The sequence below is a fragment of the Streptomyces pyxinicus genome, from assembly GCF_024753135.1.
Classification (GTDB): Bacteria; Actinomycetota; Actinomycetes; order Streptomycetales; family Streptomycetaceae; genus Streptomyces; species Streptomyces pyxinicus.
In genome coordinates, this window is the sequence record NZ_JANUGP010000019.1 from 114,695 (window position 1) to 159,394 (window position 44,700).

At 71.9% G+C, this 44,700-nt stretch carries 33 protein-coding genes and 2 pseudogenes (1 of these 35 running past the window's edge); 16 read left to right on the top strand and 19 right to left on the bottom strand.

What is annotated here, in order from left to right; all coding sequences use genetic code 11:
- Together NX794_RS23500 and NX794_RS23505 are read right to left on the bottom strand one after the other, a co-directional pair.
- On the bottom strand, nucleotides 1–637 hold the 5' portion of the coding sequence (locus NX794_RS23500) for a L,D-transpeptidase (protein ID WP_258780766.1). Its footprint begins 596 nt before the window's first position; only the first 637 of its 1,233 coding nucleotides appear in the window; it begins with the start codon at nucleotides 635–637; its stop codon lies beyond the left edge, outside the window.
- Between the two features lie 180 nt (nucleotides 638–817).
- On the bottom strand, nucleotides 818–2,041 hold the full coding sequence (locus NX794_RS23505; RefSeq protein ID WP_258780768.1) for a L,D-transpeptidase: 1,224 nt from the start codon (nucleotides 2,039–2,041) through the stop codon (nucleotides 818–820).
- A gap of 232 nt (nucleotides 2,042–2,273) precedes the next feature.
- Here NX794_RS23505 and glgX point away from each other — a divergent pair, with 232 nt between their 5' ends.
- From glgX to NX794_RS23530, 5 genes and pseudogenes are all read left to right on the top strand, one after another.
- Entirely contained in the window at nucleotides 2,274–4,517 is a 2,244-nt protein-coding gene (gene glgX, locus NX794_RS23510) for a glycogen debranching protein GlgX (RefSeq protein ID WP_258780770.1), read from the top strand.
- 144 nt (nucleotides 4,518–4,661) lie between these two features.
- On the top strand, nucleotides 4,662–5,168 hold the full coding sequence (locus NX794_RS23515; protein ID WP_258780772.1) for a SigE family RNA polymerase sigma factor: 507 nt from the start codon (nucleotides 4,662–4,664) through the stop codon (nucleotides 5,166–5,168).
- 37 nt (nucleotides 5,169–5,205) lie between these two features.
- Nucleotides 5,206–5,787, top strand: coding sequence for a hypothetical protein (locus NX794_RS23520; protein WP_258780774.1), 582 nt, complete (start codon nucleotides 5,206–5,208; stop codon nucleotides 5,785–5,787).
- 139 nt (nucleotides 5,788–5,926) lie between these two features.
- Nucleotides 5,927–6,646: pseudogene (locus NX794_RS23525) on the top strand (dolichyl-phosphate beta-glucosyltransferase); the annotation flags it as partial.
- 32 nt (nucleotides 6,647–6,678) lie between these two features.
- Nucleotides 6,679–7,920 carry a glycosyltransferase family 39 protein gene (locus NX794_RS23530; RefSeq protein ID WP_258780776.1) on the top strand — a complete coding sequence of 414 codons (1,242 nt, stop codon included), beginning with the start codon at nucleotides 6,679–6,681 and terminating at the stop codon, nucleotides 7,918–7,920.
- Nucleotides 7,921–7,927: 7 nt separating this feature from the next.
- Here the strand turns inward: NX794_RS23530 and NX794_RS23535 are convergent, their stop codons facing one another.
- The 5 genes from NX794_RS23535 to NX794_RS23555 all read right to left on the bottom strand — a co-directional run bounded on the left by NX794_RS23535 (nucleotide 7,928) and on the right by NX794_RS23555 (nucleotide 16,406).
- Nucleotides 7,928–8,884, bottom strand: coding sequence for a phosphotransferase family protein (locus tag NX794_RS23535; protein ID WP_258780777.1), 957 nt, complete (start codon nucleotides 8,882–8,884; stop codon nucleotides 7,928–7,930).
- 26 nt (nucleotides 8,885–8,910) lie between these two features.
- Nucleotides 8,911–10,776, bottom strand: coding sequence for an ABC transporter ATP-binding protein (locus tag NX794_RS23540; RefSeq protein WP_258780778.1), 1,866 nt, complete (start codon nucleotides 10,774–10,776; stop codon nucleotides 8,911–8,913).
- Nucleotides 10,773–12,641, bottom strand: coding sequence for an ABC transporter ATP-binding protein (locus NX794_RS23545; protein WP_258780779.1), 1,869 nt, complete (start codon nucleotides 12,639–12,641; stop codon nucleotides 10,773–10,775). Before NX794_RS23545 ends, NX794_RS23540 begins: the two co-directional genes overlap by 4 nt.
- 248 nt (nucleotides 12,642–12,889) lie before the next feature.
- The gene (locus NX794_RS23550; RefSeq protein ID WP_258780781.1) at nucleotides 12,890–14,653 is read right to left on the bottom strand and encodes an ABC transporter ATP-binding protein; all 1,764 of its coding nucleotides are present in this window, start codon (nucleotides 14,651–14,653) and stop codon (nucleotides 12,890–12,892) included.
- Between the two features lie 31 nt (nucleotides 14,654–14,684).
- Nucleotides 14,685–16,406: an ABC transporter transmembrane domain-containing protein gene (locus NX794_RS23555; RefSeq protein ID WP_258780782.1), complete on the bottom strand. Its 1,722-nt coding sequence runs from the start codon at nucleotides 16,404–16,406 to the stop codon at nucleotides 14,685–14,687.
- A gap of 680 nt (nucleotides 16,407–17,086) precedes the next feature.
- On the opposite strand from NX794_RS23555, the pseudogene NX794_RS23560 reads away from it, so the two are divergent.
- Both NX794_RS23560 and NX794_RS23565 read left to right on the top strand, forming a co-directional pair.
- A pseudogene (locus tag NX794_RS23560) lies at nucleotides 17,087–17,403 on the top strand (NUDIX hydrolase); the annotation flags it as partial.
- Nucleotides 17,404–17,843: 440 nt separating this feature from the next.
- Nucleotides 17,844–19,010, top strand: a complete 1,167-nt coding sequence (locus NX794_RS23565) for a PQQ-like beta-propeller repeat protein (RefSeq protein WP_258780783.1) — start codon at nucleotides 17,844–17,846, stop codon at nucleotides 19,008–19,010.
- 25 nt (nucleotides 19,011–19,035) lie between these two features.
- Here NX794_RS23565 and NX794_RS23570 read toward each other — a convergent pair whose 3' ends face one another.
- From NX794_RS23570 to NX794_RS23615, 10 genes are all read right to left on the bottom strand, one after another.
- The gene (locus NX794_RS23570; protein WP_258780784.1) at nucleotides 19,036–20,076 is read right to left on the bottom strand and encodes a hypothetical protein; all 1,041 of its coding nucleotides are present in this window, start codon (nucleotides 20,074–20,076) and stop codon (nucleotides 19,036–19,038) included.
- Nucleotides 20,073–20,573, bottom strand: a complete 501-nt coding sequence (locus NX794_RS23575) for a hypothetical protein (RefSeq protein WP_258780786.1) — start codon at nucleotides 20,571–20,573, stop codon at nucleotides 20,073–20,075. Before NX794_RS23575 ends, NX794_RS23570 begins: the two co-directional genes overlap by 4 nt.
- 64 nt (nucleotides 20,574–20,637) lie before the next feature.
- Nucleotides 20,638–21,183, bottom strand: a complete 546-nt coding sequence (locus NX794_RS23580; protein ID WP_258780788.1) for a hypothetical protein — start codon at nucleotides 21,181–21,183, stop codon at nucleotides 20,638–20,640.
- Nucleotides 21,184–21,203: 20 nt separating this feature from the next.
- Nucleotides 21,204–23,009 carry a type IV secretory system conjugative DNA transfer family protein gene (locus NX794_RS23585; RefSeq protein ID WP_258780790.1) on the bottom strand — a complete coding sequence of 602 codons (1,806 nt, stop codon included), beginning with the start codon at nucleotides 23,007–23,009 and terminating at the stop codon, nucleotides 21,204–21,206.
- On the bottom strand, nucleotides 23,009–24,568 hold the full coding sequence (locus tag NX794_RS23590) for an ATP/GTP-binding protein (RefSeq protein WP_258780792.1): 1,560 nt from the start codon (nucleotides 24,566–24,568) through the stop codon (nucleotides 23,009–23,011). The genes NX794_RS23585 and NX794_RS23590 overlap by 1 nt, the downstream gene beginning before the upstream one ends.
- Nucleotides 24,569–24,586: 18 nt before the next feature.
- A complete protein-coding gene (locus NX794_RS23595; protein ID WP_258780793.1) occupies nucleotides 24,587–26,101 on the bottom strand; it encodes an SCO6880 family protein in 1,515 nt (504 codons plus the stop codon).
- Nucleotides 26,091–27,485 carry a hypothetical protein gene (locus NX794_RS23600; RefSeq protein ID WP_258780794.1) on the bottom strand — a complete coding sequence of 465 codons (1,395 nt, stop codon included), beginning with the start codon at nucleotides 27,483–27,485 and terminating at the stop codon, nucleotides 26,091–26,093. Before NX794_RS23600 ends, NX794_RS23595 begins: the two co-directional genes overlap by 11 nt.
- The gene (locus tag NX794_RS23605; protein ID WP_258780795.1) at nucleotides 27,485–28,252 is read right to left on the bottom strand and encodes a DUF8175 domain-containg protein; all 768 of its coding nucleotides are present in this window, start codon (nucleotides 28,250–28,252) and stop codon (nucleotides 27,485–27,487) included. The genes NX794_RS23600 and NX794_RS23605 overlap by 1 nt, the downstream gene beginning before the upstream one ends.
- Nucleotides 28,253–28,274: 22 nt before the next feature.
- The gene (locus NX794_RS23610) at nucleotides 28,275–28,532 is read right to left on the bottom strand and encodes a hypothetical protein (protein ID WP_258780797.1); all 258 of its coding nucleotides are present in this window, start codon (nucleotides 28,530–28,532) and stop codon (nucleotides 28,275–28,277) included.
- Nucleotides 28,533–28,680: 148 nt separating this feature from the next.
- Nucleotides 28,681–29,574: a DUF6668 family protein gene (locus tag NX794_RS23615; protein WP_258780799.1), complete on the bottom strand. Its 894-nt coding sequence runs from the start codon at nucleotides 29,572–29,574 to the stop codon at nucleotides 28,681–28,683.
- 207 nt (nucleotides 29,575–29,781) lie between these two features.
- On the opposite strand from NX794_RS23615, the gene NX794_RS23620 reads away from it, so the two are divergent.
- From NX794_RS23620 to NX794_RS23635, 4 genes are all read left to right on the top strand, one after another.
- Nucleotides 29,782–29,976, top strand: coding sequence for a helix-turn-helix domain-containing protein (locus NX794_RS23620; RefSeq protein WP_258780801.1), 195 nt, complete (start codon nucleotides 29,782–29,784; stop codon nucleotides 29,974–29,976).
- A 76-nt stretch (nucleotides 29,977–30,052) separates the two neighbouring features.
- On the top strand, nucleotides 30,053–30,979 hold the full coding sequence (locus NX794_RS23625; RefSeq protein WP_258780803.1) for a C40 family peptidase: 927 nt from the start codon (nucleotides 30,053–30,055) through the stop codon (nucleotides 30,977–30,979).
- Nucleotides 30,976–31,599, top strand: a complete 624-nt coding sequence (locus tag NX794_RS23630; protein ID WP_258780804.1) for a hypothetical protein — start codon at nucleotides 30,976–30,978, stop codon at nucleotides 31,597–31,599. Before NX794_RS23625 ends, NX794_RS23630 begins: the two co-directional genes overlap by 4 nt.
- Complete coding sequence (locus NX794_RS23635) at nucleotides 31,596–33,176, top strand: PQQ-binding-like beta-propeller repeat protein (RefSeq protein WP_258780805.1); 1,581 nt, start codon at nucleotides 31,596–31,598, stop codon at nucleotides 33,174–33,176. The genes NX794_RS23630 and NX794_RS23635 overlap by 4 nt, the downstream gene beginning before the upstream one ends.
- 405 nt (nucleotides 33,177–33,581) lie before the next feature.
- Here NX794_RS23635 and NX794_RS23640 read toward each other — a convergent pair whose 3' ends face one another.
- On the bottom strand, nucleotides 33,582–34,181 hold the full coding sequence (locus tag NX794_RS23640) for a TetR/AcrR family transcriptional regulator C-terminal domain-containing protein (RefSeq protein WP_258780806.1): 600 nt from the start codon (nucleotides 34,179–34,181) through the stop codon (nucleotides 33,582–33,584).
- A 117-nt stretch (nucleotides 34,182–34,298) separates the two neighbouring features.
- Here NX794_RS23640 and NX794_RS23645 point away from each other — a divergent pair, with 117 nt between their 5' ends.
- The 4 genes from NX794_RS23645 (at nucleotide 34,299) to NX794_RS23660 (ending at nucleotide 40,889) form a co-directional block, all read left to right on the top strand.
- Complete coding sequence (locus NX794_RS23645) at nucleotides 34,299–35,825, top strand: FAD-dependent monooxygenase (protein ID WP_258780808.1); 1,527 nt, start codon at nucleotides 34,299–34,301, stop codon at nucleotides 35,823–35,825.
- A gap of 514 nt (nucleotides 35,826–36,339) precedes the next feature.
- Nucleotides 36,340–38,391: a M4 family metallopeptidase gene (locus NX794_RS23650; RefSeq protein ID WP_258780809.1), complete on the top strand. Its 2,052-nt coding sequence runs from the start codon at nucleotides 36,340–36,342 to the stop codon at nucleotides 38,389–38,391.
- A 252-nt stretch (nucleotides 38,392–38,643) separates the two neighbouring features.
- The gene (locus tag NX794_RS23655; protein WP_258780811.1) at nucleotides 38,644–40,290 is read left to right on the top strand and encodes a M4 family metallopeptidase; all 1,647 of its coding nucleotides are present in this window, start codon (nucleotides 38,644–38,646) and stop codon (nucleotides 40,288–40,290) included.
- Between the two features lie 77 nt (nucleotides 40,291–40,367).
- Nucleotides 40,368–40,889, top strand: a complete 522-nt coding sequence (locus tag NX794_RS23660; protein ID WP_258780813.1) for a DUF1990 domain-containing protein — start codon at nucleotides 40,368–40,370, stop codon at nucleotides 40,887–40,889.
- 222 nt (nucleotides 40,890–41,111) lie between these two features.
- Here NX794_RS23660 and NX794_RS23665 read toward each other — a convergent pair whose 3' ends face one another.
- Nucleotides 41,112–43,730 (bottom strand): glycosyltransferase family 1 protein, encoded by a 2,619-nt coding sequence (locus tag NX794_RS23665; protein WP_258780814.1) that lies wholly within the window; start codon nucleotides 43,728–43,730, stop codon nucleotides 41,112–41,114.
- Between the two features lie 329 nt (nucleotides 43,731–44,059).
- Between NX794_RS23665 and NX794_RS23670 the strand changes: the two genes are divergently transcribed.
- On the top strand, nucleotides 44,060–44,700 hold a 641-nt coding region (locus tag NX794_RS23670), incomplete at its 3' end, for a maltotransferase domain-containing protein (RefSeq protein WP_258780816.1).

Here is a 44,700-nt window from a genome sequence, read left to right on the forward strand (position 1 = left end):
GGAAGTCGAGGCGGTCGTTGCCGAACCAGTGGCCCTCGACGTCGACGGCCGGCTCGGTCTTGACGTGGATGGACTTCTCGACGTCCTCGGGGTGGGTGATGCCCCGGGTGAAGCGGAGGGAGAACGGCATTCCGACGCCGACGGTGGAGCCGTCCTCGGGGGTGAAGGTGCCGGTGAAGGTGTTCTTCGGGGTCAGCGTGGTGAAGGTGGAGTCCTCGGCGGCCTCGCGCCCGGCGGAGTCCTTCGCGACCGCGTGCACCCTGTAGGTGGTGGCGGCGGCCAGGTGGCGGGCCGGCGTCCAGGAGGTGCCGGCGCCGGATATCGCGCCGTCGACCTTCGCGCCCTTGGCGTCCTTGACGGTGACCTCGGTCAGCCTGCCCTTGGTGACGGCCACCTTCAGGGCGCCGCTCGTGTCGACGCCCTTGGCGCCCCGCTCCGGCGTGATGCTGACGGCGGCGGCCGACTGCTCGCCCTGCTGTGTCGCCCCGTTCTTGCCGTCACCCGCACCGGACGTGGAGCCGCCGCCCCCGCCGCACGCGGTGACGGCCATCAGCAGGGCGCCGGATATCAGCACCAGTCCCTCGCGGCCCCGTCCCCGGCCCCCCGTCGACGCCCCCGCTACCGGCCGCACGTTCACCTTGTCTCCCCTCGACGGACCAGGTCCGGCCCGTTCCCCACCACCTTGGTGCGCGCATATTAACCGCCGGGTTCTGAGCGGGGTGTCAGGCGAATGTCACCGTTCCGTCGCAACTTCCGTCGCTCCTTCCGTCACGAGTGACGCCGCCCGCGCCCGCCCCCAACCCGGCCCCTCACCTGGTCACTTCACCGCGCTGCCCGCTTTCCACTCCTTCCAGCCCATGTTCCACCCGCCGAGGCCGTTGTCCGGTGAGACCATCTTGTCCTTGCTGTTGACCACCTCGACGACGTCCCCGACGAGGCTGCGGTCGAAGAACCAGCCCGCCGGGGTGTCCGAGCCGCCGCCCTTGACGTCCCTGAGTCCCACGCAGCCGTGGCTGATGTTGGCCGTGCCGGGGGCCTCCGGCGCCCAGTAGTTGCCGTGCAGGAAGGTCCCGGAGTCGGTGAGCTTCATGGCGTGCGGGACGTCGGGGATGTCGTACTCGCCGCCGAAGCCGACCGTCTGGCTGTTCATGCGGGTGACCTCCAGCATGTCCATCACCACCATCTTCCCGTTGTACGTCGGGTGTTTGGGGGCGCCCGCCGTGATCGGGACGGTGGCGAGCAGCTCGCCGTCGCGCCGCACGTCCATGGTGTGCCGGGCCGCGTCGACCAGGGAGACCTGGCTGCGGCCGACGGTGAAGGAGAACGTCTTGTCCTGGAGGCCGTAGACACCGTGCGCGCCCTCGACGTCCCGCAGGTCGAGGTCGACGGTGACCTCGGTGCCGGGTTTCCAGTAGCGCTCGGGACGGAAGTCCAGGCGGTCCTTGCCGAACCAGTGCGGCCGGATCTCGACCGGCGGCCGGGCGGTGACGTGGACGGCGCGCTGCACGGCGGCGCGGTCGGTGATCTCCCGGCTGAAGGCGAGGGAGACGATCATGCCGGTGCCGACGGTGGCGCGGTTCTCGGGGGTGACGTAGCCGATGAACCGCTCGTCCGGGACGTAGGTGGTGAAGGTGGTGTGCCGGGCGGAGCGGCGGCCCCGGGCGTCCAGCGCGACGACGTCGACGGTGTACTTGGCGGCGAGCGCCAGTTGTCCCTCCTCCGGTGTCCAGGTCAGCCCGTCGGCGCTGATCCGCCCCGGTACCGGGGAGTCCTGGGCGTCCTGCGACCGCACGACGCTCACCTTCTCCAGGCGTCCGCCGGGCAGCCGCACCCGCAGCCGGTCGCCGGGGCGCACGCCCTTGGCGCCGTCGTCGGGGTTCACCCGGATGACGTCCTCGGGGGCGGGGGACCTGCCCACCGCCCCGCCCATGCCCAGGGGTCCTGAGCCGTCCGCGGAACAGCCGGCCAGCAGGGCCGTTCCCATCACTGCCGCGGCCAGCGCGGCCCACGCGCGCCGCGCGCCTCCATGTACGTGCCTCACACCGGGCTCAACGACCGGGCCCGGTCAAGGGAAACGTGAGTGCGACCCACGCGCTGGGCAGAACTCTGGGAAGGACGACACGTCGGGGGGCTTTTGGAGGGGAAGTCCCCAGCCCGCGCCGGAGCCGCCGGGCCGCGGCCGTGCCGGAGGACCGGGGTGCCGAGCGGCATGCCCGGCCGTCCGGCGCGGCCGCGCCGCCCCGGGGGCGAGCCACGAGAAGAGGGGCCGACAGGTGACGAGCGCAGCCGATCAGCGGGCACCGGCCGAGGACCCGGCCGCCGGGAGCGGTCAACCGGCGGCGGCGCCCGGCGCCCGGCGGGCCGTACCGCCCGTCCCGGGCGCCTGGCCGGGTGCGCCGACCCCGCTGGGCGCCCGGTTCCGGGTCGGCCCGGACGGGGTGGCGGGCACCAACTTCGCGTTGTGGGCGGCCGGTGCGGAGGCCGTGCGGGTGTGCCTGTTCGACGAGCGGGGCCGCGAGACACAGGTGCCGCTCGCCGAACTCACGCACGAGATCTGGCACGGCTTCGTGCCCGGCGTGCTGCCCGGTCAGCGCTACGGCTACCGGGTGGACGGCCGCTGGGACCCGTGGACCGGCGCCCGCTGGAACCCGGCGAAGCTGCTGCTCGACCCCTACGCCCGCGCGGTGGACGGCGAGTTCCGGCTGCCGCCCGAGGTGTACGGGCATGTCCGGGACTGGCCCGAGCAGCAGGTCGCGGACACCGTACGGGACGAGCGGGACTCGGCGCCGCACGTGCCGAAGGGCGTCGTCGTGCACGATGACGACGACTGGTCCGACGACCGGCGGCCCAAGATTCCCTGGGCGGACACGGTCCTCTACGAGCTGCACGTACGCGGTTTCACCCGGCTGCACCCCGGCATCCCCAAGGAACTGCGCGGCACCTACGCGGGTCTCGCGCACCCGGCCGCGATCGAGCACCTGGTGCGGCTGGGCGTGACGGCCGTGGAGCTGCTGCCGGTGCACCAGTTCGCGCACGAGGACCACCTGCTGCGCCGGGGCCTGAAGAACTACTGGGGCTACAACTCGATCGGCTACTTCGCCCCGCACGCGGCCTACGCGGCCTCCGGCACGAGGGGCGAGCAGGTCGGCGAGTTCAAGCGGATGGTGCGCGCGCTGCACGCGGCCGGCGTCGAGGTCATCCTCGACGTGGTCTACAACCACACCGCCGAGGCCGGCGAGCTGGGCCCGACCCTCTCCCTGAAGGGCATCGACAACCGCGGCTACTACCGGCTCCAGGGCGACGCCCGCCGCTACGCCGACTACACCGGCTGCGGCAACACCCTGCACGTGGTGCAGCCCCAGGTGCTGCGGCTGATCACCGACTCGCTGCGCTACTGGGTGACGGAGATGGGCGTCGACGGCTTCCGCTTCGACCTGGCGGCGGCGCTGGCCCGCTCGATGCACGACGTCGACATGCTCTCCCCCTTTCTCGCCGTCATCGCCCAGGACCCGGTGCTGCGCCGGGTGAAGCTGATCGCCGAGCCCTGGGACATCGGCTCGGGCGGCTACCAGGTGGGCGCCTTCCCGCCGCTGTGGACGGAGTGGAACGACCGCTACCGCGACACCGTGCGGGACTTCTGGCGGCACGCGCTGCCGGACGTGCGCGAGATGGGCTACCGGCTGTCCGGCTCCAGCGACCTGTACGCCTGGGGCGGCCGGCGCCCGTACGCCTCCGTCAACTTCGTCACCGCGCACGACGGTTTCACCCTGCGGGACCTGGTCTCCTACGAGCAGAAGCACAACGAGGCCAACGGGGAGGGCAACCGGGACGGCACCGACGACAACCGGGCCTGGAACTGCGGCGCGGAGGGCGAGAGCGCGGACCCGGCGGTACGGGTGCTGCGCCGCCGGCAGCTGCGCAACCTGCTCACCACGCTGCTGCTGTCCACGGGCGTGCCGATGCTGGTGGCCGGGGACGAGCTGGGCCGCACCCAGCGCGGCAACAACAACGCCTACTGCCAGGACAACGAGATCGGCTGGCTGGACTGGTCGCTGCTGGACGATCCCGGCTGGCGGGCGCTGTGCGAGCTGGTCTCGCGGCTGATCGCGCTGCGCCACCGGCACCCGGTGCTGCGCCGGCGCGCCTTCTTCTCCGGCCGCGCCCACTCGGCGGACGGGCTGCGGGACCTGGCCTGGTTCACCGCCCGGGGCACCGAGATGACCGAGGGCGACTGGTACGCGCCGGCGGCCACGCTCGGCATGTACCTCTCCGGGCGGGACATCCCGGGCCGGGACGAACGGGGCGCGCCGATCCTGGACGACAGCTTCCTCGCGGTCCTGCACGCGGGCGAGCGGCCGACCCGCTTCGTCCTGCCGGGGACGCCGTGGGCCGAGCGGTACGAGGTGGTCGTGGACACCTCCCGCGAGGACCAGTCAGCGCCGCCGGGCACCCCGCACTTGGCGGGCGCGGAGATCACGGTGCCGGGTCGGGCGGTGCTGCTGCTGCGGGTGGCCTGAACCCGGCGCACGTCCGTGCGAGAGACTCCCCTGGCCTGTGCCTTCGCTGTGCGTGACGCGGATCACGTCTGCCGAGTGCAGCGCGGAGGGGGGTCCAGGGCCTTTCCCCTGGTGTGGAGAGCCGGCGAGGACGGGACCGTGGGGATGGAGCAGACGAGGGCCGGTGAGTACGACGCGTTCGTGGCGGCCCGCTGGTCGGTGCTGTTCCATCTCGCCCGTCTGCTCACCGGCGGGGACCGGCACCGCGCCGAGGACCTGTTGCAGGAGTCGCTGGTCAAGCTCTGGTTCGTCTGGCCGAAGGTCGCCGACGAGGCGCCGGAGGCGTATGTGCGCAAGGTGCTGGCCCGGGCCGCGGCCCGCTCGGCGCGGCGGCGCTGGTGGGGCGAGCGGCCGGTGGAGGAGCTGCCGGAGGTGGCGGCGGCCGGCGACATGTCGGCGGCCGTGGCGGAACGCTCCCGGCTGGAGGCGGCGCTCGCGCGGCTGCCCCCGCGGCAGCGGGCCGCCGTGGTGCTGCGCTACTACCAGGACCTGCCCGACCGGCAGGTCGCGGAGACCCTGGGCTGCCCGGTGGGCACGGCCCGGTCCCACGCCGCGCGCGGGGTGGCCCGGCTGCGCGAGCTGCTGGCCGACGTCATCGAGCCGGTGGGGTGAGGAGAGGCCCATGGAGCGCGGAGTGCAGGGGGAGGGTATGGAACACGGAGTGCGAGGGGACGGCGGGGACCGGGTGTTCGCCGACGGGCCCCCGACGCGATCCGGCGCCTCGGACCGTCCCGACGTGTTCGAGAGCCGGCTGGCCGAGCTGATGCACGCCTCCCGGGAACCGGCCCGGTTCGGCCCCCGGCACCGGGAGGCGCTGCGGGCCGGGGTGCGGGCGCGGCGGCGGGCGCGGGCCGCGCGGCGGGCCGCCGGGTCGGTGCTGGCGGTGGCCGGGCTGGGCCTCGGCCTGTTCCTGTGGCCGCACGGACAGACCGACGACCGGCCCAGCGCACCGGGACCCCGCCCGGCGGTCAGCCCGGCGCCGGATCCGAGCGGCCCGCCGTCCTCGACACCGACCGGGCCGCCCACGGCGCCGGAGACCACGAGCACCGTCCTGCCGGACGCGCCGACCGTGACGACCTCCGACCCGCCCACCGGTACGGCGAGTTCGACGGCCGGTGACGACGGACCGTCACCGACGGCCACCGCCTCGGAAACCTGGACCGCCCCGCCGCCGACCGACACGGCCGACCCCTCCGACACCCCTTCCTCCGTGATCAGCGCGACCGGCTGACCCGGCCCGCGCCGATTCGCCCCCCTCCCCCGCGTGCCCCCGGCATGCCCGAGACGATCGACGACCGACAGGGACCCACGTGACAGACATCCGACCGGGCCGGCCTCCGGCCGCGGCCCCCGTGCCCCGGCGCGCCCCGCTGCCGGCCCGGCACGACGAGCCCGTCCTGGACGTGGTCGTACCGGTGTTCAACGAGGAGAAGGATCTGGAGCCCAACGTCCGGCGGCTGCACGCGCATCTGCGGGACACCTTCCCCTACCCGTACCGGATCACGGTCGCCGACAACGCGAGCACCGACCGCACCCCGGCCATCGCGACGCGGCTCGCCGCCGAGCTGCCCGAGGTGGCCTCGCTGCGGCTGCCGGAGAAGGGGCGGGGCCGGGCGCTGCGGGCGGCCTGGTCGGGCTCGCGGGCGCCGGTGCTGGCGTATCTCGACGTGGATCTGTCCACCGGGCTGGCCGCGCTGCTGCCCCTGGTGGCGCCGCTGATATCCGGCCACTCCGACCTGGCCATCGGCACCCGGCTGGCGCCGGGCGCGCGGGTGGTGCGCGGGACCAAGCGCGAGGTCATCTCCCGCTGCTACAACATCCTGCTGCGGTGCGCCCTGTCCGTCGGCTTCTCGGACGCGCAGTGCGGGTTCAAGGCGGTGCGCCGGGAGGCCGCCGAGCGGCTGCTGCCACTGGTGCGGGACGGGGAGTGGTTCTTCGACACCGAGCTGCTGGTGCGCGCCGAGCGGGCGGGCCTGAGGATCCACGAGGTGCCGGTGGACTGGGTGGACGACCCGGACAGCAGTGTGGACATCGTCGCCACCGCGCTGGCCGACCTGCGCGGGATCGCCCGGATGCGGCGCGAGCTGGCCGGGCGCCGTACGGGCGGGAAGGCGGTGGCCTCGTGACCGCGACCGCCCTGCCCGGCATACCCACCTCCGCGCCCCGGCCCGGCCCGGAGCCCGCGCTGCGGGCGGCCGCCCGCCGGCACGGGCCGGTACTGGCGCTGTTCGGCGCGCTCAAGCTGGCCGGTTTCTGCTCCTTCATGTACCTGCTGTCCTCGGCCGGCGACTTCCGCACCAAGCAGCCCCGGTTCGGCGGCGGAGCGCACGCCTGGGACGTGCTGGCCACCTGGGACGGCTGGTGGTACCAGCAGATCGCGCTGCACGGCTACGACCCGAAGCTGATCCCGGTCCCGGGCGCCACCGGTCTGATCACGCTGGAGGGCAACTCGGCGGCGTTCTTCCCGCTGTACCCGGCGCTGATCCGGCTGACCTCGTCCCTCACAGGGCTCGGTTCCTACGGCGCCGGGATGCTGGTGTCGGTCCTCGCCTCCTTCGCCGCCGCGCTCGGCGTCTACGCCGTCGCCGAGCACCTGGGCGGCCGGCGCACCGGGCTCGCGGCGGCCGGACTGTGGGCGGTGTGGCCGGGCTCGGGCGTGGAGTGGGCGGTCTACTCCGACTCCCTCTACGTCGCCCTCGCCGCCTGGGCCTGCCACGCCGTGCTGACCCGCCGCTGGCTCACGGCCGGTGTCCTCGTCTTCGCGGCGGGCCTCAACCGGCCGACGGCCGCCGCCCTGATCGCCGCGCTCGGCCTCGCCGCGCTGCTCGCCCTGCGCCGCGGCCAGGACGGCGTACTCCGTCCCCTGCTGGCCGCCGCCATCGCCCCGCTCGGCCTGTTCGGCTACCTCCTGTGGGTCGGCAACCGCATGGGCGACCTGGGCGGCTACTTCAAGCTCCAGTCCGGCGCCTGGGCGCACAGCTTCGACTACGGCGAACAGACCCTGGACGTCCTCACGTCCGTACCGGTCGGCAAGTTCGACTACCTCTTCGCCTACCCCTTCGCGGACGTCATCTCGGTCTGCGTCATCCTGCTGGCCTGCGCCCTGCTCCCACTGCTGATCCGGCTGCGCCCGCCGGCGGTCCTGGTCGTCTACACCGTCCTGACCCTGCTGCTGGTCCTCGGCAGCCAGCAGATCGTCGCCAACATCTCCCGCTACCTCCTCCCCTGCTTCCCCCTGTTCCTCCCCCTCGCCTCCGCCCTGCGCCGCCTCAGCCTCCCCATGCTGTGCACCCTCCTGGGCATCGCGGCCCTGGCCTCCGGCTCGTACGCGGGGTACGCGCTGTTCGAGCTGGGGGTGCCGTGACCGGGGTTCAGGCCATGCCGTCGAGGAGGGCCTGGAGGTAGTCCTCCAGTCGTCCGGTCAGCAGGGCCGGGGTCAGTTCCGCCCGGCCGCTCTCGCGCCACGGGACGGCGACCTTCTCGGCGTCCGGCGCGAAGGCGAGGGCGTCCAGCAGCCGCCAGTACAGACGGTCGGCCGCGTCCTCGGCGAGGGTGCCGCCCGCCGCCGTGTACCGGTCGGCGAAGCGCAGGCCCGCCGGGGCGCCGTGCAGCAGGGCCAGCGCCGTCGAGCAGTGGGCGACGTCCAGGTCGGCCGGTCCCCAGGAGGTCTCCACCCAGTCGACGACCCCGCTGATCCGCAGGTCGTCGCCGTCGCCGGTGAACAGGACGTTGCCGGGGTGGAAGTCCCGGTGCAGGAAGCGGCCCCGGTACGCGGGCGGCTCGCGCCGGATCACGTCAACGGCCCGCCGCCACAGCTCGGGCCGCTCGGTGTGCTCGGGCGGGCGCACCCGCTCGGGGGCGGTCCAGGCCTGGTAGACGCGGGGCCGGTCCCCGGCGGCCACAGGCAGCCGGTGGATGCCGAGCAGTTCGCGGGCCAGCAGCCCGGCCCGCCGCTCCGCCTCCGCCTCCTCCAGGCGCACGGTCCCGGGCAGCAGGGTCATCAGCAAGGACGGATGGTCGCAGTACCGGGCCGTGGCGTCGACGGCGACCAGCCCGGCCGCGGGCACCTCCGTGCCGTCGAGCAGGCGCAGCACGGCCGCCTCGCGGTTCAGCAGGCCTTCCGCGTGCCGGACGTAGAAGGGCTTGGTGAACGAGCGCAGGACGAGCGAGCGCCGGCCGTCCGGCCCGGCGATGTCGAGGCGCCGCATCCGCGACGTCCAGCCGCCGCGCAGCAGTACGGCGCCCTCGACGCGCTCCCCCGCGGACAGGCCCTTCTCCACCCAGGCGCGCGTCGCGCTCCAGACCTCGTCATCTTGACTCGTCGTCATGAGGCCCAGGCTACGCAGCCGGTGCGCTAGACCAGGCTGTCCCGCCAGGCCCGGTGCAGGTCGGCGTAGCGGCCGCTGGTGGTGACGAGGGTGCGGGGGTGGCCGTCCTCGATCACCCGGCCGTGCTCCATCACCAGCACGCGGTCGGCGATCTCGACGGTGGAGAGGCGGTGCGCGATGACCACCGCGGTACGGCCGCGCAGGACCGTCGCCATGGCCTGCTGGACGGCCTGCTCGCCGGGGATGTCCAGGGAGCTGGTGGCCTCGTCCAAGATGAGGACCGCCGGGTCGGCGAGCAGGGCGCGGGCGAAGGCGACCAGTTGGCGCTGGCCGGCGGAGATCCGGCCGCCGCGCCGGCGGACGTCGGTGTCGTAGCCGTCGGGCAGGGCGCTGATGAACTCGTGGGCGCCGATGGCCTTCGCGGCCCGCTCGATCTCCTGCCGGCCGGCGTCGGGCCGGCCGATGGCGATGTTGTCCGCGACCGTGCCGGAGAACAGGAACGCCTCCTGGGTCACCATCACGACCCCGCGCCGCAGTTCGGGCACGGACAGCTCGCGCAGGTCGACCCCGTCGAGCAGGACGCGGCCCTCGGTGGGGTCGTAGAACCGGGCGAGGAGCTTGGCCAGGGTGGACTTGCCGGCGCCGGTGGTGCCGACGACGGCGACGGTCTGCCCGGCCGGCAGGGTCAGGTCGAAGCGGGGCAGCACCTCGCCGCCGGTGCGGTAGGCGAAGCGGACGCCGTCGAACACCACCTCTCGGCCCGGCAGTTCGTCCTCCAGCGGCGGGAGTTCGCGCGCGGTGACCGGTTCGGGCACGGACGGCTCCTGGGCCAGCAGGCCGGCGATCTTCTCCAGGGAGGCCGCGGCCGACTGGTAGGAGTTCAGGAACATGCCGAGCCGGTCGATGGGGTCGTACAGGCGGCGCAGATAGAGCACGGCCGCCGCCAGCACGCCCAGTTCCAGCGAGCCGGACGCCACCCGGTAGGCGCCCCACAGCACGATGCCCGCGACCGCCGTGTTGGCCACCAGCCGGGAGCCGACCACATAGCGGGCCATCTCCAGCAGGGTGTCCCCGTTGGTCCGCTCGTGGGTCCGGTTCAGCAGCGCGAACTCGCCCTCGTTGGCGGTCTCCCGGCGGAAGGCGCGCACCGGGCGGATGCCGTTCACCGTCTCCACGAACTTCACGATCACCGAGGCGATCGCCGTCGACCGCGAGCGGAACGCCCGCCCGGCGCGCCGCTGGTAGAGCCGGACCAGCAGGTACAGCGGTACGAAGGAGGCCACCGCGACGGCGCCGAGTCCGAGGTCGAGCCAGAGCAGCATCGCCGAGATGTACACGAAGGACAGCAGGACGGTGACGAGTTCCTGGAGGCCCTCGTCGAGGAGTTCGCGCAGCGACTCCACGTCGGTGGTGGAGCGGGAGATCAGCCGGCCGGAGGTGTAGCGCTCGTGGAAGTCGACGCTGAGCGCCTGCGCGTGCCGGAAGATCCGGCCCCGCAGGTCCAGCAGGACGTCCTGGCTGACCCGCGCGGAAACCTGGATGAACGCGAACTGGAGGACGCCGGAGGCGAGGGCGCACAGAAGATAGCCGACGCCCACCGCGACCAGCGGGCCGTGCCGGTCCTCCCGGAACGCCGGTACGGCGCGGTCGATGGCGTACGCCACCAGCAGCGGGCCGGTCTGCACGGCCGCCTGTTGCAGCAGGAGCAGCAGGACGGTCAGGGCGACGCGGGGCTTCATCGGCGCGAGCAGCGAGCGCAGCAGGGCGGCGGTGGCGCCGGGCGGGGTGGGCAGGACGTCCCGGTCGAAGGGGTCGTCGTCGCCGGTGGTGCCGTGGGGGCGGACGGGTTCCTCTGGTTCGGTGCCGGTAGGGGTGGAGGCGGTGGTGGTCAACGGGGGTCGTCCTCCTGTGCGCCGGGCGGGGGCCCGGAAGGTGCGCCGGGCTCTGTCCCGGAAGGTGCGCCGGACTCTGCGCTCTGCTGGGCTCCGGACATCAGACGGGCGTACTCGGGGTGGTCGCGCAGCAGTTCCTGGTGGGTGCCGACGGCGGCGACGCGGCCGCCGGAGAGCAGGGCGACGCGGTCGGCCAGCAGCACGGTCGAGGGGCGGTGGGCGACGATCAGGGCGGTGGTGTCGGCGAGCACCTCGCGCAGCGCGGCCTCGACGGCGGCCTCGGTATGCACGTCCAGGGCGGACAGCGGGTCGTCCAGGACGAGGAAGTCGGGCCGGCCCACGACCGCGCGGGCCAGGGCGAGGCGCTGGCGCTGGCCGCCGGACAGGCTCAGACCCTGCTCGCCGACCCGGGTGTCGGTTCCGTCGGGCAGCGCGTGCGCGAAGCCGGCCTGGGCGACGGCGAGGGCCCGGTCGAGGTCGGCCCGGTCCGCGCCCTCGGGTGCGCCCATGAGGACGTTGTCCCCGACGCTCGCGGAGAACAGCGTGGGTTCCTCGAAGGCGACGGCGACCCGGGCGCGCAGTTCCGCGCGGGGCATGGCCGTGATGTCGACGCCGTCCAGGGTGATACGGCCGGACGTGACCTCGTGCAGACGCGGTACGAGCGCGGTCAGCGTGGTCTTGCCGCTGCCGGTCGCGCCGACCAGGGCCAGCGACTCACCGGGGCGGATGTGCAGGTCGACGCCGGTGAGCAGGGGCGGGGAGCCGGGAGGCGCGTCCGGGTAGCGGAAGCGGACGTCCTCGAAGCGCAGTCCGGTGGCGGTGGTGGCGTCGGAGGGGCGGGCCGCCTGCGCGGTCGTGGCCGACTCCCGCTCCGGTTCCTCGTCCAGCACCTCGAAGTACCGTTCCGTCGCCGTCGCCGCCTCCTGGCTCATCGCGAGCAGGAAGCCGATCGAGTCCACCGGCCAGCGCAGCGCGAGGGCCGTGCTGAGGAAGGCGACCAGGGTGCCCGCGGACAGCGTCCCGTCCGCGACCCGGACCGCGCCCAGCACCAGGGCGGCGCCGATCGCCAGCTCGGGGAGGGTCACGATGACGGCCCAGATGGCGGCCAGCAGCCGCGCCTTGCGCAGTTCCGTGCCGCGCAGGCCGGCCGTGAGCGTGTGGAACGCCCGGGCCTGGCTGCGGTGCCGGCCGAAGCCCTTGATGACGCGGATGCCGAGCACGCTCTCCTCGACGAGCGTGGTCAGGTCGCCGACCTGGTCCTGGGCGCGCCGGGCCACCTCCGCGTACCGCCGCTCGAAGACCGCGCAGGTCCACATCACGGGGATCACGGGCCCGAGGACGACCAGGCCGAGGGTCCAGTCCTGGAGCAGCATGATGATGACGCCGACCAGGATGGTCACGCCGTTGACGAGCAGGAACGTCAGCGGGAAGGCGAGGAACATCCGCACGAGCATCAGGTCGGTGGTGCCCCGGGAGAGCAGCTGGCCCGAGGCCCAGCGGTCGTGGAAGGCGATCGGCAGCCGCTGGAGGTGCCGGTAGAGGTCGGCCCGCATCGACGCCTCGACGTGCGACAGCGGCCGGGCGACCAGCCAGCGCCGGAAGCCGAACAGGACCGCCTCCGCGATGCCGAGCAGCAGCAGGTACAGCGCGCCGAGCCAGATGCCGCCGAAGTCCTGGCCGGCGACCGGGCCGTCGACCATCCACTTCAGGACGAGCGGGATGACCAGGCCGGTACAGGACGCCACGATCGCGATGAACGCGGCGCTGAACAGCCGGGCGCGGACGGGGCGGACGTACGGCCACAGCCGCAGCAGGGCGCGGACCGCTGAGCGGCCGGTCTCGGGGGTTGCACGTGTCGTGGGCATCACCGGCGAGGTTACGGACCGAGGCCGCCGCCGCCCACCGAGTTTCGGCCCGGTCCGGTTCCCACGTTGGTCGTACGACCTGGGTTTTCCGGACATCGCGGGTGGGGCCGGGGGCCGGGGCCGGTGGATCGGACGACGCCCGTGGGTGGGGCCGTGGGGCGGGGCTGGCCGATCGGAGGACGCCGGCGCGAACGGTCGCGCGACACACCGTCCCGCGCCGCGGGTCGCTCCCCCTCTCCCCCGAGTCCCTACTCCTCCGGATCGTCCCCGTGCCACGTCCGCCACAGTGCCGCGTACGCCCCGCCGGCCCGTACCAGGTCCTCGTGCCGGCCCAGTTCGGTGAGGCGGCCGCCCTCCATCACCGCCACCCGGTCGGCGTCGTGGGCGGTGTGCAGGCGGTGGGCGATGGCGATGACCGTACGGCCGCGCAGTACGGCGGCGAGGGCGCGCTCGGTGTGCCGGGCCGTGGCGGGGTCGAGGAGGGCGGTCGCCTCGTCCAGGATCAGCGTGTGCGGGTCGGCCAGCACCACCCGGGCCAGCGCCAGTTGCTGTGCCCCGGAGCCGTCGGTCGGGCAGCCTCCCGGGCCCAGTGCCGAGTCGAGGCCGTCCGGCAGCGCGCGGACCCAGTCCTCGGCGCCCACCGCGGCGAGCGCCGCCCACAGGTCGCCGTCCGTGGCGGACGGCTCGGCGATCAGCAGGTTGTCGCGGACCGTGCCCAGGAACACGTGGTGCTCCTGGGTGACCAGCACCACCTGGCGGCGCAGCAGCTCAGGGGCCAGGTCGGCGACCGGTACCCCGCCCACCGTCACCGTGCCGCCGCCCGGCCGGTCGATGCCGGCGAGCAGCCGGCTGAGCGTCGTCTTGCCGGCGCCCGAGGGACCCACCACCGCGAGCCGTTCCCCGGGCCGTACCGTCAGGTCGACCCCGGCCAGTACCTCGCCGCCGCGCGGATAGGCGTACCGGACCCCGCGCACCTCGATCAGGTCGTCGGCCGGGACCGGCGACCCGGCCCCGGCGGTCCCGCGCGGCGCCTTCGCCAGGCCCTCCACGCGGGCGAACGAGGCGCCGCTGCTCTGGAGTTGCTCCACCCGCATCAGGATCTGGTCCAGCGGTTCGGTGAACTGCCGCAGGTACAGCGCCGCCGCGACCACCGCGCCGATCCCGACCGCGCCCCGCGCGTGCAGCCACCCGCCGAGCAGCAGCACCCCGGCGACGGGCACGGTGTACGTCACCTCGACGGCCGGGAAGAACACCGTGCGCAGGTACAGGGTGTGGAAGCGGGCGCGACGGGACGCCTCCAGCGCGTCCCGGCTCGCCGCGATCCGCCGCTTCCGCAGCCCGAAGGCCTCCACGGTCCGGGCCCCGGCCGCCGTGGCCGCCACGATCTCGGCCACCTCGGAGGTCGCCGCGCCCTCCGCGAGATAGCCGTCCCTGGCCCGCCGCAGATACCAGCGCAGCGCCAGCCAGATGGGGGTCAGCCCGAGCAGTCCGAACAGTCCGAGCAGCGGGTCGAGCGCGCACACCGCGCCCAGGACGAACAGCGCCTGCACGGTGTTGACCAGCAGTTCGGGGCCGACGTCGCGCAGGGTGGTGCCGACCGTCGCCACGTCCGCCGTGCCGCGCGCCGTCAGGTCGCCGGTGCCGGCCCGCTCCACCACGGACGCCGGCAGCGCCAGCACCCGGTCGACGTACTCCTCGCGCACCCGGGCCAGCGTCCGCTCGCCGAAGCGGTGGCCGACGTACCGCGCCCAGCGGGCCAGCAGCAGCTGGGCCGGCGCGCACAGCAGGATCCACAGGGCCAGCCGGTCCACCGCGCCGGCCCCGCCGCCCGCGCGCACCTCGTCCACGATCCGGCCGACCAGCCACGGCCCGACCAGCCCCACGCCGGCCGCCAGCGCGTTCAGCAGCAGCACGGCGGCGAACGCCCGCCCGTCGGCCCGCGCGAGCCGCACCATGGTCCGCCGTACCGCCGCCCGGTCGGCGACCGGCAGCAGCCCCTCGCCCGCCGTCATCGGGCCACCTCCTCGGCGTCCTCGCCCGCCGTCATCGGGCCATCTCCTCGGTGTCCTCGGCCGCCACGTCCCGCGCGACCAGCCGCCGGTAGCCCGGCTCCGCGCGCAGCAGCCGCCGGTGCGGGCCGCTCGCGGCCACCTTGCCGTCCACCAGGAACAGCACGGTGTCCGCCCGGTCCAGCACCAGCGGCGAGGTCGACGCCACCACCGTCGTACGGCCCTCGCGTGCCTGCCGCAGCCGCTCGGCGACCGTCGTCTCGGTGTGCGCGTCCAGTGCCGAGGTCGGCTCCACCGCCAGCAGCACTTCCGCGTCGGCCAGCAACGCCCTTGCCAGCCGCAGCCGTTGCCGCTGACCGCCGGACAGGCTGCGGCCCTGCCCGGTCACCCACGAGTCGGGGCCGTCCGGCAAGGCACGCACCACGTCCTCGGCGGCGGCCGCCCGCACCGCCCGTCCGAGTGCCGCGTCGTCGGCCGGCCGACCGGCCGCCACGACCTCCCGCAGCGGCCCCGCGAACAGGTCCGCCTCGTTGTCCGCGACCAGGATCCGCTCCCGTACGGCGTCCAGCGGGACCGCGTCCAGCCGGGTCCCGCCCCAGGTGACGTCGGTCGGCCCGTACCGCCCCAGCCGGTCCACCACGGCAACGGCGTCGGCCGGGCGGGCGGTGACCAGCGCGGTCAGCCGGCCCGGTACGACCCGGGCGCCGGACACGGGATCCACCAGCTCGGCGGGCCCGGGAGGCGGCGTCTGCGTGCCGGTGTCCGGTTCCGGCGCCAGCCGCAGCAGCCCGACCACCCGGCGTGCCGCCACCACGCCCCGGTTCAGCTCGTAGGCCAGCTCCACGAAGAACGCCACCGGACCGATCAGCACCGCCACATAGCCGTACACCGACACCAGTTCGCCGACGCTGATCCGCCCCTCGGCGGCGAGGCGCGCGGCGAGCCAGGTCACCACCGCCAGGAACAGGGTCGGCAGGCCCACGCCGAGCGCCTGCACCCAGCTCGCCACCGCGCCCACCCGGTAGCCCTGCGCCCGCAGCCGCCCCGAGTCGCGCCGGTACGCGTCCGCGAACAGCCCTTTGCCACCGAGACCGTTGAGGACGCGCAGCCCGCCCGCGAGGTCGCCGATCCGCGCGGTCAGCACACCCTGCCGCTCCCGGTACTCGCTCTCGGCGCCCTGGAGCCGCAGCGTCAACGGCCCGGTGAGCAGCGCCAGCACCGGCAGCCCGAGCAGCACCACCGCGGCCAGCGGCGCCGAGATGCCCAGCAGCAGCGCCGCGACCACCGCGTAGACCACGACCGAGCCGACACCGGGGCCGACCACGGTCAGCGCCTGCGCCAGGATCTGCACGTCACCGACGCCGATCGTCACGACCTCGCCGGCCCCGGCCCGGCGCGACAGCGCGGCACCGAGCCGCACGGTGTGCCCCACCACCAGTTTCACCGTGCGGAAGTTGGCGTCCATCCGCACCCGGGTCATCGTCCGGTGCCGCAGGATGCTCACCCACGCGTTCAGCGCGCCGAGCGCGAACATCACCCCCGTCCAGCCGGCCAGCACCGCGGACCGCCCCGGCACCAGCCCGTCGTCCACGGCCCGCGCCATCAGGTACGGCTGCGCCGCCATCAGCACCATCCACGCACTGCCCAGCAGCGCCCCGGCCGCCGAGCGCCCCCGCTGGCACATCACCAGCCACCACAGATAGCGCCAGCCACCACGGGTGTCCGGCGCCCCGGGGTCCTCGTACGCGTCGATCATCCGTCCCCCGGTCGGCTCGCCCTGCGGGAACGCCGAACCTATCCGGGGCCGACCGGAGCGCTCCAACGAATATCGGGCAGGCGCCGTGTCAGTCGGCCGCGAGGGCGGCGGAGATCAGGCCGGCGCCCATCCACTTCAGGACGAGCGGCATGACCGGGCTGGTGCGGGACGCCGTGATCGCGATGGACGCGGCGGGGAAACAGCGGGGCTCGGCCCTTTCGCGTGGGCGTTGCCCTGCTTCTCCACGGTCGGGTGAACCCGGTTCGATGCCTTCGGGGTTGCCGGCCCCGCAGAAAGGCGACGAGTCGCGGCTCGGCCGCAGGAGCGACCTCTGCCGCGCTTCTGGTCCTGCGGCTCATCGCGGCCGGACGCACCCCACAGGACGCCGAAGAGTGGGCCGCGGAGTGCCCAGCGTGGCAGCGGGCGCAAACGGGCAGGCGATGGCGATGGCCCTACGGCCACGCAGTACGGCGGTGGGGGCGCGCTCGGTGTGCCAGGCCCTGGAGTCGGCCCGGCCACGCAGGCGGCCTCGGATTCCCGCGCTCACGGCGCGGACGGGCACCATGCGGGCGCGGGCGTCGGCGGTCGCGTCTCAGCGCACTGCGGCCACCCGAGCGCTGGAGGTCGCACACCGTCACCTGGAGGCTCCGCCCGCTACCGCGCACCCGTGGTTCCACGGCATGAGCCCCACAGTGGCCGATCCATCCGACACCGACGCATGGAACGCGTACCTCGCCGAGAGCAACGCCAAGCAGGCACGCAAACGGGTGGCGGCCGATGTGCTGCTGCGGGATCCGTCCGGCCGCGTACTCCTGGTGAACCTCACCTACAAACCGGGATGGCGGAGGCGAACGGGCCACCGGGGGGTGCGGTGTGCCGTGAACTGATGGAGGAACTCGGTGTACGCGTCGCACTGCTCGGGCTGCTGGTGGTGGACCGGGCGGCTCCGCAGAGACCTTGGGACGATCAGCTCGCGTTCGTCGTCGACGGCGGTACCCGCCATGTGATCGACTGCGTCCCGCTGCCGAACCCCCAGCGGGCAGAGGCATGGCTACGCACGTTGCTGTGGTCCCGTCCGAATTGGTGCGGGACGGGGCCGGACGACGGTCGCCGATCCATCGGAAAGGCCTCCCGACCTTTCCTCCACGCGGCGGCGAGCTCATCTCCTCACCACCAAGTGACCCTCATATGTGCCAAGTTCGCATCCGCGTCGTTCCCCTGCGATGATCGGCCGCTGACGTTCTGGCACATTCACGGAGCTGAGTTGGGGGAAGGGTGTTCCACGAGCGAGTTTCCAGAGTGCCCATGCGATGGGTCTGCGCGGCCGCCGTCGTCGCGTGCACGCTGTCGGGTTGCGCGGACAATGGCGGCAGCGGGGCACCCGGGGAGGCGACATCGTCGGCGACGACCGGCAGCCCCTCTCCGGCGCCCCGACCCGTGCACGATCCGCCGACGACCTTCGCGGTCGGCCACGGCAGCATGATGCCGGAGACGGCCGTCGCGGGACGACTGTCCGTGGCCGGCACGTTGAAGAGCGACCTGCCGGTGGCCCTGTACCGCGGGACCGCGTTCGTCGCGTCCACCGACCGTTTGCAGGCCGTGGACACCGCGACCGGTCAGATCACGGCCACGGTCCGGCCCCAGGGCAAGCCGGTGGGCTCGGGCAGCGAATGGGACACCGTTCTCGCTTCGGCACCGGTACTGGCCACCGCGCAGGGCACCGAGATGGTGATCACGCCGTTCGTGGTGCGACAGACCGGTACGGGGACCCGGGCGGACCACACGGTCGTGGAGATCACGGCGGTCAACGCGACCACGGGAAGGCTCATATGGAGGCTGACGCTCCGCCCGCCACACTGGGACGATGTCTATTCCGATCTGCGGACGTCCGTCGTGGGCGCAGAGGGGGGCGTCGCCGTGGTCCGCGTCTCCACGCAGAGCGGTGATCACGCCATGGCGTACGGCATCGATCTCGGCACCTCCCGCCGGACATGGGCCGTCGGTCAGTTCCAGGCGGGCGCCGTAGCCGGAGGTTCCGTGGTGGGAACGGCCCTCGATGACAATGTCGGCATCGATCAGCGTCCCGCGGGGTTTGACCTCACCTCGGGCAGACTCCGCTGGCGAGGCGAACACAGCACCGACGTGGGCACCGCCCCGGCCGGCCCCCGCCTGGTACGCGTGGCCGGCCGGGACTACGACAGCGGCGACGCCTACGACCGCCTCGTGGATCCCGGCTCCGGCCGTACGGTGCGAACGATGCCGGCGGACCTGGCAGGCGCCGGGTGCACCTATGACGAGCGCAGCACTCTGGTCTGCTCCGGCAAGGGAACGCGGTCACAGACCGCCTGCGGCCTGGACACCTCCACCGGCAAGGTGCTGTGGCAGCTCCCCGACAGGCGGGCCGACCGGATCGCTCCCGTGATCACGACGGCCTGGCACGGGCGGGTCTACGGCACGACCGACCACGGTCCGGTCGCCCTGGACGCACGCACCGGCAAGGACCTGCCGAACCCGGGCGCCGCGCCGTTCCTCGTCAACGAGTCGGCCGGCCTCGCCCTGGACAAGGGCGGTTCGAACCTGATCGTCTACCCCACCAGCGGCTGACACCGGGCACGGCCCCGGGCGACCGTCAGCGCTCGGGGCCCTGCTGACGACCGGCACGGCGGGGGTCTCGCTGTGTGTCGCGGTGCTGGTTCTGCGCCGGGGCCTTGTTCTGCCGGGTCTGCGCGGTGGAGCGCCCTTGCGCCTGAGAGGGCCGTTCGGATTTGGCACGCAGGGCGTCCAGCCTGCTCTGGACACCGGCACTGCGCCCGTCCTGGCCACGGCCGCTCTCCCTCTCCGCCCTCTGGGGAAGTGCGGTCCGCTCCGCAGCCTTCCCTGCGTTTCGTTCCTTCAATTTGGCTTCTGCCGCGCGGACTTCTTGAACGCGTTCGACGGGGACCTCGGGTTTCAGAACAGTGCGGATCTTCTGTTCGCCGATCGCCTCGTTACCGGTCGGGACGACGACATTCCGATAGCGCTCGTTCTGCAGCAGGTCGGCAGCCTGGTGGTACTGCCTGGCCCGCTCCGGCTGTCCGGCGGACATCTGCTCGAAGTGACCCGACCGCGCGATCTCATACAGCTCGTGGTTGTCGGTCTTCGCCTGGAAGCTGTCCGGCGTGTGGAACTGGAGCTCGAACCTCTGGCCGCTCTCCTGCTGCTGCCAGGTGGTGTTGATCCCCTTGTAGGCCGGGTCCTGCCAAGTGTTCTTCTCCGACCCCGGCACGGGCTCGTATCCCAACGCCTTGAGACGCCCGTAGGTCTCCTGGGTGGCTTGAGCGTAGTTCTCCGGCTCGAAGGTGAGCGTGTAGCGGTTGAGGTCGTTGACCCTTCCGAGGACCCTGCCGACGTCCGCCCCACGGCTCACGTCCACGGCTACTTTGCGGCGCAGGGAGTCGAGTCCCTTGAGGGAGTGACCGACCTCCTCGATGCCGTTCGCCTTCTCGTCACCGACCAGGGCGCTGCCTCGCTCTGCGCTCTGGTCCCGCAAGAGACGCATGGTGCCGTCCAGGGCGGGGCGCGCCTGTGCGGCGCGGTCCCAAAGGTCCCGTACGAGTCGGTCCTGCTCGGCAGTGAGGGAGAGATGCGCCTCCGGGCCCTGTCCTCTCCACCCGAGTTCGTCGTCGTTCACAGCTCTGTCGCTCCTGAGACCCCGCGCAGCTCGCGGATCAGGTGCTCCGCCTGATCCGCGGTGATCTCCTCCAGATGATGATCGGTGCGGAAGTGGGTGAACTCGTAGACGACCGGGTCCGGCGCCCACGCGTTCCCGGCCACGAACGCCTCGTCCATCACACGTTCGGGGCTGCTCCGGCGGCGCACGACCGTGACCGGCGCGACGCCGTCGCGGAATTCCGCCTCGTCGAGGTACATCGCCCAGTATTCGACCCAGCTCTGCCGGTCCGCCTCCAGTTCCGCCGCGCGGTCGGCCGTGATCGGTTCAAGGCTGGTCGCCATGGGCGGCCCCTTCACCGTCTCGTTCTCGTCGGCCGGGTGCCATCCCCAGTCGAGGAGCGAGAGGTACTCCCAGGCTCCGCTGCCACGGCGGCGCCACAGCCCGTCGAGACGAGGCGGCTGGTAACCGCTGTGCATCTCGGTGAAGTACTCGTACTCGTTCGCCTGCTCGGTCATCGGTGGTTCCTCCTGGTGCTGAGCGGCAGTGCGCTGCCCGGCGCCTCAAGTGTGCTGTTGGTGATCAAGTCGCCGACACTGCTCCCGATTGCCCATTCGTCCGTGGCAATCCGGACCGGTCGGTCGGCGGCAGTTTCCTCAGGCTGGCATGGCCTGTGTTGCGACAGGTGTTCGGGATCACCCGGTTGGCGCGGACGAGCGTGTCCCACAGGCAGCGGTCGTGCCAGTAGAGAGCCTGGTCGCCGCTGTCGTCCGACTGTTCCGCGGCGAGCATCGCAGCTTTCCAGGACGCCCGGAGACCGGCCAACTCCTCCGCGGCTCCGGGGTGGTACGGCCAGCACGACGGGATCCGGTACTCGCCCTGGGGCTCGTAGTGCGTATGCAGCCAGTCGACCCAGTCCGCCAGTTCGGACCACTGCAACGAGGTGGCGCGTGCCGTCCAGGGCCGGGGACACGGTTCCTCTCCAAGGCTCGGTGCTCCCCGAGGGGTCAACCCGCCGATGCCGTCCCGCAGCGCCGCGAGAGCCTGCTCCAAGCCCTCCATGCGCTGTTCCTGTTTGCCCGTCAGCGTCATGACCATCTCGGCCAGTTCTTCGAGCTGTGCCTCCATGCCTCTGACCGTCACCTCACTCATGACGTCCTTCCCGGTGACTCACGCGGCGCTTTGTCAAGGGGTACGGGCGCGTAGGCCGTGGTCCCCTGCGGTGCCACCGGCGTCCCGTACAGACGCCTCGACTCCTCGGTGATCGGGGCGAGGTCGGTCTCCCAGTAAGGCTCGGCTTCCACGATCATGGGACGGGCGCCCTGCATCATGACGACCATGCGCCGTGACGGCAGTGCTGCCAGGTCGGCCACCGACATGATCTGCTTGTCACGGATGCTCTCGGACATCGACTGGTTGCCCGTCAGTCCCCGGCCGTCCAGGTTGCGGGTGGCCGTCGGGGCCTCCCACTCTCCGATGAGGTTGGACACACGCCGCAGCAAACCCTCGGTGTCCGATACACCGCCGCCGTACGTCTTGCACGCGGCGGCATCCCACAGTGTCTCCATCCCATGCTCGCCGAAGGCCTCGACGCCCTGCCCCCACGTCTGGAGCCAGGCCATGACCACGATGCCCTTGCTTCGGTAGTACGTGTACAGGTCCGGGAGCTGCTTCCAGCGGCAGGTGTTCGCGACCTCGTCGAGCGGCGCGACCAGCGGGACCGGCAGGCGGCCGCCCGGCATCCGGTCCGCGGCCCGGTCCGCGGCGGTCAGTACGGCGGCGGACAGCGCGGTGGTGAGCGGGGCCGCAGAGCTGACGCCCTTGCGGGACAGCAGGTAGAGCGTGTCGGAGGAGAGTACGAACTCCTCGGGGTTGAACTCCGTGCGTTCGACACGCTGTTCCGGGGAGCAGCTCACCCAACGGGTGATGTCGTCGTTCGTCAGCCAACTGACGTAGATCTCGGCAGTCGCGAAGACCGAGTCCCGGGTCTTGTCCGGCAACCGACGCATCCCGGAGAGTCCGGTGGCGGCGACGGCGGCCCCGTGCGCGCGCAGGATGTCCTCGGGCTCCGTGTTCTGGCTGTCGGTCAGCCACATGTAGACGCGCTTGAGCTGTTGTCCGTCCAGTGCGGCTGCCAGCAGGCACCAGCTGAGGACCTGTCTGCCCTTGGGATCGAAGAACCCGTCGGAGCGGGCCCTGTCCTCGGCAGCGGTGCCGGCGTCCACGAGGACACTCATGAGCTCCTCGGCGTCGGACAGCTTCTTCACCTGCCGCAGCGGGTTCCACCACCAGGCAGGCGGCTCCTGCGCGATCTCCTGTGGGTCGAACACCCAGGTCTGGCCCTTGTACGAGCGGCCAAGACGCGTGAGTGCCACGATGTCGTCCTTGTTGGACGACGTCATGCAGGCGCCTGGCGCCGTGAGCACGGCCGGGATCACCTGGGCCACGGACTTGTGCCGGCCGGGGCCCGCGATGGTCAGATGCAGGAATTCCCACGGCGCGTACACACGCTTGCCGGTGGTCACCGATCGGCCTATGCGGATGCCCGGCGCGCGGGAGTCGATCCGCAGCCGCTGGGCGGTGTTCTCGGCCAGGGCCTGCAGGGCCATCTGATCACGTCGGCTGGTCATTCGGCGGGCCGCGTCGTCGTTGGCCTTTGTGGAGACTCCAGAGCGCCAGGTGTGCCTGACCAGGCGCCACACGGCGAACGCGACGGCCGCGACTACGGCCAGTTCCACCAGAAGGAACACGGTGGCCGCCGTGGTCCAGCGCCAACTGCCGTTGGCGAGGCCGATCAGCGGGGTGAACAGGCTCAGCGCTTCCCATGAGCCGGTCGCCCACCACTGGGCGGCGAGCAGGGCCACATAGGTGAGCACCGCCACGAGCACGACCGTCCCCGCGGCGACGGCAGCGGCGGCCTGGGCGGGGGTCGCCCGATCCGGATGGCGCGCCATCACACGCCCGTCCTCGCGGGCCGGACGGTGCCGTCGGAGCGGTCCGCATCTGCGACGGAGACCCGGTTGGCCCACTTCTGGTTGGTGTCGTTGAGCTGGATCTCCGCCTGGGTGAGGGCCGTCTGGATCGGGATTCCCGGATTGGCGCCCGCTTTGACGAGGAACTTGCCCCGGCCCGGCGGAGGCATCTCCTTGCCGGTCTTGTTGTCGATGGAAGGAGGAATGGACCATTCCACAATCAGCTCACGCTCCCTGCTGGAAAGCGGAACGATCGAGTTGAGCGCGTCCATCTCGGCCCGCGGCAGACCACCGAGGAACACCATTCCGGACCGCTCCACGAAGCCCTTTGCCTTCTCGCGGTCCTCTTGGTTGGGAAGCGAGAGCAGGTCGGCTGTGGAGTGTGTGGTCATGGACTGGCCGATGCCGATCTGCCGGTTCAGACGGGTCAGCTCGTCCACCCTGTCGACCAGACCGACGCCGGCCCGCAGGATGCGCCAGAGTTCGTCCAGGACCAGGAAGAAGTTGCGGCGAGGCGCGAGTCCGGCGTTGGTCAGCCGGTCGTGCGCCTCGATCGCCGCGAAAGCCTCGGCCCAGCAGGTGAGCAGCACCGCGCCTTCGAGGGTTTTCTCGGAGGCCGGAATGGAGGACAGGTCGATGGAGACCGGCCGGTCCAGCGAGAGGCGCTCGCTGGTCTGCCTGTTGAAGGTGGCCGCCAGTGTGCCCTCCACCAGCGACATCAGGCTCTTCAGTAGCGGCTTGACAGTCGTACGGTACTGGTCCTCGTCCTCGGCCAACGTCATGTTGCGCAGCGGGTCGGGACCGTCTTTGATCAGCTGGACGAGATCGCCGAGGAGCGCCGGCCGCCCCAGGTCCACGTCGTCGAGCAACTCGATGGCCTTGCCCAGCAGCGACTCCTCGTCACCGGTGATCGCCGCCTTGCGGACAATGGAGATGAGTGCCGCCACCATGGTCGAACGGCGTCCGGTGGCCTCCTCAAGCAGACTGCGCCGGGCACTGCCGACGAGCCGCTGAGCCGCCGCGCCCATCTCACCGAGGTCGAGTGGGTTGAGGCTGCCCATGCCCCGGCCGAGCTGGATGACCTGGCCGTCCAAGGCCCGGGTCAGGTCCGTGTACTCGCCCTTGGTGTCGCCGGGCACGAGCGAGACGATGCCGCGGAAGTCCAGGCCGACCATCATCCGGCGGTTGACCGTGCTCTTTCCGAGGCCCGGCTTGGCCAGCGTGAACATCGACGGGTTCGCGATCAGGGATGCCCGCTCGAACCAGGCGATGGGGTCACAGCACAGCGTCGCGCCGGTGATGATGTTGCGTCCCAGCGGAACGCCCATCATCGGCGTGCCGGCGCCGACGACGAACGGCCACAGTCCGCACACCTGCTTGCTGGTGCCGCGGTATTCGGTGGGCATGTCCAGGTACGCCGTCCGGCCACCGTTCGGGCCGTACATTCCACGGCCGCCGATCCGGGGCAGCCGACCCCAATTCCGGCCCCATCGGACCGGCCCCTCCACCTCGACGTCGTCCGTCTTCCTGCGCCGCGCCATCGGTGCGACCCTCCTTCCCTACTTCAGCGTCTTGGGCAGCTTCAAAACGACGTGTTCGGGCAGGATCACGCCGATCGGCAGGGCGGCCAGGAATGCCGCGTCCTGGCTGCCCCAGGCATAGCGCAGCGCGATTCGCGCCGGCGCGCTCAGGTTGTCCACCGCGGTCTCGGCCGCGAGCACCCGGGCGTTGCCCTCCTCCTCGTCCGCGTCCATGACCGTGGCGGTGACGACGAGTCCGAAGAGCGTCAGTCCGGCACCGCGTGCCTCCTCCTGCCGGGTCTTGGCCGCCGCGAGGTACTCCGCCTCGGCGTGCGCCTGGCCGGTCCGGGTGGTCTCGGTGCGACTGCGTGCCGCACGGAAGTCCCGGTCGGCGATGGCCGCGGCCTCGGCCGGCGAGTGCGGTCGGTAGATGAGCGCGACGCGCTTGCGGTCGATGTCGTTGTGGGACGACAGCAGGTGCTTGAGCACATCCGAGAAGATCTCGCCGCGCGGCGCCTCTCCCATCATCCAGGTGACGCTGGTCGCGCCGTCGTGCCAGTAGCTCTTGGCTTTGGCGTGATGCGTGGTCGGCCCCGCCTGCGACCAGGTCAGACCGGATCCACGGCCGGCCGCACGGGCCTGGTCGATGAGCTGGGAGACGCCCGGCTCGTACGCGGTGCGCACAATTTCCGCCAGTTCCGTCGCGGAGAGCGGAGCGGCCGCCCCGGCGCCGGTGGTCGCCAGCCGCGAGGTCAGCGACGGAAGGCGGCGGCCGATCTCCACGGCCATCTCGGCGGCGGTCCGCTTGCTCCGTCCGATCGTGCTCGCCGCGTCGTACACGAACGACACGTAGGTGTTGATCGTCGGCGATCCGGAGGGGTAGTCCCGATCGATATCCGCCATGACACGCTGTGCCAGCGGAGACGCGGTAGCCGCCCGCTGATGACGAATCTCGTTGTGCAGCTTCTCGCCGGAGTCCGGGGCCACCTCCACCACCACCTGGAAGCCGACCAGGTTCGGCTCCCCCGACATGGTCTGCATGAAGGCGCCCCAGTTGGCCACCCAGGTGTCGATGTCGCCCTGGTCGACCAGCGACCCGCCCTGCGCGCTGCACGACATCGCGACGGCGAAGTGCTCGACCTCGTGATAGCGGATCATCCCGAACGAACGTCCCAGGCCGTCCGTGGCCTCGTACATGTCCGAGGCCATGGCAAGGCCGGGCAGCAGGCTCTTCCCACCGGGGACCTTGGAGAGGATACCGGAGCGATACACGTTCTGACCTTTCATGACGCCCCGCCACCAGGCGAGACGTGAGTAGAGCAGAGTCCCCATGTGCCGTCCGTAGCGGTCCCGGACCGCCAGCGGCACCAGCACCACCGCGCCCACGGCGAGTGTGATCGCCGCGATCCACAGGTTGAGCGGAGCGGCAGTGCCCGCGACAGCCAGGAAGAGGAACAGGACGGCGGTGGGGACCAGGCCCAATCCGCCCAGGCCCGCCGACTTCGGGCGCCGCCAGTTACCGTACGTGCGCAACTGCTGCGCTTCAGGCGCCACTCGGGCCTCCCTCCGTCTCCTGGTCGAACCCCTGGGCCGCATCCTGCAAGCCGCCCTGGAGCTGATCCTTGGCGATCTTGGCGCCGGCCGCTGCGACGCCCACCGCGGCACCGGCCGCCGTGCCGACCGGACCCGCGGCAGAACCGGCGGCCGCACCACCGCCGACGGCTGCGCCGGCTCCCGCGCCCGCACCTGCGCCGGCCCCGGCGCCCGCACCTGCTCCCGCGCTGCCGCCCGCCGCTGTTCCTGAGGACGCCCCGGCCCCACCGGACGAGGCGGCGCTGCTGCCGAGCGTGCCGCCGCCGGAGAGGCCGGAGGAGCCCGAGCCGCTGAGGCCGACGTTGGACGCGCCGGTGGGCGAGGAGCCGACCGTGGCGGAGGCGCCCGAGCCGGGCGACGCCGTCGTGGACCCGGACGGACCGCTGGAAGAGGAACCGCCGCTGCCGCTGTCGTAACCGCCGCCGCCCCCACCGCCGCCGCCGGCGGCACCTCCGGCAAGGGCCACACCGGCCGGCTGGAGCAGTTTCATGAGCGCGGGCAGGACGAGGATCGTGCCCGACAGCAGGACGAAGCCGGTGATGGTACTGCCGAGATCCTTGTCCACACCATCGCCCATGAGCCGGTACGCCGCCGCGTACACGGTCGCCGCGGCGGGCTTGAGCAGGAGAAATGCGAGGGTCCACGACAGGTAGCGGCCGAGCCAGCGGTTGCCCATGCCGGTGAACGCGGTCGCCGCCGGGAGTGAGACCGTGCCGGCGAGCAGCACGAGTACCGCGGCTCGGAAGTACATGAGGATCATCTGGAGCAGCGAGAAGACCGCCGCGAAGAGCAGCATGATCAAGGGGATGGCAGGACCGCCGAACACAGCGGCGGATCCGCCGATCGCTGTCGCCGCCAGGCCGAGCTTCGCAGCCGCGTCACCGCCGAGGGACTCGTTGATGATCCAGTTGGTGTAGGCGTCGCCGATCTGGGTGGCTATCGCGACCGTCGGGATGAACATGGTGTTGACCAGCACCAGTTTGACCATGCCGTGCAGGACGTTGCGCATCTGCTCACCGGTGCCACGCAGTTCGTACGCCATCTTCGCGCCGGCGATCACCAGGCACATCGCGGTGAGGGCGGACGACAGCCACAGGACATGGTCTTCCAGCCACAAGGCCACGTCGGTGGCACCGTTGAGAGTCTTGGTGCCTTTGTCGCTGGAGCCGTCGATGGGCTGGACACCCGGGGTGGGGACCTTCAGCCACAGGGAGGTGATACCGGCGACGATCTTGCCGAGGCCGGTGGCAAGGGACGTGACGAGGTCATCCATCCAGCCGCCGACCGCGTCGCCGACCGAGTCACCGACCGTGTCACATATGGAGCTCAGGATTCCACAGGCCATTACAGGCCGCCGAACTGTATGTACCCGACGAGGTCGGACACAGGCGTGGCGGGTGTGGTCAGGCTGCCGTCCTCCCGGGCAACCACCTTCCAGTCGGCGTCGGACCACTGCACGGTGATGTCAGAGGCCTTGAGGTTGTGGGCGTCGGTCGAGCCGTTGACCAGAGTCACCACGGCGGTCTGCTGCGTGTACGACACCACCCGGAAGCCCGCGACCTGGGACAGTTCCCCTGCCTGGACGTCCACCTGGGACAACTGCCCCTCCAGTTTGTCGCGCCCGGCGCCCGGCAGGACCGACTTCTCCACCGGAGCCTTGCCGGGCGCGGCCAGGGCGACCCGGTAAGGGGTGTTGACAGCGGCCAGCAGCGCGCCGCGTGGCGTGTGGGCGTAACAGGTGGCCGACAGACCGTTGACCACCATCGGCCCGGCGCTCTTGGAGCGAGGCAGTGCCGCGGTCTTGGTCAGGCTCCACGTCACGTCGTCCGGCGCCGTCGTCGGCACTTTCTGGTCCGTGTCCGTCGGCTTGCATCCGCCGGACGCGGGAGCGCCCGTCTGAGAGCCGCCGCCGTTGTCGTCGGCGCCTTGGCCGGAGGTCGCGGCACCGGCGCCGGAGGTGGGGGACGCCCCACCGTCCGACTTGCCGTCACCGTCGTCGTTGGTGACCACGACGAAGACGCCGAGCAGGACCACCACAAGGACGATGACAGCACTGATGATCATGAGGCCGGTGCCCCGCTGCTCTTCGTCGCCGTCGTTCCGCCGTGCCATGCGCAAGTCCCCCTCCGCTCGATCAGTTGATGAGTGCGTTGGTCAGCGCCGAAGCGGCCGAGATCAGGATGCTGCCCGCGCAGGCGCCGCCCAGGGCCTTCATGGCGCGCGAGGAGCCGTGCCCCGAGAAGTAGGCCCAGCACAGGATGGCGCCGGATATGACGAAGGCGACGCCGGCGGCCCAGGCGGCGACCCAGGTGATCCAGGAACCAACGGTGTTGATCTTGTTGCAGGCGCCGGGCGGACAGGCGCCGATCGCGAGAACGAGCGTGTCGCTCAAGGAAATCCCTTTCGAACGAGCGGAGGAGGACTAGCGCGTAATGAGGTTCGGGTCGGCGAGTTGAAGCAGGAGCCGACTATGACCGGGCGGGTCCCGCGATGTTGCCGAGTGAGCACGGCGCCGCATTGAAGGCGAGGCCGAGTCGCCTTCAGATCAGCCGAGTTGACGGATCCGGCGGGGGCAACGCGTCGCCCTGGGACGGATGGCCGTACCCGGGTTGCTGTCGGGTGTCGTGGCCCTGCTGCGGCTGGCCGTACCCGGGCTGGGGCGGTCCGAAGCCCTGCTGGGACGATGCGTGGTTCTGCTGCGGGTAGGGGTACGCCGGTGCAGGCTGCGGCAGTTGCCGGTAGTCCGTCACCGGCACGAGCGGAGGGCTCTGGGTCGCGCCGGAAGGACCGGGGGGCAGTGCATAGGTGATGCGCGGCTGGGTGAGCCCGCGAAGGGTCCCCTCCAACTCGTCCAACGACTTCACCCTCTTCTGCGACTTGCCGCCCTCGCGCCATTCCTCGATCCAGGGCACTTCCCAACTCTGACTGACCGCACCGGTCAGCACCCGTATCCGGTCACGGATGGGCCGCGGTGGCTTCGTCGGAGCGTCTGCCATGAGCACGAGCCCGACGATGTTGGTGCTGGTGGGTGCGAGCCCGCTGTGCCACTCCTGCAAGGCCGCCTGGGCAGCCGTCAGACCGCGGTGGTCCGTGCGGGCCACGAGGACGACGTGCACATCGGAAGCCGCGCCGTGGATGTCCGGCCAGTGTCGCTGAGGGTCTCCGCCACCGCCGATCGTACGCAGCAGTGTCGAGACACCTGCCCCGCCATGGACGCCAAGCGCCCACCACAGCACCCCCGGCGTCGGGGCCAACGGAAGAGTGCCGAGCAGGTGCTGGGGAGCCTGGACCGAGCCGGACTGCCGCAGAACCGCGTCCCGCGACGCGGCCGCAGCCACCGGGGCGACCGGCTGGGGGGCGGTCTGCCCTGGGGAGTGCTGCGGCACGGCGGCAGGTTGTGGCGTCACCCACAGATCGACTCGTTCGTCCGCCATCCCCGTTTTCCCTCCCAGCGATCTGAAATGACCATGATCGCGGGGTACACCGTACCGGAGCCGTCATTACAGCGCCCAGAAATTCGAACGGATGGGAACACGGGCTGGTACGGTGCCTGCCTCAAAGCGTAGATCATTTAGGGGGAGAGAGGGTGGGTGGCACAACTGGGCTCCGAAACAGTCAGGTTGGCGGCATACCCGGAGGTCATGACAGCTGGAGAGGTGGCCGAGGTGTTCCGGGTGGAGGCCGCGACGGTGGTCAAGTGGCTCAGCGACGGACATCTTCCCGGGTTCCAGATAGGCCCGAAGCGGGCGTGGCGCCTCTGGCGGGACGAGATCCGCGAATACCTGGAAGCAAACCGCAACACGGGTTCAAGAGCAGGCATCAGCCCCTTCGCCTAACCACCGCTCGGGCTGGTGACGCGTGAACACACGTCGGCACCAAGTGGTTGCCACCGCGCTGACAGCGGTTGCGGGCATGCTCGTCGCCGGGTGCGGCATGGTCGACCACGGCGGCATCGGCGGCGGTCTGAGCGGGGCCGTCCCCGACGCGTACCGCGCCTTCGTGTCGAGGGCGGGAAGCATCTGCCCGCAGATCCCCCCGGCCATCATCGCCGCGCAGATCGAGGCCGAGTCCAGTTGGAACCCCAAGGCCCAGTCGCACGACGCACAGGGCAACCCGATTGCCGACGGCATCTCGCAGTTCATCCCCGGCACCTGGGCCGTCTACGGCGCCGACGGCAACGGCGACGGCAAAGCCGACGTGTGGGACCCGGCCGACGCAATCCTGACCCAGGGTGTCTACGACTGCGCCATCGCGAAGCGGCTGCTACCCGAGGTCGCCGGCGGCAACGTCAAAGGCGATATCGTCTCCGTGACCCTGGCCGCGTACAACGCCGGTGAGCAGGCCGTCCTGAACAGTCACGGCATTCCGCCCTATCCCGAGACCCAGGGGTACGTCGCGAGGATCCTCAGCCTGGCGAAGAAGTATCAGGGTGCCGAGGAGATACCGGGCGGCGACAGCAGCGCGGGGGCGAAGATCGTGGAGGTCGCCCGGCGGCAGATCGGCACACCGTATGTCTGGGGCGGCGGAGGCACGGCCGGCCCGACGGGCGGCGGGTTCGACTGCTCGGGCCTCACCCAGTACTCCGTCTACGTGGCCACGGGGAAGGTGATCCCCCGCACCTCGCAAACCCAGCGTACGGCGGGCAAGAGCGTCCCTCGCAACGCGATGCAGCCGGGCGATGTCATCGTCTTCAACAACGACGGAGGCTGGGGACACGTCGGGATCTACGCGGGCAACGGCCAGATGATCGACGCTCCGCGACCGGGCAAGACCGTGGAGGTCACCTCCCTCAGCCCCTACTGGACCCAGTTCGACTGGGACGTCAGGAGATTCACATGAGCGAGACCCGCGACCGGTGGGGGTGGTCCGGTGCCGGAGTCCTCTGCGCGGCCCTCGTGTTGACCGGCTGTGGGAGCGACCAGCACGGGAAGGCCAAAGGCGAGCAGTCACCGCCGGCCCCTACCGCACGGCCGAACGCCGCCTACTCCGAGCCGCCGCCGTTGCCGAGCGGGGTACCGGGAACACCGGAGGCCGGGGTGCCCACGCATGTCGACGAGCACGACGCCACCTCCGTGGCCAGGGCGATCGCCGTGACCACCTGGACCTTCGACACGAAGATCGACACCACTGCCGCGGACGCCCAGCGCCGTACCGCGGGCTGGCTGACCGTCGGCTACGCCAAAACCGTGAGCGCCGCCCAGCCTGTCGCCGCGCCGGACGCGAGTTGGACCACCATGGCCGATCACCATGGCTACACGAGGGTCACGGCCCGGCGGGCCCACGACACCGCGCCGGACGACACACCCACGGAGGCCTACCGCCAGTTCGAGGTGACAGTGACTCCGCGCGGAAGGGACGGGTGGAAGGGTCCGGCCGAGACCTGGGTTGAATGGATCCACCTGGTGCGGTCCCGCACCGGTGAGCCCTGGAAAGCGGACAACATGCGAGTGGCCCGGTGACAACGAGCTTCGACCCCCACGCCATACCCGACTGGCCCAATCCGGTGGTCCGGCTGACCGGTGGCAACACCGTCGAGGTAGACGGGTTCACGATGGTCCTGCCACATGAGCTGGACGACGCCGATGCCCGGCGGTGGGCAGTGCGGACCGTCGCCCAGAAGTACGCCCGGCTCGGCCGTGCCATCCGGGTCACCGCGATCGAGGCGGACGGCACCACCATTCCCTTGATCGTGCACAAGGACGGCACCGTGGAACCCGCGCCCGCCGAGGCCGCCGAGAAGAGCCGGTTCCGCCCGCGGCCCCGTACCCGGCCGATCGCCGACGCCGCAGGCAAGCCGCGCGGCACCGGGAGCGAAGGCACGGTGCAGGGCAAGTCGCAGGCCAAGGGGCTGATCGCGGCGGGCGTCTTCCTTGGTGTGATCGCACTCGCCGCGGTCCTCGTCGTCAGCGCGGGAGGCCACGGAGATCCGACCCAGGCTCCCAACTCCTCGGCCGGTCCCGTCACGACGGCCGCCTCCACGCCTCCGGCCGCGAACCTTCCTGTCCCGGCGCCTGACGGCTGGACGACCCACGCTGCCTGGGCCGTGGCGGTGAGCACCCAGGTCACACCGGCCGTTGCCGACGACGGAACCACCGCCGTCATCACCGACCAGGGCGACCTGGCGGTCCTCAACCCGTCGACGGGAGTGACCGAGTGGACGGCGGACGTCCCGGACGACGCCTCCGGCTCACTGGTCATCACGCTCATCGACGGCAAACGCGTCGTCGCCCTGACCACCGGCCAGACCTTGCACTACTGGCAACTGACCGGCAGCACCCACCAGCACACGGCCGTCGCCCTTCCCGACTCCGGAGTCGTGTCGTTCCTGGGCTCCTCCCCGCTCATCTCTCTGCCGGACGCCACTGCGGCCGTCGTGGCGAAGGGAAGGGTCCGTACCCTCGATCTTCCGGTTCGGGGGACCGCACTCGCTGCCGACGGACAGTCGGTTCTCGCCGCCGACCCGTCCGGCCGCTGGTGGTGGCTGCGTGCGGGCCACGTCACCGGCAAGGGCAGGAAGATGACGGCTCCGGTCAGGAACGGCAAGCTCGCCAGTGTCCTCGGAATCGACGGCACGCGCCTTGCGGGGGTGTGGAAGAGCGGTGACAAGACCTACCTGACCGTCTATGCCTCTGGCAGCGGCAAGCGGCTCGCCACCGCGCAGACCGGCGGGGATCTCAGCGATCTGACGGTACGAAGCACCGGCGGACTGATCGCCGTAGGTCCCCTCGTGCTCGACACGAAGACCGGCAAGACCAAGCTGGCCGCCGGGACCACCCCGCACTCCGCCGCCGACGGCAGGATCTACGCACAGGACCAGCTCCAGCAGTGGCACGCCTTGGATGCATCGAACGACACCACCCTGGGCGGTGAGGACGTGGCCATCCCCCTCGGTATCGCTGCCAAGCGCGCCCTGGTGGTCGCCGACAAACTCGGAGAGAAACTGCTGTACGCCCTCGTGCCGGGCGACAGCCAGACTCCCGGCTCGGACAGCAGCAGCGAGGTCGTGGCTCCGGAGCCTCCCGCTCAGGACCAGTAGCACCGGCGGAAACACGACGCGGCCCACGCCCGGTCAGCGAGGCCGTCAGCCCGGCGTTCATCCTCGGTGCGCGGGTGGCGGCGGGCGAGTCGGGCTGTACGCCGGGTTCTGCCCGGACCCCGCCGACTGGACGCCTCTGGCCGAACGGCTGGGGCTGACCGGGAAGCCGGAGGCACCAGGTCGGGTCGGCTGTCCATCGCGTCGGCGCTGATCGGACGGCCCCGTTGGTGGTGCTGGACGAGCTGACGACCGGCCCGGGCCCGCGCGCTTGGATTTATACGCCAAGTTGAATGCAAGCAACCGTCCGGTGGTCGTGACGGCCGACCACCACCGCGGCATCGCCGGATGAGCGAACAGCGAGCGGGTGCCCCCGCCCACGCCCCCTCGCCGAACGCCATCCCCCTGTCAACCGGCCGAACCAAGCCCCGCGATGATCAGCCCGAGCGCGAACTCGAACCGCTGGTCGAAGCTGTCGGGGCCGACGTACGGCAGGACTTCGGACAGGGCCGGGTAGGTGTCGGCCGGGACCTGGTCCGGGGGGAGGGTCGGCGTGGTGTGCTGGGCGGCCTGTTGTTCCTGGGTGAGGCCCAGGGTCAGGTAGAAGATCGTCCAGTGGGTCCACGCGGCCGTGCGCGGCGGGTGGCCGGCCGCCAGCAGGGTGGCGATCACGGTGTCGGCGTAGCGCAGCGTGCGGGGCTCGGCCGCGAAGACGCCCGCGACCATCCGGGCGCCGTCGCGGTGGGAGAGCAGTGCCGTGCGGCAGCGGCGGCTCAGTTCCCCGAGCCGGTCGGGGAACGCCTCGGGCAGCGGCTCGTCGAGACAGTGCGCGAGGAGTTCGTCGGAGGCGAGTTCGAGCAGCCGGCCCTTGCTGGAGGCGTGCCAGCGGACGGTGTTGTGCCGCACGCCGAGCCGGTCCGCGACGGCGCGCATGGTCACGCCGTCCAGCCCCTGCTCGTCGAGGACCGCCAGCGTGGCGGCGACGATCTCACCCCGTGTCGTACCCATCCCTATGCGCCTCTCCGGCCGGCTCTCGCCACCCTGTCACTCACGTCATGTTGTCCAGTGGACAATTCTAGGGCATGCTCACCCTTGTCCAACGGACAAGAGAGAGGACGTGACGTCATGCTCGACGTGCTCATCGCCGGGGCCGGCCCGGTGGGGCTCTGGCTGGCCGCCGAACTGCGCCTGCACGGAGTGGAGGTGACCGTCGTGGAGCGCCGGGCGGCACCGGACGGACGGTCGCGTGCGGTCGGTATGCAGGCCGGCACGCTCGACACCTTCGCCACCCGCGGACTCGCGGAGCGGTTCGTCGAACGGGGCACCCCGGTGCCGACCGGCCACTTCGGGGCGGCGACCACCCGGCTGGACTTCGCCACGGTCGGAGCCGTGCACCCGTTCATGCTGGCGCTCGGCCAGTCCGTCACCGAACAGCTTCTGGAGGAGCACGCGGTCGGCGTCGGCGCCCGGGTGCTGCGCGAGGAAGAGGTTGTCTCGCTCAGCCAAGGGCCGGACGCCGTCGAGGCGGTGATCCGGGCCGACGGCGTCCACCGGACGGTGCGGGCCCGCTGGGTGGTGGGGTGCGACGGCACCCAGAGCGCGGTGCGCCGGGCGGCCGGCATCGAGTTCCCCGGTCAGGACACCACGCTGACCGGGTGGCTCGCCGACGTCGAGCTGGACGACCCGCCCACCGCGCCGCTCGCCGCCACCGGGCCGGCCGGTTCGTTCCTCGCGGCCCCGATCGGCGACGGCGTCCACCGGCTGGCGGGCCTCTCCACAGCCACCATGCACCGCGGCGCCGGTGAGCCGCTGACCCTGGAGGAGGTGCGCGAGCAGACCCGCGCGCTCCTCGGACGGGACCTCGGCATGCGCAACCCCCGGTGGCTGTCGCGCTACGGCAACGCCACCCGCCAGGCCGCGCGGTACCGTGCCGGGCGGGTGCTGGTGGCCGGGGACGCGGCGCACATGTTCTTCCCGGCCGGCGGGCAGGGCATGAACGTCGGCATCCAGGACGCCACCAACCTGGGCTGGAAACTGGCCGCCACCCTCCAGGGCTGGGCGCCCGACGGACTGCTCGACAGCTACGACACGGAGCGCCGGCCGGCCGCCCGCGCCGTCATCGACAACACCCGTGCGCAGCTCGCCCTGTTCGCCGCGGCGAGCCCGGAGCAGATCGCACTGCGCGACGTCTGGTCCGCCTCGCTGGCCGAACCGCGGACCAACCGCCAGTGGGCCCGCAGGATCGCCGGCTTCGACGACCCGCTCCCCGCCGGCACCGCACCCGACGCCCACCCACTGGCCGGCACCCGACTGGCCGGCCTCGTCCTGGACTCGCCAGAGGCAGAAACAGAGACAGGAACAGAGGCAGAGGCAGAGGCAGCGGCAGCGGCAGCGGCAGCCACCGCCCACCCGTTCATGCACCGCGGCCGGCCCCTGCTGCTGGACCTCGACGGCACGCGCACGCCGTGCCCCGTGCCCGGTCTGGAGCAGCACACGGCCACCGTCGACACCGAAGCGTCGGAGCCGGTCTGGCGTGAAGTCACCGCTGTGCTGATCCGGCCGGACGCCCGGATCGCCTGGGCCGGCACCGACACCGACCCGCGGCGCCGGGCCGCCGGCTGCCGTGCCGCCCTGCGCACCCTCTGCCGCTGAGCGCGCCCGGTGAGACCGCCCGCGAGGCAGCGCCGGCCCGGTCGGTACGGCGCTCCGGCACCCGGGCGCCGGTGTCCTCGCGAGAGGCGGTGGCGGCCAGGTCACCGGCCCGGTTCGCGCGGATGGCCGCCGCGAGCAGGGTGCCGTCGGGCGGCGGGGGTCCGTCCGGCACCGGCTCGGGGGCGGTGCGCGGCGGGGTGCGGTGGGCGTGCGCCCGGGTGATGACGACCTCGGCGCGGGAGGGGAAGGCGAACCGTCCGGATACCGGAGCCGAACATCCGGTCAACGGCGACTTTCCGGCCAACTTTCTGACGCGGTCCTGACAGGTGTACCGATCCCCTGTCACTCTTCCCTGGCCGCCTCACAGCAACCCCACAACTCTTCGCAGACGCGTGGGCCGGCACTCAGCACCTGCACGTGGTTCCGCGTAACGCCCTGTTCTGCCCGGACGTCCCATCCCACCGTCCGGTCTCCCCTGGCCGCGCGACCCGCGGTCACGCAGAAGGAGTCAGTGTTGAGAAGCAATTCCTCTCGCGGACGCACCTCCCACACCGCACCGCGTCACCTGTCACACCCCCGCACCGCGACCGTCGCCCTCGCCGGTGTCGCCGCCCTGCTGGCCGTCGCCGTCCAGGCGGGCGCGGCCGGCGCCGCCCCCGCGAAGCCGCTGCCGGGGAAGGTCGACCCGGCCCACGCGGCGGTCAAGCTCAGCCCCTCCCAGCGTGCCGAGCTGATCCGGGACGCCGACGGCGCGAAGGCCGCGACCGCCCGGGAGATCGGACTCGGCAGCCAGGAGAAGCTGGTCGTCAAGGACGTCGTGAAGGACGCCGACGGCACCGTCCACACCCGCTACGAGCGCACCTACGGCGGCCTGCCGGTGCTCGGCGGCGACCTGGTCGTGGCCACCTCGAAGACCGGCAAGACCATGGACGTCGTGCGGGCGACCAACGCCACGCTGAAGGTCCCCGGACTCACCCCGGCCATCGCGAAGGCCGCCGCCGAGAAGCAGGCCGTGCAGCGGGCGAAGGCCCTCGGCGGCACCAAGTCGGCCGCGGACTCCGTGCGCAAGGTGATCTGGGCGGCGACCGGCAAGCCCGTGCTGGCGTACGAGACGGTGGTCGGCGGCCTCCAGGACGACGGCACCCCGAACCAGCTGCACGTCATCACCGACGCCGCCACCGGCAAGAAGCTCTTCGAGACCCAGGGCATCAAGAACGGCATCGGCAACACCCAGTACAGCGGGCAGGTCACCCTGACCACGACCCAGTCGGGCTCGACGTACACGCTGAACGACGGGGCGCGCGGCAACCACAAGACGTACAACCTGAACCACGGCACCTCGGGCACCGGCACCCTGTTCTCGCAGAACAACGACACCTGGGGCAACGGGACCACGTCCAACGCCGCCACCGCGGGCGCCGACGCGCACTACGGGGCCGCGGTCACCTGGGACTTCTACAAGAACACCTTCGGCCGCAGCGGCATCAAGAACAACGGTGTGGGCGCCTACTCCCGGACCCACTACGGCAACTCGTACGTGAACGCGTTCTGGGACGACAGCTGCTTCTGCATGACCTACGGCGACGGCTCCGGCAACAACGACCCGCTGACCTCGCTGGACGTGGCCGGCCACGAGATGAGCCACGGCGTCACCTCCAACACCGCCGGCCTCAACTACAGCGGTGAGTCCGGCGGCCTCAACGAGGCGACCTCCGACATCTTCGGCACCGGCGTGGAGTTCTACGCCAACAACTCCAGCGACGTCGGTGACTACCTCATCGGCGAGAAGATCGACATCAACGGCGACGGCACCCCGCTGCGCTACATGGACAAACCCAGCAAGGACGGCGCGTCCAAGGACAGCTGGTACTCCGGTATCGGCGGGGTCGACGTGCACTACTCCTCGGGTCCCGCGAACCACTTCTTCTACCTGCTCAGCGAGGGCAGCGGCACCAAGGTCATCAACGGTGTCACCTACAACTCGCCCACCGCGGACAACCTTCCGGTCACCGGTATCGGCCGGGACAAGGCGCTCCAGATCTGGTACCGGGCGCTGACCACCAAGTTCACCTCCACCACGAACTACGCGGGCGCCCGCACCGGCACCCTCGCGGCGGCCGGCGAGCTGTACGGCACCACGAGCGCCGAGTACAAGGCGGTGCAGGACGCCTGGGCGGGCGTGGCGGTCGGCGCGCGCTCCGGCGGCGGGACGGGCGGCACGTCGTACGAGAGCAACACGCCGGTGTCGATCCCGGACAACGGGCCGGCGGTCACCTCGGACATCACCGTCTCCGGGCGCACCGGCAACGCGCCGAGCAGCCTCCAGGTGAGCGTGGACATCACCCACACCTGGCGCGGTGACCTGGTGGTCGACCTGGTCGGCCCGTCGGGCACCTCGTACCGGCTGAAGAACTTCAGCAGCTCGGACTCGGCGGACAACGTGAACGAGACCTACACGGTCAACGCCGCCTCCGAATCGGCCAACGGCACCTGGAAGCTGAAGGTGCAGGATCAGGCCAGTCAGGACACCGGGAAGATCAACGGCTGGAAGCTGACCTTCCCGTAAACCGCATGCCAAACGCCTGTGAACACAGGGTCGTTCGAGGGTGTGACGCCCTCGGACGGTCCGTGTTCACACGCCCGCAACATGTATCGGACAGTCGGATTTCAGCCAACATCATGCCAGGGTCCTGACATGTACGCGCCGCTGATGTCACTCTCTCTCCACCCGCCGCAGCAGCACAGCAGCTTCACCACAGCACAGCCTCCGGACAGTGACCCCACGCTGACCGGACTCCCCCACGTGAAGGAGCTTTAGGTGAGCCCCCTCTACGCGCGTCACAAGCGCACCACTCTGGCGATCGCCACCGCCGTCGCCGCCGGAGCCCTCCTCACCACTGGTCTGACCACCAGTGCCAGCGCCCAGAACACGGCCGGCGCCAAGCCGCTCGCGGCCGCTCCCGCCTCGCTGTCCGCCGCTGCCCGTACCACCCTGATCCACCAGGCCCAGGCCGACGCGGCCGGCACCGCCCGGTCCATAGGCCTCGGCGCCAAGGAGAAGCTGGTCGTCAAGGACGTCGTCAGAGACACCGACGGCACCGTCCACACCCGCTACGAGCGCACCTACGCCGGCCTGCCGGTGCTCGGCGGCGACCTGGTGGTCCACACCGCCAAGTCGGGCAAGACCGAGGGCGTCACCAAGGCGACCACGTCCGCCATCAAGGTGGCCTCGCTGAAGCCGCAGATCACCGCGGCCAAGGCCGAGAAGCAGGCCGTCTCCGCCGCCAAGACCCTCGGCTCCGCCAAGTCCGCCGCGGACAGCGCCCGCAAGGTGATCTGGGCCGGCTCCGGCAAGCCCGTCCTCGCCTACGAGACGGTCGTCGGCGGTCTCCAGGACGACGGCACCCCGAACCAGCTGCACGTCATCACCGACGCGGCCACCGGCAAGAAGCTCTTCGCGTACCAGGGCATCGAGACCGGCACCGGCAAGACCCTGTACTCGGGCACGGTGACCCTGAACACCACCAAGTCGGGCTCGACGTACCAGCTCACCGACGGCACCCGGGGCGGTCACAAGACCTACAACCTGGCCCACAAGACCTCCGGCACCGGCACGCTGTTCACCGACGCCGACGACGTCTGGGGCACCGGCTCGGCGTCCAGCTCCAGCACGGACCAGACCGCCGCCGCCGACGCCGCCTACGGCGCGCAGGCCACCTGGGACTTCTACAAGAACACCTTCGGCCGCAGCGGCATCAAGAACGACGGCAAGGCCGCCTACTCCCGCGTGCACTACGGCAACTCGTACGTGAACGCGTTCTGGGACGACAGCTGCTTCTGCATGACCTACGGCGACGGCTCGGGCAACACCCACCCGCTGACCTCGCTGGACGTCGCCGGTCACGAGATGAGCCACGGCGTCACCTCGAACACCGCCGGCCTGAACTACTCGGGCGAGTCCGGCGGCCTCAACGAGGCCACCTCGGACATCTTCGGCACCGGTGTGGAGTTCGCCGCGAACAACTCCTCGGACGTCGGTGACTACCTCATCGGCGAGAAGATCGACATCAACGGCGACGGCACCCCGCTGCGCTACATGGACAAGCCCAGCAAGGACGGCGGCTCCGCCGACTCCTGGTCCTCCGGGGTCGGCAACAAGGACGTGCACTACTCGTCCGGCGTCGCCAACCACTTCTTCTACCTGCTGTCCGAGGGCAGCGGCGCGAAGACCATCAACGGCGTGAGCTACAACTCGCCGACCTCCAACGGCTCCACCGTCACCGGCATCGGCCGCGCCAAGGCGCTCCAGATCTGGTACAAGGCGCTGACGACGTACTTCACGTCGACGACGAACTACAAGTCGGCCCGCGCCGGCACGCTGTCCGCGGCGTCCGCGCTGTACGGCTCGTCCAGCACCGAGTACAAGACGGTGGCCGCGGCCTGGTCGGCGGTGAACGTCAACTAGTCTAATTCCAGTAGGACTTGGACTTGGGCGGCACCCGGGAGGCGATTCCCCCAGGTGCCGCCCTACGCTTGTGACCCATGTCCTCGGCGCCCTTCACCTACGAGCCGGTCGGCACGACCCGCGACGACCTCACGTCGTGCCCGCCCGGCTTCCGCCCGCTGCACGTCCGTACCCGGCTCGGCGAGGGCGAGGAGGTCTTCCGGCGGGCCGCCGAGGCGGTCCTCACCTGGGAGATGCACCGCGCCCTGGGCGTGGGCATCGACACCGAGGCCGGCCGCGCGGCCCCCGGCGTCGACGTCACGGTCACCCTGGCCGGTGTCGTCAAGGCGCCCTGCCGGGTCATCTGGACGGCCGAGGAGCCCCGCCGCGCCGGCTGGGCCTACGGCACCCTGGAGGGCCACCCCGAGTGCGGCGAGGAGGCCTTCGTCGTCGACCGCACCGGCGACGGCACGGTCTGGCTCACGGTCGCCGCCTTCAGCCGCCCGGCCAAGTGGTACGCCCGCGCCGGCGGCCCCGCGACGCGCGGCCTCCAGCAGGCCTACGCCCGCCGCTGCGGCACAGTCCTGAAACGGCTGTGCGCGGGACTCTCCGAGGACTGACACCCCCGGCCAGACCCCGCGCACCGCCGGTCAGCGCATCAGCACCCCCGCCCCGTCCACCACATCCTGCGACCGGTGCGGCCCGGGCGAGCGGGCCCTCGTAGAGCCGGCGACCCTCCAGATCCGGGGCGTATGCCCGCCGCTGCGGCACGGTCCTGAAACGGCTGTGCGCGGGGTTGTCCGAGGAGAGACACCCCCCGGCCGGGCCCCGCGCACCGCCGGTCAGCGCATCAGGACGCCCGCCCCGTCCACCACGTCCTGCGAGGGCACGGCCACCAGGCCGAGTTCCGCGCCGGAGGCCAGCAGACGGTGGGCGGGCAGGATGCGGACCGTGTAGCCGTAGGGGCCGGTGCGGTCCAGGGCGAGCGGGCCCTCGTAGACCCGGCGGCCCTCCAGGTCCGGGGCGCCGGTCGCCTTCAGCGGCACGACCGTGGCGTCCGTGATCCGGTCCTCCGCGTCCACCCGGCCGGAGACCGCCTGCACCTCCACGTCGTCCGGGCTCAGCTCGCCGAGCCCCACCCGCACCCGCAGCCCCACGGTGGAGCCGAGTTCCGCGGTGGCCGTCGTCGCGGTGGTCTCCACGTGGTCCACGGTCACCGCGTGCCAGGCGCCTCGCACCCGGGCCTTCCACCCGGCCAGGTCCCGGGCGGTGTCCGGGGTCAGCGCGCGGTGGGACTGCGCGGCCGGGGTGTAGAGCCGCTCGACGTACTCCCGGACCATGCGCCCGGCCAGCACCTTCGGGCCGAGCAGGGTGAGGGTCTGGCGGACCATCTGGATCCAGCGGTCCGGCAGGCCGCCCCGCCCGCGCTCGTAGAAGCGCGGGGTCACCCGCTGCTCCAGCAGGTCGTAGAGGGCCGCCGCCTCGATGTCGTCGCGGCGGTCGGCGTCGGTGCCGGCGCCGTCGGCGGTGGGCACGGCCCAGCCGAAGTCGGGCCGGAACCATTCGTCCCACCAGCCGTCCAGGACCGAGAGGTTGAGGCAGCCGTTGAGCGCCGCCTTCATCCCGGAGGTGCCGCAGGCCTCCAGCGGGCGCAGCGGGTTGTTCAGCCAGACGTCGCAGCCCGGGTAGAGCTTCTGCGCCATCGCCATGCCGTAGTCCGGCAGGAACACGATGCGGTGCCTGACCCGGGGGTCGTCGGCGAACCGCACCAGCTCCTGCACCAGCCGCTTGCCGCCGTCGTCGGCCGGGTGCGCCTTGCCGGCGACCACGATCTGCACCGGCCGCTCGGGGTGCAGCAGCAGCTCCGTCAGCCGGTCCGGGTCCCGCAGCATCAGGGTGAGCCGCTTGTACGACGGCACCCGGCGCGCGAACCCGATCGTGAGCACGTCCGGGTCCAGGGCGCCGTCGATCCAGCCCAGCTCGGCGTCGCCCGCGCCACGCTGCCGCCAGGAGGCCCGCAGCCGCTCGCGCACCTCCTGCACCAGCTGTTCGCGCAGGGTGCGGCGCAGCTCCCAGACCTCGTCGTCCGGGATGTCCGCGACCGCGTCCCAGCGCTCGGAGCCGCCGACGCTCAGCGCGTCCTCGGTCCGCTGGGCGCCGACCTGCCGGGCCCCGAGCCGCAGCACCTCGGGCGCCACCCAGGTCGGCGCGTGCACCCCGTTGGTCACGGAGGTGATCGGCACCTCCTCGGCGTCGAATCCCGGCCACAGCCCGGCGAACATCTCCCGGCTGACCTGACCGTGCAGCAGCGAGACCCCGTTGGCGTGCTGGGCCAGCCGGAGCCCCATCACGGCCATGTTGAACAGGTTGGACTCGCCGCCCGGGTAGGTCTCCCGGCCGAGCGCCAGGATGCGCTGGGCGTCGATGCCGGGCAGCTCGGTGTCCGGGCCGAAGTGCCGGGCGACCAGCTCCCGGTCGAAGCGGTCGATACCGGCCGGCACCGGGGTGTGCGTGGTGAAGACGGTGCCGCCGCGCACCGCTTCGAGCGCGGCGTCGAAGTCGAGCCCGGCCGCGCACAGTTCCGAGATGCGCTCCAGGCCGAGGAAGCCGGCGTGCCCCTCGTTGGTGTGGAACACCTCGGGCGCCGGGTGCCCGGTGAGCCGGCAGTACGCGCGCACCGCCCGGACACCCCCTATGCCGAGCAGCATCTCCTGGAGCAGCCGGTGCTCGCTGCCGCCGCCGTAGAGCCGGTCAGTGACCCCGCGTTCGCCGAGGTCGTTCTCCTCCACGTCGGAGTCGAGCATCAGCAGCGGCACCCGGCCGACCTGAGCCAGCCAGATCCGGGCGCGCAGCGCCTTGCCGCCGGGCAGCGCGAGGGAGACCCGGGCGGGGGTGCCGTCGGCCTCCTGCAGCTCGGTCAGGGGCAGCTCGTTGGGGTCGAGGACGGGGTAGTGCTCCTGCTGCCAGCCGTCGCGGGACAGGCTCTGCCGGAAGTACCCGTGCCGGTAGAGCAGTCCGACCCCGATCAGCGGGACGCCGAGGTCGCTGGCCGACTTGAGATGGTCGCCGGCGAGGATGCCGAGCCCGCCGGAGTACTGGGGCAGCGCGGCCGTGACGCCGAACTCCGGGGAGAAGTAGGCGACGGCGGCGGGCAGGCCGTCGGTCTGGGCCTGGTACCAGCGGTCGCCGGACAGGTAGTCGTCGAGGTCGTCGGCGACCGCGGTCAGCCGGCGCAGGAACCGGCGGTCGCCGGCCAGCTCGGTGAGCCGGGCCGGGCGCACGGTGCCCAGCAGCCGCACCGGGTCGCGCCCGGCGGCGGCCCAGGCCTCGGGGTCGACGGACTGGAACAGGTCGCGCGTTTCCGCATGCCAGGACCAGCGCAGATTGCGTGCCAGGTCGCTGAGCGGCCGGAGGGGAGCGGGCAGAACGGGACGGACGGTGAACCGGCGGATCGCCTTCACATGCCACCTCGGACGCGGTACGGGGTGAGACGCACGGCGCTGTGCGTCTCGTCGTCACCTTCGACGGTAGTGGTTACCCGGGCGTCGGTGGGGACGCTTTGGCCGGGTGTCGGGGCGTCAAGCCCCGGTCTGCGGGCACCCGGGGGACGAGGACCGGTCTTGTGTGCGGACGTACGCGTGAGTAGTTAACAGAGTGCCGGGTTGCCGACCCGAACAGGAGGGGAAGGCTCCACCGGTACGCACCCCACGAGCGTCACCCCGTACCGCCGCAGGACCCCACCTCCCCACAGTCATCCGCCACACCCACGTTGACGCGGACAGGAGCGGTCATGCCCGCCACGCACCACTCGTCAGCACCTTCGAGCAGCAGCAAGGCCAAGGCCCCGGCCCGCCGCACGGCGAACGCCAAGGCCCAACGGCCCGCCGCCGGGGAGCGCTCGTCCCCGCCGGCGCCGCCGCCCGTCACGCTCGGGCGCATCCCCGTCCTCGACGTGCGCCCCGCGGTGCGCCAGGGGCGCCGGCCCGCCAAGGCGGTGACCGGCGAGTCGTTCCCGGTGTCGGCCACCGTGTTCCGGGAGGGGCACGACGCCGTCGCCGCGAACGTGGTGCTGCGCGACCCGGCGGGCCGGGAGGGCCCCTGGACGCCGATGCGGGAACTCGCCCCGGGCACCGACCGCTGGGGTGCCACCGTCACGGCGGGCGAAGTCGGCCACTGGACCTACACGGTGGAGGCCTGGTCGGACCCGGTCGGCACCTGGCGGCACCACGCGGAGATCAAGATCCCGGCCGGCATCGACACCGGCCTGGTCCTCCAGGAGGGCGCGGAGCTGTACGAACGCGCCGCCGCCGGTGTCCCGGAGGGGTCCCGGGGGCCCGTGCTGGAGGCGGTGGCGGCCCTGCGCGACGAGAGCCGGCCGCCCGCCTGGCGCCTCGCCGCCGCGCTGTCCCCCGAGGTCACGCGGGTCCTGGA

Excerpts from the sequence above, each read along its gene's own strand:
- NX794_RS23555 (WP_258780782.1), bottom strand. The coding sequence starts at position 16,406 with ATGATCGACGCGTACGAGGACCCCGGGGCGCCGGACACCCGTGGTGGC.
- NX794_RS23600 (WP_258780794.1), bottom strand. The coding sequence starts at position 27,485 with ATGGCCTGTGGAATCCTGAGCTCCATATGTGACACGGTCGGTGACTCG.
- NX794_RS23575 (WP_258780786.1), bottom strand. The coding sequence starts at position 20,573 with ATGACCGAGCAGGCGAACGAGTACGAGTACTTCACCGAGATGCACAGC.
- NX794_RS23515 (WP_258780772.1), top strand. The coding sequence starts at position 4,662 with ATGGAGCAGACGAGGGCCGGTGAGTACGACGCGTTCGTGGCGGCCCGC.
- NX794_RS23590 (WP_258780792.1), bottom strand. The coding sequence starts at position 24,568 with ATGGCGCGGCGCAGGAAGACGGACGACGTCGAGGTGGAGGGGCCGGTC.
- NX794_RS23580 (WP_258780788.1), bottom strand. The coding sequence starts at position 21,183 with ATGGAGGCACAGCTCGAAGAACTGGCCGAGATGGTCATGACGCTGACG.
- NX794_RS23550 (WP_258780781.1), bottom strand. The coding sequence starts at position 14,653 with ATGACGGCGGGCGAGGGGCTGCTGCCGGTCGCCGACCGGGCGGCGGTA.
- NX794_RS23545 (WP_258780779.1), bottom strand. The coding sequence starts at position 12,641 with ATGCCCACGACACGTGCAACCCCCGAGACCGGCCGCTCAGCGGTCCGC.
- NX794_RS23620 (WP_258780801.1), top strand. The coding sequence starts at position 29,782 with ATGACAGCTGGAGAGGTGGCCGAGGTGTTCCGGGTGGAGGCCGCGACG.
- NX794_RS23605 (WP_258780795.1), bottom strand. The coding sequence starts at position 28,252 with ATGGCACGGCGGAACGACGGCGACGAAGAGCAGCGGGGCACCGGCCTC.
- NX794_RS23535 (WP_258780777.1), bottom strand. The coding sequence starts at position 8,884 with ATGACGACGAGTCAAGATGACGAGGTCTGGAGCGCGACGCGCGCCTGG.
- NX794_RS23520 (WP_258780774.1), top strand. The coding sequence starts at position 5,206 with ATGGAACACGGAGTGCGAGGGGACGGCGGGGACCGGGTGTTCGCCGAC.
- NX794_RS23630 (WP_258780804.1), top strand. The coding sequence starts at position 30,976 with ATGAGCGAGACCCGCGACCGGTGGGGGTGGTCCGGTGCCGGAGTCCTC.
- NX794_RS23625 (WP_258780803.1), top strand. The coding sequence starts at position 30,053 with ATGCTCGTCGCCGGGTGCGGCATGGTCGACCACGGCGGCATCGGCGGC.
- NX794_RS23615 (WP_258780799.1), bottom strand. The coding sequence starts at position 29,574 with ATGGCGGACGAACGAGTCGATCTGTGGGTGACGCCACAACCTGCCGCC.
- NX794_RS23645 (WP_258780808.1), top strand. The coding sequence starts at position 34,299 with ATGCTCGACGTGCTCATCGCCGGGGCCGGCCCGGTGGGGCTCTGGCTG.
- NX794_RS23660 (WP_258780813.1), top strand. The coding sequence starts at position 40,368 with ATGTCCTCGGCGCCCTTCACCTACGAGCCGGTCGGCACGACCCGCGAC.
- NX794_RS23640 (WP_258780806.1), bottom strand. The coding sequence starts at position 34,181 with ATGGGTACGACACGGGGTGAGATCGTCGCCGCCACGCTGGCGGTCCTC.
- NX794_RS23585 (WP_258780790.1), bottom strand. The coding sequence starts at position 23,009 with ATGGCGCGCCATCCGGATCGGGCGACCCCCGCCCAGGCCGCCGCTGCC.